This is a genomic window from Streptomyces sp. SID5464, assembly GCF_009862985.1.
GTDB classification, from domain to species: domain Bacteria; phylum Actinomycetota; class Actinomycetes; order Streptomycetales; family Streptomycetaceae; genus Streptomyces; species Streptomyces chartreusis_D.
Window position 1 is genome coordinate 54,889 of record NZ_WWIQ01000061.1, and the last position, 56,504, is coordinate 111,392.

Annotated in this window: 56 protein-coding genes, 1 pseudogene and 1 riboswitch (1 of these 58 running past the window's edge); of the genes and pseudogenes, 12 read left to right on the forward strand and 45 right to left on the reverse strand. The window is 70.8% G+C overall.

Annotation, left to right across the window (positions count from 1 at the left end; all coding sequences use genetic code 11):
- The 4 genes and pseudogenes from GTY47_RS41360 to GTY47_RS30755 form a co-directional block, all read left to right on the forward strand.
- A pseudogene (locus tag GTY47_RS41360) lies at positions 1-925 on the forward strand (hypothetical protein); the annotation flags it as partial.
- Between the two features lie 113 nt (positions 926-1,038).
- Complete coding sequence (locus GTY47_RS30745; protein ID WP_010044432.1) at positions 1,039-1,446, forward strand: VOC family protein; 408 nt, start codon at positions 1,039-1,041, stop codon at positions 1,444-1,446.
- A gap of 24 nt (positions 1,447-1,470) precedes the next feature.
- Complete coding sequence (locus GTY47_RS30750; RefSeq protein WP_010044433.1) at positions 1,471-2,592, forward strand: LOG family protein; 1,122 nt, start codon at positions 1,471-1,473, stop codon at positions 2,590-2,592.
- A gap of 204 nt (positions 2,593-2,796) precedes the next feature.
- A complete protein-coding gene (locus tag GTY47_RS30755; RefSeq protein ID WP_010044434.1) occupies positions 2,797-3,456 on the forward strand; it encodes an LAETG motif-containing sortase-dependent surface protein in 660 nt (219 codons plus the stop codon).
- 68 nt (positions 3,457-3,524) lie between these two features.
- Here GTY47_RS30755 and GTY47_RS30760 read toward each other — a convergent pair whose 3' ends face one another.
- The 11 genes from GTY47_RS30760 to rpsB all read right to left on the reverse strand — a co-directional run bounded on the left by GTY47_RS30760 (position 3,525) and on the right by rpsB (position 14,830).
- Entirely contained in the window at positions 3,525-4,322 is a 798-nt protein-coding gene (locus GTY47_RS30760; RefSeq protein WP_010044435.1) for a maleylpyruvate isomerase family mycothiol-dependent enzyme, read from the reverse strand.
- Positions 4,323-4,347: 25 nt separating this feature from the next.
- Positions 4,348-5,367 carry an ABC transporter ATP-binding protein gene (locus GTY47_RS30765; RefSeq protein ID WP_010044436.1) on the reverse strand — a complete coding sequence of 340 codons (1,020 nt, stop codon included), beginning with the start codon at positions 5,365-5,367 and terminating at the stop codon, positions 4,348-4,350.
- Complete coding sequence (locus GTY47_RS30770; protein ID WP_086012563.1) at positions 5,367-7,037, reverse strand: iron ABC transporter permease; 1,671 nt, start codon at positions 7,035-7,037, stop codon at positions 5,367-5,369. The genes GTY47_RS30765 and GTY47_RS30770 overlap by 1 nt, the downstream gene beginning before the upstream one ends.
- Entirely contained in the window at positions 7,013-8,050 is a 1,038-nt protein-coding gene (locus GTY47_RS30775; RefSeq protein WP_202458869.1) for a thiamine ABC transporter substrate-binding protein, read from the reverse strand. Before GTY47_RS30775 ends, GTY47_RS30770 begins: the two co-directional genes overlap by 25 nt.
- Positions 8,051-8,174: 124 nt before the next feature.
- Positions 8,175-8,281, reverse strand: a riboswitch (TPP riboswitch).
- A gap of 54 nt (positions 8,282-8,335) precedes the next feature.
- Entirely contained in the window at positions 8,336-9,442 is a 1,107-nt protein-coding gene (gene rlmN / locus GTY47_RS30780) for a 23S rRNA (adenine(2503)-C(2))-methyltransferase RlmN (RefSeq protein ID WP_010044441.1), read from the reverse strand.
- 68 nt (positions 9,443-9,510) lie between these two features.
- Positions 9,511-9,957 (reverse strand): SRPBCC family protein, encoded by a 447-nt coding sequence (locus GTY47_RS30785; protein ID WP_029181498.1) that lies wholly within the window; start codon positions 9,955-9,957, stop codon positions 9,511-9,513.
- Positions 9,958-10,119: 162 nt separating this feature from the next.
- Positions 10,120-11,247 carry a phosphatidate cytidylyltransferase gene (locus GTY47_RS30790; RefSeq protein WP_078602921.1) on the reverse strand — a complete coding sequence of 376 codons (1,128 nt, stop codon included), beginning with the start codon at positions 11,245-11,247 and terminating at the stop codon, positions 10,120-10,122.
- Positions 11,247-11,804: a ribosome recycling factor gene (gene frr, locus GTY47_RS30795; protein ID WP_010044450.1), complete on the reverse strand. Its 558-nt coding sequence runs from the start codon at positions 11,802-11,804 to the stop codon at positions 11,247-11,249. The genes GTY47_RS30790 and frr overlap by 1 nt, the downstream gene beginning before the upstream one ends.
- A gap of 164 nt (positions 11,805-11,968) precedes the next feature.
- On the reverse strand, positions 11,969-12,727 hold the full coding sequence (gene pyrH / locus GTY47_RS30800) for a UMP kinase (protein ID WP_010044452.1): 759 nt from the start codon (positions 12,725-12,727) through the stop codon (positions 11,969-11,971).
- A gap of 184 nt (positions 12,728-12,911) precedes the next feature.
- On the reverse strand, positions 12,912-13,748 hold the full coding sequence (gene tsf / locus GTY47_RS30805; RefSeq protein WP_010044454.1) for a translation elongation factor Ts: 837 nt from the start codon (positions 13,746-13,748) through the stop codon (positions 12,912-12,914).
- A 173-nt stretch (positions 13,749-13,921) separates the two neighbouring features.
- Entirely contained in the window at positions 13,922-14,830 is a 909-nt protein-coding gene (gene rpsB, locus GTY47_RS30810) for a 30S ribosomal protein S2 (protein WP_010044455.1), read from the reverse strand.
- Positions 14,831-15,103: 273 nt separating this feature from the next.
- Between rpsB and GTY47_RS30815 the strand changes: the two genes are divergently transcribed.
- Complete coding sequence (locus GTY47_RS30815) at positions 15,104-15,673, forward strand: M23 family metallopeptidase (RefSeq protein WP_050810299.1); 570 nt, start codon at positions 15,104-15,106, stop codon at positions 15,671-15,673.
- Positions 15,674-15,704: 31 nt separating this feature from the next.
- On the opposite strand, the gene GTY47_RS30820 is transcribed toward GTY47_RS30815, so the two are convergent.
- From GTY47_RS30820 to proS, 18 genes are all read right to left on the reverse strand, one after another.
- Entirely contained in the window at positions 15,705-16,262 is a 558-nt protein-coding gene (locus tag GTY47_RS30820; RefSeq protein ID WP_029181499.1) for a TetR/AcrR family transcriptional regulator, read from the reverse strand.
- 94 nt (positions 16,263-16,356) lie between these two features.
- Positions 16,357-17,199, reverse strand: coding sequence for an RNA polymerase sigma factor WhiG (gene whiG / locus GTY47_RS30825; protein ID WP_010044462.1), 843 nt, complete (start codon positions 17,197-17,199; stop codon positions 16,357-16,359).
- 272 nt (positions 17,200-17,471) lie between these two features.
- Positions 17,472-18,632 (reverse strand): DNA-processing protein DprA, encoded by a 1,161-nt coding sequence (dprA, locus tag GTY47_RS30830; RefSeq protein ID WP_010044464.1) that lies wholly within the window; start codon positions 18,630-18,632, stop codon positions 17,472-17,474.
- A complete protein-coding gene (locus tag GTY47_RS30835) occupies positions 18,629-20,254 on the reverse strand; it encodes a YifB family Mg chelatase-like AAA ATPase (protein ID WP_010044465.1) in 1,626 nt (541 codons plus the stop codon). Before GTY47_RS30835 ends, dprA begins: the two co-directional genes overlap by 4 nt.
- The gene (locus GTY47_RS30840; RefSeq protein WP_040903769.1) at positions 20,254-20,646 is read right to left on the reverse strand and encodes a YraN family protein; all 393 of its coding nucleotides are present in this window, start codon (positions 20,644-20,646) and stop codon (positions 20,254-20,256) included. The genes GTY47_RS30835 and GTY47_RS30840 overlap by 1 nt, the downstream gene beginning before the upstream one ends.
- A 77-nt stretch (positions 20,647-20,723) precedes the next feature.
- Entirely contained in the window at positions 20,724-21,032 is a 309-nt protein-coding gene (locus GTY47_RS30845; RefSeq protein ID WP_003993268.1) for a DUF2469 domain-containing protein, read from the reverse strand.
- 56 nt (positions 21,033-21,088) lie between these two features.
- Positions 21,089-21,613 carry an NUDIX hydrolase gene (locus tag GTY47_RS30850; protein ID WP_010044476.1) on the reverse strand — a complete coding sequence of 175 codons (525 nt, stop codon included), beginning with the start codon at positions 21,611-21,613 and terminating at the stop codon, positions 21,089-21,091.
- Complete coding sequence (gene lepB, locus GTY47_RS30855; protein WP_010044478.1) at positions 21,603-22,382, reverse strand: signal peptidase I; 780 nt, start codon at positions 22,380-22,382, stop codon at positions 21,603-21,605. Before lepB (GTY47_RS30855) ends, GTY47_RS30850 begins: the two co-directional genes overlap by 11 nt.
- A gap of 51 nt (positions 22,383-22,433) precedes the next feature.
- Positions 22,434-23,396: a signal peptidase I gene (lepB, locus tag GTY47_RS30860; protein WP_078602922.1), complete on the reverse strand. Its 963-nt coding sequence runs from the start codon at positions 23,394-23,396 to the stop codon at positions 22,434-22,436.
- Positions 23,284-24,375, reverse strand: a complete 1,092-nt coding sequence (gene lepB, locus GTY47_RS30865) for a signal peptidase I (RefSeq protein ID WP_010044481.1) — start codon at positions 24,373-24,375, stop codon at positions 23,284-23,286. Before lepB (GTY47_RS30865) ends, lepB (GTY47_RS30860) begins: the two co-directional genes overlap by 113 nt.
- Positions 24,368-25,090, reverse strand: coding sequence for a signal peptidase I (lepB, locus tag GTY47_RS30870; RefSeq protein WP_010044483.1), 723 nt, complete (start codon positions 25,088-25,090; stop codon positions 24,368-24,370). Before lepB (GTY47_RS30870) ends, lepB (GTY47_RS30865) begins: the two co-directional genes overlap by 8 nt.
- Positions 25,091-25,135: 45 nt before the next feature.
- Positions 25,136-25,486, reverse strand: a complete 351-nt coding sequence (gene rplS / locus GTY47_RS30875; RefSeq protein WP_010044485.1) for a 50S ribosomal protein L19 — start codon at positions 25,484-25,486, stop codon at positions 25,136-25,138.
- A 135-nt stretch (positions 25,487-25,621) separates the two neighbouring features.
- Positions 25,622-26,455 (reverse strand): tRNA (guanosine(37)-N1)-methyltransferase TrmD, encoded by an 834-nt coding sequence (gene trmD / locus GTY47_RS30880; RefSeq protein WP_010044487.1) that lies wholly within the window; start codon positions 26,453-26,455, stop codon positions 25,622-25,624.
- Positions 26,455-27,015: a ribosome maturation factor RimM gene (gene rimM, locus GTY47_RS30885; protein WP_010044489.1), complete on the reverse strand. Its 561-nt coding sequence runs from the start codon at positions 27,013-27,015 to the stop codon at positions 26,455-26,457. Before rimM ends, trmD begins: the two co-directional genes overlap by 1 nt.
- Before the next feature lie 80 nt (positions 27,016-27,095).
- Positions 27,096-27,335: an RNA-binding protein gene (locus GTY47_RS30890; protein ID WP_003973401.1), complete on the reverse strand. Its 240-nt coding sequence runs from the start codon at positions 27,333-27,335 to the stop codon at positions 27,096-27,098.
- A 2-nt stretch (positions 27,336-27,337) separates the two neighbouring features.
- Positions 27,338-27,757 (reverse strand): 30S ribosomal protein S16, encoded by a 420-nt coding sequence (gene rpsP, locus GTY47_RS30895; RefSeq protein WP_010044494.1) that lies wholly within the window; start codon positions 27,755-27,757, stop codon positions 27,338-27,340.
- A 295-nt stretch (positions 27,758-28,052) separates the two neighbouring features.
- Positions 28,053-28,661: a hypothetical protein gene (locus GTY47_RS30900; protein ID WP_010044496.1), complete on the reverse strand. Its 609-nt coding sequence runs from the start codon at positions 28,659-28,661 to the stop codon at positions 28,053-28,055.
- A gap of 271 nt (positions 28,662-28,932) precedes the next feature.
- A complete protein-coding gene (gene proS / locus GTY47_RS30905; protein ID WP_010044499.1) occupies positions 28,933-30,348 on the reverse strand; it encodes a proline--tRNA ligase in 1,416 nt (471 codons plus the stop codon).
- Between the two features lie 199 nt (positions 30,349-30,547).
- On the opposite strand from proS, the gene GTY47_RS30910 reads away from it, so the two are divergent.
- Positions 30,548-31,402, forward strand: a complete 855-nt coding sequence (locus GTY47_RS30910; protein ID WP_050810300.1) for a methyltransferase domain-containing protein — start codon at positions 30,548-30,550, stop codon at positions 31,400-31,402.
- A gap of 157 nt (positions 31,403-31,559) precedes the next feature.
- Positions 31,560-32,162 (forward strand): hypothetical protein, encoded by a 603-nt coding sequence (locus tag GTY47_RS30915; RefSeq protein WP_010044503.1) that lies wholly within the window; start codon positions 31,560-31,562, stop codon positions 32,160-32,162.
- 86 nt (positions 32,163-32,248) lie between these two features.
- Here the strand turns inward: GTY47_RS30915 and ffh are convergent, their stop codons facing one another.
- The 5 genes from ffh to GTY47_RS30940 form a co-directional block, all read right to left on the reverse strand.
- Complete coding sequence (gene ffh, locus GTY47_RS30920; protein ID WP_010044506.1) at positions 32,249-33,799, reverse strand: signal recognition particle protein; 1,551 nt, start codon at positions 33,797-33,799, stop codon at positions 32,249-32,251.
- Between the two features lie 83 nt (positions 33,800-33,882).
- The gene (locus GTY47_RS30925; RefSeq protein WP_010044508.1) at positions 33,883-36,330 is read right to left on the reverse strand and encodes a [protein-PII] uridylyltransferase; all 2,448 of its coding nucleotides are present in this window, start codon (positions 36,328-36,330) and stop codon (positions 33,883-33,885) included.
- Between the two features lie 28 nt (positions 36,331-36,358).
- A complete protein-coding gene (locus GTY47_RS30930; protein ID WP_003993253.1) occupies positions 36,359-36,697 on the reverse strand; it encodes a P-II family nitrogen regulator in 339 nt (112 codons plus the stop codon).
- A complete protein-coding gene (locus tag GTY47_RS30935; RefSeq protein ID WP_029181502.1) occupies positions 36,694-38,037 on the reverse strand; it encodes an ammonium transporter in 1,344 nt (447 codons plus the stop codon). Before GTY47_RS30935 ends, GTY47_RS30930 begins: the two co-directional genes overlap by 4 nt.
- A gap of 339 nt (positions 38,038-38,376) precedes the next feature.
- Entirely contained in the window at positions 38,377-39,876 is a 1,500-nt protein-coding gene (locus GTY47_RS30940) for a hypothetical protein (RefSeq protein WP_010044512.1), read from the reverse strand.
- A 445-nt stretch (positions 39,877-40,321) separates the two neighbouring features.
- On the opposite strand from GTY47_RS30940, the gene GTY47_RS30945 reads away from it, so the two are divergent.
- On the forward strand, positions 40,322-40,987 hold the full coding sequence (locus GTY47_RS30945; protein ID WP_010044514.1) for a bifunctional DNA primase/polymerase: 666 nt from the start codon (positions 40,322-40,324) through the stop codon (positions 40,985-40,987).
- A gap of 113 nt (positions 40,988-41,100) precedes the next feature.
- Here GTY47_RS30945 and ftsY read toward each other — a convergent pair whose 3' ends face one another.
- Complete coding sequence (gene ftsY / locus GTY47_RS30950; protein WP_010044516.1) at positions 41,101-42,300, reverse strand: signal recognition particle-docking protein FtsY; 1,200 nt, start codon at positions 42,298-42,300, stop codon at positions 41,101-41,103.
- Positions 42,301-42,450: 150 nt separating this feature from the next.
- Between ftsY and GTY47_RS30955 the strand changes: the two genes are divergently transcribed.
- Entirely contained in the window at positions 42,451-43,422 is a 972-nt protein-coding gene (locus tag GTY47_RS30955) for an LLM class flavin-dependent oxidoreductase (protein ID WP_010044519.1), read from the forward strand.
- 248 nt (positions 43,423-43,670) lie between these two features.
- Positions 43,671-43,850, forward strand: coding sequence for a hypothetical protein (locus GTY47_RS41365; protein ID WP_010044521.1), 180 nt, complete (start codon positions 43,671-43,673; stop codon positions 43,848-43,850).
- A gap of 111 nt (positions 43,851-43,961) precedes the next feature.
- Here the strand turns inward: GTY47_RS41365 and GTY47_RS30965 are convergent, their stop codons facing one another.
- The 4 genes from GTY47_RS30965 to GTY47_RS30980 form a co-directional block, all read right to left on the reverse strand.
- Complete coding sequence (locus GTY47_RS30965) at positions 43,962-45,380, reverse strand: sugar porter family MFS transporter (protein WP_010044523.1); 1,419 nt, start codon at positions 45,378-45,380, stop codon at positions 43,962-43,964.
- Between the two features lie 222 nt (positions 45,381-45,602).
- The gene (gene smc / locus GTY47_RS30970; protein ID WP_010044524.1) at positions 45,603-49,208 is read right to left on the reverse strand and encodes a chromosome segregation protein SMC; all 3,606 of its coding nucleotides are present in this window, start codon (positions 49,206-49,208) and stop codon (positions 45,603-45,605) included.
- A gap of 215 nt (positions 49,209-49,423) precedes the next feature.
- Positions 49,424-49,627 carry a hypothetical protein gene (locus tag GTY47_RS30975; RefSeq protein WP_003993245.1) on the reverse strand — a complete coding sequence of 68 codons (204 nt, stop codon included), beginning with the start codon at positions 49,625-49,627 and terminating at the stop codon, positions 49,424-49,426.
- 379 nt (positions 49,628-50,006) lie between these two features.
- Positions 50,007-50,288: an acylphosphatase gene (locus tag GTY47_RS30980; RefSeq protein ID WP_010044525.1), complete on the reverse strand. Its 282-nt coding sequence runs from the start codon at positions 50,286-50,288 to the stop codon at positions 50,007-50,009.
- Positions 50,289-50,449: 161 nt separating this feature from the next.
- Between GTY47_RS30980 and GTY47_RS30985 the strand changes: the two genes are divergently transcribed.
- Positions 50,450-51,595 (forward strand): CAP domain-containing protein, encoded by a 1,146-nt coding sequence (locus GTY47_RS30985; protein WP_010044527.1) that lies wholly within the window; start codon positions 50,450-50,452, stop codon positions 51,593-51,595.
- Positions 51,596-51,678: 83 nt separating this feature from the next.
- Entirely contained in the window at positions 51,679-52,077 is a 399-nt protein-coding gene (locus tag GTY47_RS30990; protein WP_010044529.1) for a helix-turn-helix domain-containing protein, read from the forward strand.
- Here GTY47_RS30990 and mutM read toward each other — a convergent pair.
- The 6 genes from mutM to coaD form a co-directional block, all read right to left on the reverse strand.
- The gene (gene mutM / locus GTY47_RS30995; protein WP_010044531.1) at positions 52,067-52,918 is read right to left on the reverse strand and encodes a bifunctional DNA-formamidopyrimidine glycosylase/DNA-(apurinic or apyrimidinic site) lyase; all 852 of its coding nucleotides are present in this window, start codon (positions 52,916-52,918) and stop codon (positions 52,067-52,069) included. The two genes, GTY47_RS30990 and mutM, sit on opposite strands and share 11 nt — an antisense overlap.
- Positions 52,919-53,028: 110 nt before the next feature.
- Positions 53,029-53,880 carry a ribonuclease III gene (gene rnc, locus GTY47_RS31000; RefSeq protein WP_078602923.1) on the reverse strand — a complete coding sequence of 284 codons (852 nt, stop codon included), beginning with the start codon at positions 53,878-53,880 and terminating at the stop codon, positions 53,029-53,031.
- A gap of 7 nt (positions 53,881-53,887) precedes the next feature.
- Positions 53,888-54,061 (reverse strand): 50S ribosomal protein L32, encoded by a 174-nt coding sequence (gene rpmF, locus GTY47_RS31005; RefSeq protein WP_003951102.1) that lies wholly within the window; start codon positions 54,059-54,061, stop codon positions 53,888-53,890.
- Positions 54,062-54,063: 2 nt separating this feature from the next.
- Positions 54,064-54,708: a YceD family protein gene (locus tag GTY47_RS31010; protein ID WP_010044540.1), complete on the reverse strand. Its 645-nt coding sequence runs from the start codon at positions 54,706-54,708 to the stop codon at positions 54,064-54,066.
- 129 nt (positions 54,709-54,837) lie between these two features.
- Entirely contained in the window at positions 54,838-55,956 is a 1,119-nt protein-coding gene (locus GTY47_RS31015) for a hypothetical protein (protein WP_010044542.1), read from the reverse strand.
- A gap of 121 nt (positions 55,957-56,077) precedes the next feature.
- On the reverse strand, positions 56,078-56,504 hold the 3' portion of the coding sequence (gene coaD, locus GTY47_RS31020; protein WP_010044544.1) for a pantetheine-phosphate adenylyltransferase. It continues 53 nt past the right edge of the window; only the last 427 of its 480 coding nucleotides appear in the window; its start codon lies off the right edge, out of view; the stop codon is at positions 56,078-56,080.

Genomic DNA, 56,504 nt, shown 5'->3' on the forward strand with positions numbered 1-56,504 from the left:
GCACGGCGGGCCGCCTCCGGCGCGGACGGGCGAGTCCGTCCCGGCGGCGGCCACGGGCCCGACCGCCCGGGGCGCCGGGAGCACGGTGGAGGACCCGGCCCAGCCGTCCGTGTCCCAGCCGGCGGCAGACGGCACCGTGAGCGCCGTGATCCCGGCCGGCAGCGCCGCGCACGGGGCCGGGAACGCCGCGCACGCGGCTGGGGGCGCCGTCCGTCAGTCGGCCCGGCACGCCGCGGCACCCGACGGTGCCGGCGATCCCGCCGCTTCCGACGCGGCCCTGCCGGAAACCGCCCTGCCGAGCCCCGCCCTGCTCCACACCGCCCCGACCGCCGCCCCCTCCGGTCTCCCCTGGGGCATCACCGTCCTGACGGCGGGTCTCGCCGTGGAGACGTACACGAGCCGTACCGCCCCCACGCCTCCCGACCTCACCTTCTCCGGCGCCTCCCCCGGCGTCCTGGCGGGCTGGGCGCTGGCCGCCGTCGGCCTGGCCCTGGCCGGTCCGGGCCTGACCCATCTGTGCGGGCGGCTGCTCCAGTCGGCCCGCCCCGGCGCCCTCCGGCTCCTGGCCGGCCGGATCCTCATGACGGAGGCCACCCGGATCGGCCGCCCCCTGGGCGTGGTCTGCGCCGTGCTCGCGGCGGCGTACGCCATGGCCCTGCTGCACGCCCCGGACGGACTGTCGCTCGGCCCGCTGACCACGCTCGGCGTGCTGCTGGTGACCGGCTGCACCGTGGCGACGCTCCTCATGGCCGCCGTCGAGGCCCGGCAGGCCCGCGCCGACACCACCGCCGCGCTGCTGCGCCTCGGCGCCCCCGGGAGGATGCTGCGCGGCGCCGCCGCCCTCCGCGCGGGCGCGCTGTTCGCCCTGTTCGGCCCGCTCACCCTGACCGTCGCCGAACTGGCGGCGCTGCCCCTGGCCCGCTGACCGACTCGGCTGAACAACTCGTACGAAAAAAAATCTCCGTCCGGCGATGAGTTCCGTGCCGGCCCCCGGTCTATCCCCGCGTAACGACACGGACCCGATGGGAGAGACCCCGCATGTACCAGCAGATGGTCTTCGTGAACCTGTGCGTCAGCGACCTCGGCGCCTCGAAGAAGTTCTTCACGGAACTCGGCTACCAGATCAACGAGCAGTTCAGCGACGACACCACCGCCTCGGTCGTGATCAGCGAGACCATCGTGGTGATGGTGCACACCAAGGAGAAGTACGCCCAGTTCACCAAGAAGGAGATCGCGGACCCGAAGAAGACCAGCGAGGTGCTGATCGCGCTGAGCTCCGAGAGCCGCGAGAAGGTCGACGAGCTGGTCGAGAAGGCGGTCGCGGCGGGCGGTTCCGTCTCCGGCGAGACGCAGGACCACGGGTTCATGTACGGCCGCGCCTTCGACGACCCGGACGGCCACACCTTCGAGGTCGTGTGGATGGACCCGGCGGCCGTCGAGGGCTGAGCGGCGCTGTGCCAGCATGGGCGCGTGCAGACGATGCCCGCCCATGCGGCCCACCATGACGACCGTGAGATCGAGACGCTGGAGGAGTTCGACGCCACCGTCTCGGCGCGCGGCACGCTCGCCGGTCACCGCGTCCAGGCCGTCGACCTGACGGACCGTACGCGCGAACTGCTCAGCACGGACACGGCGGGCGCCGTCTTCCTCGGCTGCGCGATGCGCGAGGAGGCCGCCGCGAAGGTCCGCACGGACGGCGCCCTGGTCTTCCCGCCGGTCCCGGACCTGCCCTTCGACCCGTACCGGGGCCATGTGTACGCACCGGACGAGCTCTTCGCGTCGCTGCCGGACGGCTACGAGGCCACGCCCGACGCCCAGGCCTACGCCTGGTTCCAGCGCACGAAGGCGGACCGGGACATCTACGCCTCCATGCTGCGCGCGATCCACGACGACTCCGTCTCGGACGCGCTCGACGAACTCCTGTCCGGCGCCCGGGTCGTGGGCGTGATGGGCGGGCACGCGATGGCCCGTGGCACGGAGGAGTACGCGGGGGCGGCTCGGCTCGGCCGGGAGCTGGCCCGTGCCGGTCTCACGGTCGCCACGGGTGGCGGCCCGGGCGCGATGGAGGCCGCCAACCTGGGCGCCTACGCCGCCCCGTTCGGCGACGAGATGCTCACCGAGTCGCTCGAACTGCTCGCCAAGGCACCGCACTTCACGCCGTCGATCACGCAGTGGGCGACGGCCGCCTTCGAGATACGCACCCGCTGGCCGCAGGGCGGGCGTTCCGTGGGCATCCCGACCTGGTTCTACGGCCACGAGCCGCCCAACGCCTTCGCGTCGCACATCGCCAAGTACTTCGCCAACGCCACCCGTGAGGACGGCCTGCTGGCCCGGTCGAACGCGGGCGTGGTGTTCCTGCCGGGCGCCGCAGGCACCGTACAGGAGATCTTCGACAACGCGACGCCCAACTACTACGAGTCGCGCGGCGAGCCGACGCCGATGGTGCTCGTGAACCGCGCGCACTGGACGGAGCGGCTGCCGACGTGGTCACTGCTCCAGTCGCTGGCCAGGGGCCGTTCGATGGAGGCGCGGATCGCGCTCGTGGAGCGGATCGAGGAGGCGCCGGAGGCGTTGAAACGTCTCGGCGGTTAATAAGCTGGCAAAGCAAGTGCTTGCAACCTGCATATGCGTTGACACTACTTATGCGGCGCTTATAGACCTGGGAGCCTCCCGGTAGTGCTGATGCTCAGTCAACACTGCCTCCACCCCCCGCATTTGCGCATCCTGTAAAGGACAAACGTGGCAGTTCTGTCCGTATCACGCCGTACGGCTTCGCGCCGTACCGTCGCACGTTCCGTGCGGATCCTCGGTGTCGTCTCCGCCTCGGCCGCGCTCGCGCTCGGTGCCGCCGGCAACGCGCTCGCCTGCAACATCAACGAGTTCTCGGCCGAGGCGAAGTGCGATGGCGACAAGGGCGTCATCACCGTCACCGACGTGGACCCCGCCGGTGTCCCGGCGACCGTCACCGTGTACCTGGAGAACAAGGGGGCCGACGTGAAGAAGGTCGGCGAGCAGGTGGTCAAGGGCTCGCGCGAGGGCACCACCATCACCTTCGCCGAGAACTGGAAGCCGAACGCGGAGTACCGCATCCACGTCCAGGCCGCTCCGTACGTCGACGAGGACATCGACCCGAACCTCGTCACCCCGGCCACGGCCTGCAAGAAGGACGAGGAGAAGCCGCCGGCGACTCCCCCGGCCACGCCGACCCCGTCGGCCTCCCCCTCGAAGCCGGCCGAGGAGACGGACACCCCGGCTCCTTCGCCGTCGGAGAGCGAGAGCAGCACGCCGGCGGGCAACGCGCCCGCGCCCGCGGCCGGTGACTCCAACCTCGCCGAGACCGGCGCCAACTCCAACACCGGCATCATCGCCGGTGTCGCGGCGGCCCTGGTCGTCGTCGGTGGCGGCGCGGTGTTCTTCGGCATGCGCCGTCGTGGGGCGAAGAGCAGCGACAGCTGACGCCCGCACATCAGCGCCCGTTGGTGGCCCGTCCCTCTCGCGGGGGCGGGCCATCGCCTGTTCCGGCGCTAGCCGAACGTCGCCCGCTCCAGCCAGAACTCCAGCAGGTCCCGCTCCCCCAGCACCTCCAGCTCCGGGGAGTCCAGCGGCAGCCGGCGGTAGAACGCGAGCAGGACGGAGGTGAGCGGTCCGCGCAGGGCGACCGTGGCCTTCTCGTGGCCCCGGCGCCAGGTGACACCCTCCTCGGTGAGTTCGATGAGCCACTCGGCGTTCAGGCCGGGGCCGGTGTCGGTGGCGTGCAGATGGATGCTGCGGCCCGGGCCGCGCAGTTCCCCCACCGTGTCGTGGGGTGCCGTCCGCTGCACGTACTCCACGATCTGGAGCCACTCGTCGATCGCGTCGGCGGCCACCTCGGGCGCGACCTCGAAGGGCAGGCCGGCGGCGAGCGTGGCGTCCGCACGGTGCACGGTGATCTCGTGCGTCGCCCGGCGGGCCCAGAACCCGGAGTCGAGGATCCCCGCCCAGCCCCACACCTTCGTGTCCGGCCCGGCCTCCCGCAGCGCTGTGACGACCTGCTCGCCGCTCTCCGCCAGCCAGGCGTCCAGTACGGCGGCGTCGCCCCGGGTGCCGGGTCCGGCGAGGCCCGGCACCCGTTCCTCGGGCACCTCCTCCTCGGCCCGGGTCCGCACGATGAACTCCACCCAGCGCAGGGCACCGCCCAGGTGCCGGACCAGGTCCTCCAGCGACCAGTCCGGGCAGGTCGGCACCGGGCCGGACAGATCGGCGCCGGACGTCACCACGGACCTCAACAGAGCGACCTGGTGGGCGACTTCGTCGCAGTAACGGTCGTGCGTGAGTAGCGTCATGCCCCGCACCTTAGGCGGCAGCCGATCAGCCGAGCACCACGATTTCGGCCGCGTCGAACTCCACCCCGACCTCGTCCCCGGTCTCCGGCGCCGCCCGCAGCGCGCACGCCGCCTCCAGGCGCGGTGCGCCATCAGGCTGGAGGTGGACGGAGACATGGGTGCCCTTGAAGGTGCGCGCGGTCACCGTGCAGCGCAGGCCCGTGCCGGCCGGCACCAGGCGCACGCCCGCGGGCCGCACGAGCAGGGTCCGGGTGCCCTGCGGGGCGCCCTCCGGCACCGGCACCTTGCCCCACGGCGTGTCCGCGGCCTCCGCCCCGACCGTCGCCTCGACGACGTTCTCGAAGCCGAGGAAGCGGGCGACGAACGCGTCGGCCGGCCGCTGCCACACCTGGAGCGGCGTACCGGACTGGGCGATCCTGCCGTCCCGCATCACCACGACCCGGTCGGCCAGCGCGAAGGCCTCCCCCTGGTCGTGCGTCACGGCGAGCACGGTGGTGCCCAACCGGCCGAACAGCTCCTTCAGTTCGACGACGAGCCGCTCCCTGAGCGACCGGTCGAGCTGGCCCAGCGGCTCGTCCAGCATCAGCAACCGGGGGCTCGGTGCCAACGCCCGGGCCAGCGCGACCCGTTGCTGCTCCCCGCCGGACAGCGCGGCGACGGCCCGGCGGGACGCGCCCGGCAGCCCGACCAGGTCCAGCAACTCCTGTACACGGTCGGCCTGTTGCCGCTTCGACGCCCCGTGCATACGCAGTCCGAAGGCGACGTTGCCGCCCACGTCCCGCTGCGGGAACAGCTGGTGGTCCTGGAACATCAGCCCGACCCCGCGCCGGTGCGCGGGCACGCCCACCTGGTCGCGCCCGTCGAGCGCCACCCGCCCGGAGTCGAGCGGCTGGAGCCCCGCCACCGCCCGCAGCAGCGTCGACTTGCCGCTGCCGCTGGGCCCGAGCACACACACGATCTCGTGCTCGGCGACCTCAAGGTCGACGGCGTCCAGCACGGCACGCCCGCCGAAACGGACCGTCGCACCTTCCAGAGCCAGCAGCATCAGAACTCCCCGGTCCGGTCCGTGCGAAGCCTCTCCAGCACCAGCAGGGCCACGGCGCACACCACCATCAGAATCGTCGAAAGGGCCATCGCCTGGCCGTAGTTCAGCTCCCCGGGCCGCCCCAGCAGCCGCGCCACGGCCACCGGCAGCGTCGGGTTGTCGGGCCGCGCGATGAACACCGTCGCCCCGAACTCCCCGAGCGACACGGCGAAGGCGAACCCGGCCGCGATCAGCAGCGCCCGCCGCACCATCGGCAGATCCACCTCACGCCACACCCGCCAGGGCGAGGCCCCCAGCACCGAGGCCGCCTCCCGCAACCGCACGTCCACCGCCCGCAGTACGGGCAGCATCGTCCGCACGACGAACGGCACACCGACCAGCGCCTGCGCGAGCGGCACCAGGATCCACGAGGACCTCAGATCGAGCGGCGGCGCGTCGAGGGCGATCAGGAACCCGAACCCGACGGTCACCGCGGACACCCCGAGCGGCAGCATCAGCAGGGCGTCGAAGCCGCGCACGAACCGCCCGGCGTCCCGGCGGGTGAGCGCGACGGCGGCAAGACCGCCGATCACCACGGCGATGAGCGTGGCGGCTACGGCGTACGACAGCGAGTTGCCGATGGCCTCGATCGGCGGGACGAGGAACACTCCCCCGTCCTCGCGGGTCAGCGCCCGGTAGTAGCCGAAGCCGGGGGCGTCCAGGGATCGCTGCACCAGCACGGCGAGCGGCAGCAGGAGCAGCACGGATACGGTGACGAGCACCCCGCCCAGCAGCGCCCACTGCCCCGTGCCACGCGGCCGGCGCGCGGTCACGGACGGGTCCACCAGCCGCAGCGCGGTCTCCCGCCGCCGTACGGTCCAGGCGTGCAGGGCGAGGATCGCGCCCACGGCGACGAACTGGATCAGCGTCAGCACGGCGGCCGTGGACAGGTCGAAGATCTCCGACGTCTGCCGGTAGATCTCCACCTCCAGGGTCGAGAAGGTGGGCCCGCCGAGGATCTGGACGACACCGAAGGAGGTGAAGGTGAACAGGAAGACCATGAGCGCGGCGGCGGCCACGGCGGGCGCGAGCGCCGGCAGCGTGACCTGCCGCCAGGCCCTCAGCGGCGACGCCCCGAGCATCCGCGCGGCCTCCTCCTGCCGCGGGTCGAGCTGCGCCCAGAGCCCGCCGACGGTCCGGACGACGACCGCGTAGTTGAAGAAGACGTGCGCGAGCAGGATCGCCCACACGGTGGTGTCCAGCCGCACGCCCCACAGCTCGTCGAGCAGTCCGCCGCGCCCGACCAGCGCCAGGAACGCCGTACCGACGACGACCGTCGGCAGCACGAACGGCACGGTCACCACGGCCCGCAGGACCTGCTTGCCGCGGAAGTCGAAGCGCGCGAAGACATACGCGCCGGGCAGCGCGACCAGCAGGGTGAGTGCCGTCGAGACGATCGCCTGCCAGGTGGTGAACCACAGCACGTGCCGGACGTCGGACTGCGCCAGCACCTCGCCGATCCGCCCGAACCGCCAGACCCCGTCGACCTTCAGGCCGCGCGCGACGATCGCGGCGACGGGGTAGGCGAAGAAGACGGCGAAGAACGCGACGGGCACGGCGATGAGCCCGAGCCGCGCCGCGCTCCCGCGCCGGTCCCTGCGGACGGTTACCTCAGTACGAGTGAGGTCCACGACTTGACCCACTGGTCACGGTTGTCGGCGATCTTCGCCGGGTCCATGGTCTCCGGGTCCTTGGCCTGCGGCCCGTACTTCACGAACTCCGGGGGGACCTGGGCGCCCTCGCGCACCGGGTACACGTACATGTTGAGCGGCATGTCCTCCTGGAACCGCTCGCTGATCAGGAAGTCGAGGAACGCCTTGCCGCCCTTGCTGTTCTTGGCGTTGCTCAGCAGCCCGGCGTACTCGACCTGCCGGAAGCAGGTGCCCTGCGCGACCCCGGTCGGTGCGGTGCTGGGCTTCGGGTCGGCGTAGACGACCTCGACGGGCGGCGAGGAGGCGTACGACACGACGAGCGGCCGGTCCCCCTTGGCCTTCTTGCCGCCGGCCGAGCCGGAGAACTCCTCGTTGTAGGCCTGTTCCCAGCCGTCGACGACCTTCGCGCCGTTGGCCTTGAGCTTCTTCCAGTACCCCTCCCAGCCGGCGTCGCCGTACTTCGCGGCGGTGCCCAGCAGGAAGCCCAGGCCGGGCGAGGAGGTCGACGCGTTCTCGGTGACCAGGAGGTTCTTGTACTGGGGCTTGACCAGGTCGTCGAAGCTGCGCGGCGGGTCGAGCTTGTGGTCGGCGAAGTACTTCTTGTCGTAGTTGACGCAGATGTCACCCGTGTCGATCGGAGTGACCCGGTGCTTGCCCTGGTCCGCCCGGTACTCCGGCGCGATCCGGTCCGAGCCCTTCGGCTCGTACGGCTGGAACAGGCCGTTGTCGAGGGCGCGGGACAGCAGCGTGTTGTCGACGCCGAAGAAGACGTCGCCCTGCGGGTTGTCCTTGGTCAGGATGGCCTTGTTCACGGCCTGCCCGGCGTCGCCGTCCTTGAGGACCCTGACCTTGTAGCCGGACTGCTTCTCGAAGGCCGCGATGACGTCCTTCGAGGCGGCCCACGAGTCGTGGCTGACGAGGGTCACGGTCTTGGAGTCGCCTGACCCCTGGCCGCCGTCGGACGACCCGCACGCGGCGAGTGTGCCGGCCATGCCGAGACCGACGACCACCGCCGTCAGCCGCTTTGTGGTGATGCTCACTGGATTCCTCCTGGAGGACCAGGAGAAGACGCGGCCCTGCCCGGGATCTCTGGGAATCCCGGGCAGGGCGCAACAGCTCGAGTGGAGACCGATCTCCCTACCCAGAATGACCTGGGCCAGGTTCGGAGGGTCTGCGGCCGTGTGCCGCACTCTCAGCGCTGTGGCGCTCCCCTGTCGGAATATGAAGGTGTCGGATATGCAGGTGCGGAGTATGCGGGTGTGCTTACGCCGGTCAGACTACCGTTCGGTGGCCGCGAGCTGACCACACGCCCCGTCGATCTCCTGACCACGGGTGTCCCGGATCGTCACCGGCACACCATGGGCCGCGATCGCCTCCACGAACGCCTTCTCGTCCTCGGGCCGCGAGGCGGTCCACTTGGAGCCGGGCGTCGGGTTGAGCGGGATCAGGTTCACGTGCACGGGCCTGCCCTTGAGCATGCGACCGAGCCGGTCACCGCGCCAGGCCTGATCGTTGATGTCCCGGATCAGCGCGTACTCGATGGACAGTCGGCGCCCGGACTTCGCCGCGTACTCGAACCCGGAGTCGAGGACCTCGCGCACCTTCCACCGCGTGTTCACGGGGACGAGGGTGTCGCGCAGCTCGTCGTCGGGGGCGTGCAGCGAGATCGCGAGGCGGCACTTGAGGCCCTCGTCCGCGAACCGGTGGATGGCCGGGACGAGACCGACCGTCGAGACCGTGATCCCGCGCTGCGAGAGCCCCAGCCCGTCGGGCTCGGGGTCGGTCAGCCGCCGGATGGCGCCGAGGACCCGGTTGTAGTTGGCGAGCGGCTCACCCATGCCCATGAACACGATGTTGCTGAGCCGCGCCGGGCCGCCCGGCACCTCGCCGTCCCTGAGCGCCCGCATACCGTCCACGATCTGGTGCACGATCTCGGCGGTGGACAGGTTCCGGTCGAGCCCCGCCTGCCCGGTCGCACAGAACGGGCAGTTCATCCCGCACCCGGCCTGCGAGCTGATGCACATCGTCACCCGGTCCGGGTAGCGCATCAGCACGGACTCGACGAGCGTCCCGTCGAACAGCCGCCACAGCGTCTTGCGCGTGGTGCCCTGGTCGGTCGACAGATGCCGCACGACGGACATCAGATCGGGAAGCAGCGCCTCCTGGAGCCGACCGCGGGAGCCGGCCGGAATGTCCGTCCACTGCTCCGGATCGTGCGCGTACCGCGCGAAGTAGTGCTGCGAGAGCTGCTTGGCACGAAACGGCTTCTCCCCGACAGCGGCAACGGCCTCCTTGCGCTCGGCAGGAGTGAGGTCGGCGAGATGCCGCGGCGGCTTCTTGGCTCCGCGCGGGGCGACGAAAGTGAGTTCTCCGGGCTTAGGCATGGCTCAACCAGTGTCGCAGATCGATTTGGGTGACCTGCGACCGCTGCCCTTCGCCTGCCCTCAGCCGACTACCCCGCGTGCTCCAGCCGGTCCTTGAGGAGCTGCTCGTTGCGGGGCAGTTCCTTGCGGACCTGGGGGCGTACGACGAGCGGGACGAGGACCTTGCCGACGCCGTGGCCCTCGAAGTCGATCTCGATCGTCACGTGGGAGCGCTGCCCCTCGTCGAACGGCTCGACCTCGCCGTGCACCCGTGCCCGGACAGGGCCGTCGACACCTCGCATACCCCAGCTGTGCGGCGGGTCGTACTCCGTGACCTCCATGGTCATCGGCATGATCCGGCGGCCGACGTGCCGGGTGACCCGCATCCGGGAGCCGACGCCGAACGGCCCCTCGTCAAGTCGTTCCGCGGACACGGCGCTCAGCTGCCACTCCGGCAGCCGCGGGGCGTCCATGAGGTAGTCGTACACATCTTCGGGACGCCGGTCGACATCGATGCTCTGTCGAATACTGGACATGTTGCTCCCCTTTGCGACGTACACCTGAATCGTCCCACTTGGTGACGTCGCAGGCACCCCGCACAACGACAGCGAGCCCCCGCCGACATCGGACGGGAGCTCGCCGTAAAGGCTGCGGAAGCCGCAACAGAAGCCGCAAGGGCCGTGAAAGCCGTAATCGCCTCAGCCCGACCCCACGAAGAGCACGAGCAACAGCCACACCACCGGAGCCGTCGGCAGCAGCGAGTCCAGCCGGTCCATGATGCCGCCGTGCCCGGGCAGCAGCGTGCCCATGTCCTTGATGCCGAGGTCCCGCTTGATCATGGACTCGCCGAGGTCCCCCAGCGTGGCGCTGACCGCGACCGCGAGGCCGAGCACCAGGCCCTGCCACCAGGCACCGTCGTCGATGAGGAACTGCATGCACAGCGCGCCCACGACCATCGCGAAGGAGACCGCGCCGAGCAGACCCTCGCGGGTCTTGCCGGGGCTGATGCGCGGGGCGAGCTTGTGCCGGCCGAAGCGCCAGCCGACCGCGTAGGCACCGGTGTCGCTGACGACCGTGAGCAGCAGGAACGTGAGCACCCGCTGCGGCCCGTCGTCCGCCGTCAGCATCATCGCGACGAACGTCGCCAGGAACGGCACGTAGAACGCCGCGAAGACGCCCGCTGTGACGTCCCGGAGGTAGTTCTCGGGCGGTTCCGTCATGCGCCACACGAGCACGGCCAGTGCCGTGAGCGCCATGGCGACCCAGGCGCCCTCGGCGCCCCGGACGTACCCGGCGACGACCATCGCGGCACCGCCGAGCGCGAGCGGCACGAGGGGGGCCCGGATGCCCTTGCGTTCGTCCAGCCGCTTGGTCAGCTCCCACAGGCCCACCACGACGGCGACCGCGATCACGCCGACGAACACGGCCTTGACGACGAACAGCGACGCGACGATCACCACGCCGAGCCCGACCCCGACCCCTATCGCGGCACTCAGGTCGCGACCCGCGCTCTTCTTCTGCGGCTCGGGTGCCGGCTCTACGGCGTCGGGCATGGGCTCCGGCTTCGTCTCGTTTCGGACCGGGGAGCCGCTCAGCCGAGCAGCCCCCCGGTCGTCATCCTGGTTTCCGCCGTATTCGGCTCCGTCGGGCACGATGGGCATGGGGCGAGTCTGAGGCGCTTCATGCGCATCGTAAGCGGGACCCGCCGGAGCGGCTCCCTGGACGTGCCCATGGCCAGGGCTGTGGGCGTGCCCATGGCCATGCCCTTGGTCGGTGGGCCCCCAGTACCCGGCCTGTGGCGGCGCCCCCCAGGAAGAGTCGTTCATCAGACCTCGAGCAGCTCCGCTTCCTTGTGCTTCAGGAGCTCGTCCACCTGCGCGACGTACTTCGCGGTGGTGTCGTCGAGCTCCTTCTCCGCACGGCGGCCCTCGTCCTCGCCGACCTCGCCGTCCTTGATCAGCTTGTCGATGGCGTCCTTGGCCTTGCGGCGCACGGAGCGGATGGAGACCTTGGCGTCCTCACCCTTGCTCTTGGCGACCTTGATGTACTCGCGGCGGCGCTCCTCGGTCAGCTCGGGGAACACCACCCGGATGATGTTGCCGTCGTTGCTCGGGTTGACGCCCAGGTCGGAGTCACGGATGGCCTGCTCGATGTTGCGCAGCGCGCTCTTGTCGAACGGGGTCACCACGGCCATGCGCGGCTCGGGCACCGAGAACGAGGCCAGCTGGTTGATCGGGGTCGGCGCACCGTAGTACTCGGCCACGATCTTGTTGAACATCGCCGGGTGCGCACGGCCGGTGCGGATCGCGGCGAAGTCCTCCTTGGCGACCACGACGGCCTTCTCCATCTTCTCCTCGGCCTCGAGGAGGGTCTCTTCGATCACCACTTGCTCCTGCGTGTCTTGAGTAGGCCCGGCTGCGGTTCCATGTGGGGCGGCGGCCGGCTGCGTCGCGTCTTCTTCCTGCACGGTTCCCGACCGGCGGAACATTGTCCATCCCCCGGCCCGGCTCCGTCCCGTCCGTCCCCCGGACGGGGTTGTTCTCGGTCTCAGTCCCGGCTGCCGGGGTCCCCCACCAGCGTGCCGATCTTCTCACCCTTGACGGCACGCCCGATGTTGCCCTCCGCCAGCAGCTCGAAGACCACGATAGGGAGCTTGTTGTCGCGGCACAGCGTCACGGCCGTGGCGTCGGCGACCTTCAGGTCGCGCGTGATGACCTCGCCGTAGCCGAGGTGGTCGAACTTCACCGCGTCCGGGTTGGTCTTCGGGTCGGAGTCGTAGACCCCGTCCACGCCGTTCTTGCCCATCAGCAGCGCCTCGGCGTCGATCTCCAGGGCGCGCTGGGCGGCGGTGGTGTCGGTGGAGAAGTACGGCATGCCCATACCGGCGCCGAAGATGACCACGCGGCCCTTCTCCAGGTGCCGCACGGCGCGCAGCGGGATGTAGGGCTCGGCGACCTGGCCCATGGTGATGGCGGTCTGCACCCGGCAGTCCACCCCCACCTTCTCCAGGAAGTCCTGGAGGGCCAGGCAGTTCATGACGGTGCCGAGCATGCCCATGTAGTCGGAGCGGGCCCGGTCCATGCCGCGCTGCTGGAGCTCGGCACCGCGGAAGAAGTTGCCGCCGCCGATGACGACCGCGATCTGCGCACCGTCGCGCACGACGGCCGCGATCTCGCGGGCGATCTTGTGCACCACGTCGGGGTCGACGCCCAGGCCCCCACCGCCGGAGAAGGCCTCTCCGGACAGCTTCAGCAGAAACCGGCCGCGCACTTTGCCATCGTCGCTCTTCTGGGCCTTCGTGGTCATGGGGGATCCCGCCTCTTTCACGTGTTGCACATACGAAGAAGGCCATTGCCGGTGGGGCGTGGTTCGCATCCCATACGGCAATGGCCTCCTCGTCAGATCTGCTGTCGTCCGCCACCCCTGTGACGGCGTACCCGGACGACTGCTGCCGACCCTATCGGGCTCGGGCGTCGATCGCGGTACTGACTCAGATGCCGACCTTGATGCGCGAGAAGCGCTTCAGGGTGACACCGGCCTCGTCCAGGACCTTCTGGACGGACTTCTTGTTGTCGAGCGCGTAGGGCTGGCCGAGCAGCGTGGCGTCCTTGAAGAAGCCGTTGAGGCGGCCCTCGACGATCTTCGGCAGGGCGGCCTCGGGCTTGCCCTCGGCGCGGGTGGTCTCCTCGGCGACGCGGCGCTCGGACTCGACGACCTCGGCCGGGACGTCCTCCTTGGAGAGGTACTTCGGCGCGAAGGCGGCGATGTGCTGGGCGACGCCCTTGGCGATCTCCGCGTTCGGCTTGTCCAGCTCGACGAGGACACCGATCTGCGGGGGCAGGTCGGGCATCGTGCGGTGCATGTACGCCGTCACGTAGCCGTCGGCGAACTGGGCGAAGCGGTCCAGGACGATCTTCTCGCCCAGGTTGGCGTTGGCCTCGTCCACGAACGCCTGGACGGTCTTGCCGGCCTCGATCTCGGAGGCGAGCAGGGCCTCGAGGTCGGCCGGGGAGGTCTTGGCGACGTGCTCGGCGATGGCCGTGGCCACGGCCTGGAACTTCTCGCCCTTGGCGACGAAGTCCGTCTCGCACTTCAGCTCGACGAGGACACCGGAGGAGTTGTCGTCGGCGATGATCGAGACGACGGCACCGTTCTCGGCGGAACGGCCCTCGCGCTTGGCGACGCCCTTCTGGCCCTTGATGCGGAGCGCCTCGACGGCCTTCTCGACGTTGCCCTCGGCCTCGTCCAGCGCCTTCTTGCAGTCCATCATGCCGGCGCCCGTGAGCTCACGGAGCTTCTTGACGTCGGCGGCGGTGTAGTTCGCCATGAGTCTGTGAATCTCTCTCGAAGTCTGGAAGATCGAAGATCTGCGGTGCGCTCCCATGGAGGCAGGAAGCGCTGTCCTGCCGCTGACCTACGGGTGAACGGCGGGAGCGGACTTCACCGCGCCGAAGCGCTGGTGATGCTGTGGCGCTCCCGCCGTCAACTCGGACTGACGGGTCAGGCCTGCTCGGCCTCGGCGGCCTTCTCGCCCTCGGCCGGCTTCTCGGCCTCGGCGGCGGGGGCGGCCTCGGCGGCCGGAGCAGCCTCGGCGGCCGGAGCGGCCTCAGCGGCGGGGGCAGCCTCGTCGGCCTTCTTCTCGCCCTCGAGCAGGTCGCGCTCCCACTCGGCCAGCGGCTCGCCCGCGGCCTTCTCGCCCTTGCCCTCGGTGGCGACACCGCTGCGGGCGATGAGGCCCTCGGCGACGGCGTCGGCGATGACGCGGGTGAGCAGGGTGACGGAGCGGATCGCGTCGTCGTTGCCCGGGATCTTGTAGTCGACCTCGTCGGGGTCGCAGTTGGTGTCGAGGATCGCGACGACCGGGATGTTCAGCTTCCGGGCCTCACCAACGGCGATGTGCTCCTTCTTGGTGTCCACGATCCAGACGGCGCTGGGCACCTTCTGCATCTCGCGGATACCGCCGAGGGTCTTCTCCAGCTTGGCCTTCTCGCGCGAGAGCACGAGAAGCTCCTTCTTGGTCAGACCGGACGCGGCGACGTCCTCGAAGTCGATCTGCTCGAGCTCCTTGAGGCGCTGCAGACGCTTGTAGACGGTCGAGAAGTTGGTGAGCATGCCGCCCAGCCAGCGCTGGTTGACGTAGGGCATGCCGACGCGGGTGGCCTGCTCGGCGATGGCCTCCTGCGCCTGCTTCTTCGTGCCGACGAACATGACCGTGCCGCCGTGGGCGACGGTCTCCTTGACGAACTCGTAGGCGCGGTCGATGTACGACAGCGACTGGAGCAGGTCGATGATGTAGATGCCGTTGCGCTCCGTGAAGATGAAGCGCTTCATCTTCGGGTTCCAACGACGGGTCTGGTGACCGAAGTGGACGCCGCTCTCCAGCAGCTCCCGCATCGTGACGACGGCCATGGCCGTATCTCCTTGTGCTTCTCGGTTGTGCCGCGGCTGCCGGATGGCTTCCGCGCCTGACGCCCACTGCGCGCCGTGCCACGAGGGACCGAGGGGCGCTGATACGGCCCGTTGCCGGGGTGCGTATCGGGGCGTGCGAAGTCGACCCGGTGACCCGGATCGCCACCAGAAGTGTACGGGACCCGCGGCGCCCCGGGTGACGCCGTTGTCCACAACCCGACTGCGGTCCACAGCCGCGGCCTGTGACGAGCGGCGGTCCGGGACGCTTTCCGCATGCGAGCGAAGCGATGTGTGCGTGTGTGTACGCGGCTGATCCTGCTGCTGGTCGTGACGGTGACGGCCCTGCTGGCCCCGCCGCCGCCCCTGTTCGCGGCCGGTTCACCGGTCGCGGACGTCACCGTGCCGGCAGTGGGACGCACATGGCCCGTCGGATTGCGCCCCCGGGTCGTGCGCGGTTGGGAGCCCCCGGCGAGCGTGTACGGCCCGGGCCACCGGGGCGTCGACCTGACGGCAGCCCCGGGGACGCCGGTACGGGCGGTGGCGGCGGGCCGGGTGTCCTTCGCGGGCCGGGTGGCCGGAAAGGGAGTGGTCTCGGTGGAACTCACCGGGACGGGCGACCCACCGCTGCGCACGACGTACGAACCGGTGACGGCGACGGTTGAGGAGGGCGACGAGGTCGGACCGGGCGAGGTGATCGGCACGGTGGACGCGACGGGCTCGCACTGCACCGCTGCGTGCGTGCACTGGGGCCTGCGCCGCGGCGAGACCTACCTGAACCCGCTGGCGCTTCTCCCGCCCTGGCTCCTGCACAGGGGCCCGTCGAGGCTGTTGCCGGTCCATTGACCAGCTGCGGGCAGTCGTGCCCGGACGAGGCTCAGCCCCGCACACCCCGCAGGGCCATGTTCACCGCGGCATCCGCGACAACGTCCGGCTCCTCCGCAGCCCCCAGCTCGATCCGCCGAACCGCCGCGTCCACGACCCCCTGCACCAGCATCGCCGCCAGCCGAGGCTGCTCGTGCCCCATCTCGCCCAGCGCCTCGACGATCATCGCGACCAGCCCACCATGCGCCGCCCGGATCTTCTCCCGGGCCCCGGCGTCCAGCTCACTCGCCGAGATCGCCACCACGGCCCGATGCCGCCGGTCCCCCACCAGTTCCAGCTGCTGCCGCACATACGCCTCGACCTTGGCCTCGGCCGTCCCCGCCCGCTCCATCGCCGCCGACACGTCCGCGGCCCAGACGGGAAAGTCGACCTCGCACAGCTCCTCGACCACGGCCGCCCGTGACCGGAAGTACTCGTAGACGGACGACCGCGCGAGCCCCGTCCGCTCGGCGAGGGCCGGGAAGGTCAGCGCCTCCGTACCGCCCTCGGACAACAAGGAACGAGCCGCGTCCAGCAGGGCGGCTCGCTGCATCGACCGGTGCTCGGCCACGGAGGCCGCTCGAATCCTTGGCACGTCAACCACTCTACGGACGCGCCGGGCCCGGCGGGAGTGGCTCCCGCCGACCCGTCGCCATCCGGCCAGGTCAGCGGCCGAAGCTCGCCAGTTTCGCTCTCAGCTGGAGCACCGACTTGGTGTGGATCTGGCTGACCCGGCTCTCGGTCACGCCCAGCACGTTCCCGATCTCGGCCAGCGTGAGCCCCTCGTAGTAGTACAGCGTGACCACGGTCTTCTCCCGCTCGGGCAGCGTGTTGATCGCCCGGGCGAGGAACCTGCGCAGTTCCCGGTCCTCGGCGACCTCCACGGGGTTGTCGGCGGCGGTGTCCTCCAGCGTGTCCATGACGCTCAGGCCGTCGCCGCCCTCCGCTCCGCCGTGCAGCAGCTCCTCCAGGGCCACCACGTTGGCCAGCGACAACTGGCTGAAGACCGCGTGGAGTTCCTCCACCGCGATGCCCATCTCGGAGGCCACCTCGCCCTCCGTCGGCGTCCGCCGCAGCCGCGCCTCCAGCGTGGCGTACGCGCGCTCCACGTTGCGCGCCTTCTGCCGCACCGACCGGGGGATCCAGTCCAGCGCCCGCAGCTCGTCGATCATCGCGCCCCGGATCCGGGTGATCGCGTACGTCTCGAACTTGATCTCGCGGTCGATGTCGAACTTCTCGATCGCGTCGATCAGCCCGAACACCCCGGACGAGACGAAGTCCGCCTGCTCGACGTTGGACGGCAGGCCCACGCTGACCCGGCCGGCGACGTACTTCACGAGCGGCGAGTAGTGCAGGATCAACTGCTCCCGCAGCCGCTCGTCCCCCGTCGCCTTGTAGGACCGCCACAGCTCGTCGAGCGTCGAGGGAGCGGGCGGCCGCACGCTGCCACCGTCACGGGCGGCTGGGGGGATCGCCGCCCGGTCGGACCCGGAGGTGTGCTGGGGCATTCGTCGCCTTGTGCCGTTCTGCTGCGGAGTGGTGCTGCTGGGGTGGGCTGTCTGTCTGATGTCGAGTTGCCTGTCCGTGTAGGCATCCTCGTGAGCGTAGCGTGACTGTGGTGTCGCGGTGCGCGAAGGGCGGAGGCCGAGAAGGGCGCAGATACGTTCCGCAGGGCGTCCCACCGGGTCGGCCGGCTCGCTCGCCATGATCACCGGAGGACCCCAACTGGGGGAATTTCCAAGGGATGTCGAGGTTCCCCCGGACGGCCGAACAAGCGCGGTCAGCACGGCCCGGGACCGTCGCGGACCGACATCATCGCCTGGCGTGTCAACTTCCAGCCGTCGCCGTGTCGTTCGACGTAACCGAGTGCCCGGAGTTCGTACAGTCTGGCGATCGCGTCGTCCTGTGCGGTCTGTGCGTGGCGCGCGATCTCGTCCGGCCGGGCCGCCCGGCCGCCCGGCAGCGCGGCGAGCACCTGCCGGGTGGCCGGTGCCAGCAGGTCCCGGGGCAGGACGGGGCCGCGCCGGTCGGGGGCCAGCTGTCCGATGTCGCCCACCAGCTCGACGACGTCCGCGGCGTCGGTGACCAGGGCCGCCTCGCCGCGCAGCAGCTCGTGCACCCCGGCGGACAGCCCGCTGGTGGCCGGGCCCGGTACGCCCATCGTGTACCGGCCGAGGCGCTGTGCCGCCCGTGCCGTGACCAGGGAGCCGCTGCGGTGGGCGGCCTCGACGACCACGGTGCCGCGGGTGAGTGCCGCGATCACCCGGTTGCGCAGGATGAACCGGCTGGGGGTCGGGTGATCGCCGGGCGGCAATTCGCCGATGACCAGTCCCTGCTCGGCGATTCTGCTGATCAGCTGGGTGTGTCCGCGCGGGTAGGGGCGGTCGACGCCGCAGGCGAGGACGGCGACGGTGGCACCGCCCGCGCCGAGAGCGCCGCGGTGGGCGGCGCCGTCGACTCCGTAGGCTCCGCCGGACACCACGACCCAGCCCTGCTCGGCGAGGCCGGCGGCGAGGGTGGCCGCCATGTGCGCCCCGTACTCGGTGCAGGCCCGGGCGCCGACGACGGCCACCGACCTCAGCGCCCACATCCGCAGACTGGCCCGCCCCCGCACCCACAGCCCCAGCGGCCGGGCGTCCCCGAGGTCATCGAGCTGCCCCGGCCACTCCGCGTCCCCCGGGCCGACGAACCGCACCCCGGCCTCCCGGGCGACGGCGAGGTCCGCACGGGGCCGGGCCACCTCGGCCCTGGCCAGCAGGCCCTTCCACCGCTTCCCGCTCGTCCCGGCCAGGGGCCGCCCGCCCTCCGCCAGCCGCCGGGCCACCTCCCGCGCCCCGAACTCCCGCACCCACCGCCCACCGATCTCGTCACCGGGTTCGATGACACGGGTGAGGAAGACCCGGGCGAGCAGCTCCTCGTCCGGTTCGTCGGTGACGCTCACGTCAGCGCTCCGATGGCCATGGGGACGCCCCTCGGGACACCGGTGCGCAACTGGAGCGCGAGGGCGACGTCCGTCGCGTCGGGCCGGTCGTGGCCGACGAGATCGGCGACGGTCCAGGCCACGCGCAGGACGCGGTCGAGTCCGCGCGCGGTCAGCACGCCCCGCTCCAGGTTGCGCTCGGCCTCGTCCATCGCCCCGGACGCGGCGTACCAGCGGCTGCGCAGCTCGCGACCGGGGACCTCGCTGTTCGTGCGCCACGGAGTGCCGGCGAGGCGCTGCACGGCCCGCTCCCGGGCCGCCCTTACCCGGTCGGCGACCGTCGCGGTGGACTCGCCCCGCGCGCCGGAGGCGGTCAGCTCGGTGCGGGTCACGCGGTCGACCTCCACGCGCAGGTCGACCCGGTCGAGCAGCGGGCCGGAGAGCCTGGCCTGGTAGCGGCGGACCGCCGAGGGCGGGCACTCGCACAGGTCGTCCCGCTGCGAGAACCGGCCGCACGGGCAGGGGTTGGCCGCGAGCACCATCAGGAACTTCGCCGGGAAGCGCACCACCCCCGCACTGCGCGCGATGACGACGTGGCCCGCCTCCAGCGGCTGGCGCAGGGCGTCCAGGGCCTGGCTGTTGAACTCGGGGGTCTCGTCCAGGAACAGGACGCCCCGGTGGGACAACGACACCGCGCCGGGCCGCGCGATGCCCGGGCCGCCGCCGACGAGGGCCTGCATGGTGGCGGAGTGGTGCGGGGCGCAGTAGGGGGCGACGTCGATCAGCGGCTTGCCCGGTGGCAGCAGGCCCGCCACCGAGTGGACCGCGGTGACCTCCAGTGACTCCTGCCGGCCGAGCCGGGGCAGGATGGCGGGCAGCCGCTCCGCGAGCATCGTCTTGCCGGCGCCGGGAGGCCCTTCGAGGAACAGGTGGTGTCCACCCGCGGCGGCCACCTCCACCGCTGTGCGCGCCGAGACCTGCCCGACGACGTCCGCCAGGTCGTGGCCGGGCTCGTGCTGGGCCGCGCCGACGCTGTGCATGCCCGTGGCGGCGCCCGTGCCCGGCATGCGCAGGCCGGCGAGGAGCGGATCCGGGCGGCCCTGCTCGTCCGGATCCTCGTCCGGCACCGGCTCGTCGGCCAGGACGGCGATCAGCTGGCGCAGGCTCCGGACGCCCAGGACGGACACCCCGGGCACGAGGGACGCCTCGGCGGCGGCACACTCGGGCACCACCACCTGCTCATATCCCGCATCCGCCGCCGCCAGTACCGCCGGCAGTACTCCGCGCACCGGCCGCACCCGCCCGTCCAGCCCCAGTTCCCCGATCATCACGATGTCGGCGAGGACACGGGGGTCGATGCGCTCCGCCGCGCCGAGGACCGCTGCCGCGACGGCCAGGTCGAAGCCACTGCCGGACTTGGGGACGGAGGCCGGGCTCAGGCCGACCGTGAGTTTCTTCTGGGGCCAGGCCCCGCCCGAGTTGACGACCGCGGCACGCACCCGGTCCCGGCTCTCCGTCAGGCTCTTGTCGGGCAGTCCCACCAGCGTGAACGCCGCGACACCCGGCTCCAGGTCGGCCTGGACCTCGACGACCACGCCCTCGACGCCCACCAGTGCCACCGAACACGTACGGGCGAACCCCATCAGGCCACCCCCCGCACGTGCTCGACCACGGCCGCGCCGCGAACCGGCAGCAGCACTCCGACCACGTCGATGCGGACCCCGCCGGGCGGTGCGCCCCCGTGTGTCTGGATCCACCGCTCGGCGAGGTCCCGCAGCCGCTCCGCCTTCTGTGGGGTCACGGCGGCCATCGGATGCTCGAAGGGACCCTCTCTGCGGGTCTTCACCTCGCAGACGACCAGGACGTCCCCGTCCCTGGCCACGATGTCGATCTCACCGGCCCGGCCCGAGCGCCAGTTGCGCTCCAGGACCGTCAGTCCGGTCTCCGCCAGCCGCCGGGCCGCCAGAGTCTCTCCGTACCTGCCCATCGCACTGCGTGCGTTCATGTCGGCACCACCTCCGGCGCCAACGATCACGCACCCGTCTCCACCAAGTGGATCTTGGTGGACGGCTCAGCGACTGTGGACAACTCCATCACCCTCGTGGGTGAGCGTCACCCGCTCGGCAGTTCGAGATCGCTCTTGTTCAGCTCCTCGATGTTCACATCCTTGAACGTGAGGACCCGGACCTGCTTCACGAACCGCGCCGGCCGGTACATGTCCCACACCCAGGCGTCCGCCATGGACACCTCGAAGAAAACCTCACCCTGGACCGAGTGCACCTGCATCTCGTAGTCGTTGGTCAGGTAGAAGCGCCGCTCGGTCTCGATCACGTATTTGAACAGACCGACGACATCGCGGTACTCCCGGTAGAGCTTCAGCTCCATCTCGGTCTCGTACTTCTCGAGGTCCTCGGCGCTCATGGCATGTTCCCCTTCAGCCGTGCGATCCCACCATTGTGCGCCAGTCCCGTGCGCCCCTAGACGATTTCCGGGTCAAGGATCACGGGCCTGGCCGGGGGACCTTCGTCGAGCAGCGTGCGCAGCAGCCCGGCGAGTCTGGTCGGATACACCGTCTCATGTGCCCGGCAAAGTTCCGGACACGTCCACCAGCGCGCTCCGGCGACACTGCGCCGCTCCAACTCGGTCAGCCCCAAGGCCTCGATGGCCGTACGGTCCGTCCGAGCCAGGAAGTACCACTCGTCCTGGTCCCAGCGGCGGCCCGCGAACGGGAAGGAGCACATCCGCCGCCACAGCACCGGGCCGAGTTCGACCTCGGTGATGCCCGTCTCCTCCGCGAGTTCCCGCAGGGCGGCCTCTTCACGGGTCTCCTCGCCCTCCACACCGCCGCCGGGGGTGAACCACCAGTCGTCGGCCGGATCGTCCGGCTCGTGCCCGTGCAGCAGCAGGATGCGGTCCTGCGGGTCGAGCAGCACGACCCGGGCCACCTTGCGCAGCCCGCCCTCGTAGGTGTCCTGGCCCGCCCCCGCGGCCTCAGCGGACACCTGCGGGCTCCGCGCTCGCCCGCCGGGCCCGGGACGCGCCCGTGCGCTTGGCGACGGGACCGTAGGCGCCGCCGCCCAGGACGAGCACGGCGCCGGCGATCACCAGGGCGGTGATCGTCCGCAGCGGTCCGGGCGAGGACAGGCTGCCGAGCGCCTCGAAGCCGGTGGGGCGCTCCAGCATGCCCTTCATCGGCCAGACGACGGAGTCGACGCGGGCGTCCACGGCGGAGCGCGCCACCGTGCCGCTGGCGGCGTCGGTCAGGTGGGCGGTGGAGTCCACGGAGTTGCCACGCTCGTCACCGAGGAGGAAGAGACGGCCCTTGGGGACGGTCACGGTCGGGAAGTTGCTCATCTCCGCCGGTGTGCCCTTGGGCAGGTACGTCTCGTCGATCTCCTTGCCGTTGACCTTCAGCTTGCCGTCCTGGCAGCAGGAGACCGTGTCGCCGCCGACGGCGACCACGCGCTTGACCATCGGGGCGTTGGCCCAGGTGGCGTCCTTGAAGACGACGACGTCACCGCGGCGCACCTCGCCACCGTCGACGCGCTGCGCCAGGATCCGGTCGCCCGCGTCGATCGTCGGCGTCATCGAACTGGTGGGCACCGTGTACGGCCGGTAGACCACCGCTCCCCAGGCGAAACCCCCGAGGAACAGCACAAGGCCCAGTGCGACGGCCAGCCCGGACAACCGCTGTCCGGTCCGGCTGCCCACCGGGCCCGAGCCTGTGCCACCGCTGCGCGGGGCCGTGTGCGTCATGCTCTCGCCACCCATGGGTCCGCACCCTACCCGGGGGTACCGACCGGGGTCAGCCCACCGTCGGGATCACTGCTTCCTGCGGCGCCACAGCACCACCGGCACCACACCCAGCAGCGCCAGTCCCTGCGGCGCCACCGCCGGACCGGCAGCGGCCGGCTGGGCGCCCAGGCCCGCCTGGTCGAAGGTGTCCGGCACGGGCAGGGTGTCCCAGCGGTTGATCGGCCAGGCGATGACGATGGCCCGGCCGACGACGTCCTTCACCGGGACCATGCCGTGGTGCTCGTCCGACTGGTTGTAGCGGGAGTCCCGGGAGTTCTGCCGGTGGTCACCCATGACCCAGATGTAGCCCTTGGGAACCTTTACCTTGAATTGACCGCCCTGGTCGTCGACGCTGCACGGCGTGTTGCCCGCGTAGACGTAGGACCGCTCGTCCAGCGCCTTGCCGTTGACCGTCAGCGGGCCCGTGCCCTTGCACTCGACCGTGTCGCCGCCGACGCCGACGACCCGCTTGATGAGGTCCTTCTCCTCCGCGGACGGCATGAGGCCGATCCAGCTGAGGAACGTCTGCAGGGCGTTCGGATCCGCGGTCGGCTCGCCCGCCAGCCAGTTGTCCGGGTCGTGGAAGACCACGACCTCGCCGCGCTCGGGCTCGGAGCCAAACCAGGGGGTCAGCTTGTCGACCAGGACGCGGTCGCCCTGCTGGAGGGTGTTCTGCATCGAGTCGGACGGGATGGAGAACGCCTGCACCAGGAAGGTCTTGATCAGCAACGCGAGCACCAGCGCGATGCCGATCAGGATGGGCAGCTCCTTCCAGAAGGAGCGTTGCTTCTTCGGCGTCCGGGCCGTGCCTCCCGGCCCTTCGCCCTCGGCTGTGCTGTGCTCGCCTGTCACCCTGTCGTCCTCGGCTGCCCCGGAGTCATTCCCGGAGGTCACGGCGCTGTTCGCGGCCGGGACGGCGGATTGCGCGGGGCGTCCGCGGTGCTCCTCGCCGTCGTGTCCGGACCGTGCGCCAACCGCCACATCCCCCACGCCAACTCCTCACTCTGTGCCGCCGCCTGCCCCATACACGACGCAGGCCCACCACTCCCATAACGAGCGGGAGTTCCGCAGGGGTCGGGAGCTGGATCGTTCCGTTCGAATCGTCGGAGGCAACCCTATGCGACAGTTCGGCGGCAGCGGTCGACCCGGTGGCCGAGTCGGACACGGAGGCGTACGTGTTCGGTTCCTCCAGGGTGCTCCAGTGCCCGAAGGGCCAGGCGATGACCATGGCGCGGCCGACGACCTCCTCCTCGGAGACCGTGCCGCCGTAGTCGGTGTCCTGGTGGGCGCGGGAGTCCGCGGAGTTGTTCCGGTGGTCGCCCATCACCCACAGCCGGCCCGGGGGGACCGTGATGTCGAACGGCGTGTCGGACGGGGCGTTGCCGGGGTAGAGGTAGTCCTCGTTCAGCGGGATGCCGTTGACGGTCACCCGCCCTTGGGTGTCGCAGCACTTGACGCGGTCTCCGCCGACGCCGACGACCCGCTTGATGAGGTCCTTCTCGTTGTCGGACGGCAGCAGGCCGATGAAGGTGAGCCCTTCCTTGACCTGCTTGATGACGACCGGGTCGTCCTTCTGCGGCGTGGTCTGCTCGTCCCGGAGCCAGCCGCCGGGGTCCTTGAAGACGACGACGTCCCCGCGCTGCGGCTTGGAGCCGAACCACGGGGTGAGCTTGTCGACCAGGACGCGGTCGCCGATCTGGATCGTCTGCTCCATGGAGCCGGACGGGATGACGAAGGCCTGGACGAGGAACGTCTTCAGCACGAGCGCTATGAGGACGGCGACGCCCACGAGGAGCGGTATCTCCTTGACGGCACCGCGCCTGCGGCGCCGCTTGACCTTCTTCTGGAGCTTGCGCCGCTCGGCGCGCGTACGGCCGCCGGACGGGCTGGCGGCGCGCCGGGCACCGGTGGGCAGCAGGTTGTCCGCGGGGCTGGCGGGGGCGCCGCGCGGTTTGCCGCGGTTACCCATGGGCGCCCGCCCCTCCGGCGGCAGCGGGCACGTGCGCGTAGGCGTCGGGGCGGTGCAGCCGGGTGGCGTGGCCGAAGGGCCAGACGATCCAGTCGGCGCGGCCGATCACCTCGTCGACCGGGACCATGCCGCCGCCCGGCGATCCGAGGTGGTCACGGGAGTCGCTGGAGTCGCCGCGGTGGTCTCCGAGGACGAACAGGGTGCCGGCGGGCACGACGACGTCGAAAGGCACGGTGGAGGGGCTGTCGCCGGGATAGAGGAAGCCCGACTCGTCGACCGGCCGGCCGTTCACCTGGATCCTCCCCTCCTTGTCGCAGCAGACAACGTGGTCTCCCCCCACGCCGACAACGCGTTTGATGTAGTCCGCGTGCCCGAAGTACCCGGTCCCGTCGAACACGACGATGTCTCCCCGCTGCGGCTCGGCACCGAAACGGTATGCCAACTTATTTACGAGAACCCGGTCCCCGATCCTCAATCCCTGTTCCATGGATCCGCTGGGGATCTGGAACGGCCGCAGCACGAATGTGCTGAGCACCAGCAGGAAGAGCAGGCAGGCCAGCAGCGTCAGAGTGATCCGGCCGCCCGGGACCCACTCGGTGACACGCGACAACGCGAAACGCGACCGTTCCTCCGGCCCTCCGGGTTCCGAGGTGTCCTCGGAGTCGGAAGGGCGGGAGGAGCGGTCGCGCTCCGTCGGCTGAGCTTCGGTGTCCATCGGAGCCAGATGCTATCCGGCCCCGGTGTGAACTCCTCAGAGCGCTCAGTTCTCGCGCTTCTCCTTGATCTTCGCGGCCTTGCCGCGCAGCTCGCGCAGGTAGTACAGCTTGGCGCGGCGGACGTCACCCTTGGTGACGAGCTCGATCTTCTCCACGATCGGGGTGTGCACCGGGAAGGTGCGCTCGACGCCGACGGAGAAGGAGACCTTGCGGACCGTGAAGGTCTCGCGCACGCCGGCACCCTGTCGGCGGATCACCACACCCTTGAACTGCTGCACACGGGAGCGGTTGCCCTCGATGACGCGGACGTGCACGTTGACCGTGTCGCCCGGGCGGAAGGCGGGGACGTCGCTGCGCAGCGACGCGGAGTCGACAGTGTCGAGCAGGTGAGACATTTCGTCTGCTTTCTTCGCTGATGCCACAGGTCATCAACGGAAACTAGGTGTTTCGGATCTGGGCTGTGCTCGTCGGGACGGGCGTCGTCTCCCCCTGTGGCAGGGGCGCACGCCGGACGGACGCACAACAGCTGGCTATTCTTCCACGCCGTCGGTCCTGCGCCAAAATCGGCCGTACGGCTCCCCCGCGGGGTCCGGTTCCCAGCCCAGGATGGACAGCATCTCGCGGTCCTTCTTGTCGAAGGCCTTGGGGTCGCACCGCTCGATGAGGTCGGGCCGGTGGGCCGTCGTGCGTTTCAGGGCCTCGTCCCGCCGCCAGCGGGCGATCTTGCCGTGGTGGCCGCTGAGCAGCACGTCGGGGATGTCCCGGCCCCGCCACTCGGGCGGCTTGGTGTAGACGGGGCCCTCCAGCAGGCTCGCCATGGCGCCGGGCGCGAAGGAGTCGTCCCGGTGGGACTCGGCATTGCCCAGGACGCCGGGCAGCAGCCGCGCCACGGCCTCCGTGACGACCAGGACGGCCGCCTCGCCGCCGGCCAGGACGTAGTCGCCGATGGACACCTCGTACACCGGCATCCGCGTCGCGTACTCGTCGACGACGCGCCGGTCGATGCCCTCGTACCGGGCCGGCGTGAAGATCAGCCAGGGGCGCTCGGAGAGGTGGACGGCGAGCTCCTGGGTGAAGGGGCGACCGCTGGGCGTGGGCACGATGAGGGCGGGCTCGTGGGAGCCGGCCTCGTAGCCGTCGGCCAGGACGGAGTCCAGCGCCTCTCCCCAGGGCTCGGTCTTCATGACCATGCCGGGGCCGCCGCCGTAGGGGGTGTCGTCGACGGTGTTGTGACGGTCGTGGGTCCAGGACCGCAGGTCGTGCACGTGCACGTTCAGCTGTCCCCGCGCGCGTGCCTTGCCGACGAGGGAGACGTTCAGCGGTTCCAGGTACTCGGGGAAGATCGTGACGACGTCGAGGCGCATTACGACTCTTCCCCGCTGGGCGTGTCTTCCCGGCTGGAGGCGATCTCCGCGCGGTCGTCGATCAGGCCCGGCGGCGGGGTGATGACGGCCTTCTGCTCCGCCAGGTCGATCTCGCTGACGATCTCCTCGACGAAGGGGATCATCACCTCGCTGCCGTCGGGGCGCTCCACGATGAAGAGGTCCTGCGTGGGCAGGTGCGAGATCTCCGTGATCCGGCCGACCTCCGTGCCGTCCGCGGTGACCACGTCGAGGTCGATGAGCTGGTGGTCGTAGTACTCGTCCTCGCCCTCGGGCAGTTCCTCCGGGTCGATCTCGGCGATCAGGAGGGTGTTGCGCAGGGCCTCGGCGCCGGTGCGGTCGCCGACGCCCTCGAAGCGCAGCAGGAGACGGCCGCTGTGGACGCGGCCCGTCTCGATGGTGAGCGGTCCCGCGGCGGCGGGATCGGTGGCGAGTACGGTGCCGGGGGCGAGCCTGAGCTCAGGCTCGTCGGTCCGCACCTCGACGGTGACCTCGCCCTTGATGCCATGGGCACGGCCGATCCGTGCGACTACCAGCTGCACGTGTCCATTCTCCTGTCATACGACTGCGGGCCGGGGACGGCCCAGTGGCCCTCCCCGGCCCGAGCCGGTTGCGATAAGCGTCAGCGGACGTGGTCCACGTCGACGAGGTCGACGCGGACACCGCGACCGCCGATGGCGCCCACGACGGTGCGCAGGGCGCGTGCGGTGCGGCCGTTGCGGCCGATCACCTTGCCCAGGTCGTCCGGGTGGACCCGGACCTCGAGCACGCGACCGCGGCGCAGGTTGCGCGAGGCGACCTGCACATCGTCAGGGTTGTCGACGATGCCCTTCACGAGGTGCTCGAGAGCCTCCTCGAGCATGCTCAGGCCTCGGTCGAAGCGGACTCAGCGGCGGCCTCGTCCTTCTTCTCAGCCTTCTTCTTCTGGGTGATCGCCTCACCCTTGCCCTCGTCGTCACCGCCGATGGCCTCGAACGACGGGCGCGCGGCCTTCTCGGGCTGCGTCAGCAGCGGAGCCGGGGCGGGCTCGCCCTTGAACTTCTGCCAGTCGCCGGTCTTCTTGAGGATGGCCATCACGGGCTCGGTCGGCTGGGCGCCGACACCGAGCCAGTACGCCACACGCTCGGCGTCGACCTCGATCACCGACGGGTTGTACGTCGGGTGGTACTTGCCGATCTCCTCGATCGCACGACCGTCACGACGGGTACGGGAGTCGGCGACGACGATGCGGTAGTGAGGCGAACGGATCTTGCCCAGACGCTTCAGCTTGATCTTGACTGCCACGGGAGTGGGTTCTCCTGGATTTGACGTGGTTGGGCACGGCGAGATGGCCGCGTGGGGTTGCGGTACCCGAGTGCCCGATGGACGCGTCAGCCGGAGGAGAGAGGGGTCCTGTGCGGCTGTCGAGTACAGCTAGCCATTGTGCCACACCCCGCCGGGCTGCTTTGACGGCGGGGTTCGCCGCTGCGCGGGCAGGCTGAAGGGGCACCCGGCGTGGAGGTGAAGTACGTCGGGTGCCCTGCCCGGCGGTGGTGCGTACTGTCCCGACCGGCAGCCACGAGATGCCGGTGATGGACGGTCAGCCGGCCACCGCTCCCGCTCCCACCACGTCCGGGATCCGGAACGGCTTGCCGCAGCCGCCGCAGACGATAGGCGCCTGGGCGAGGACCGACGGCACGACGCGTACGTTACGGCCGCAGTCGCAGACCGCCTTGACGCGGACGCCGCCGCCGGAGGAGCCGTGCCGGGCGGCCGGGCCCCGGAAGGTGCGGGAGGTGTCGGAGGAGGTCGCGGCCGTGTGGGCCTTCAGGGCGCGCTGGAGGCGCTCCATCGTCGGGCGGTAGCGGCGCTTCGCCTCGGGGGTGAGCGTGACCAGGGAGAAGCCGCTGCTGGGGTGCGGTTCCTCGGGGTGGTCCAGGCCCAGTTCCTCGGCGATCGCGAGGAATCTGCGGTTGTGGTAGCGGCCGGCACGGGAGGTGTCGCGGACGCCGCGGGCGGCGGCGATGCCATGGACTGCCTCATGGAGCAGTCGCTCGAAGGAGAGCTCGTGACCGCACGCGGACGACGACTCCCCGATCAGGGACTCTGGCGCGGCAAGGTCGGGCAGCTCGGGGTGGTACCGCTGAATGTCGGCCCACGCCTGTGCCAGCTCTGCGGCGAGAACAGGTGGTGTCTGTGTCGTGCTCACGTAATGACAACGAGCCGGGGTGCCCCAGTGTTCCGATTCCGGGGCATCCCAAATAATTTGCACGTACCCGTCAGTTGCCTCTGATGCGTCCCGACGAGGGCGGGTGCGCTGATCTGTGGAGAAGTCTCACAGCTCACCACAAGGTGGTGCGTAGCTCCGCGTACCCCGGCGCGTAGACGCTGTCCGCGCGCCGGGGATGCGAGGGTCCCGCGGTTACGCCAGAGGCGTTTCGGTCGCCTTGCGCCTCACCCGGTGAGCGCGTGCGCCTCACTCAGTAAGCGCGTGCGACGACCGCGACGTTACCGGGTGCGTCGTCGGCGTCCGGCACCGACCCGTCCTCGGCAACCAGACACCGTACGGTCACCGCGTGATCGGCCAGCTTCGCTTCGCCCTCCTCGCCGAGCACCGCCCACGGGATGCGCGCCCAGCCGCCGGCGCCCGTGACCTCGACGGCCTCGTCGATCGTCGAGACCTCGGTGGTACGGGACTCCCGGCGCTCCCGGGACTGCGTCAGCAGCAGGGCCTGGTCTTCTTCGAGGACCTCCGGCAGCAGCGACACCAGGGCGTCCAGGGAGACCGGCTCCTTGCCGCCCGGGATGCGGCGGGCCAGCATCGCGGTGCCGTTCTCCAGGTCGCGGGGGCCGATCTCGATCCGGACCGGCACGCCCTTGAGCTCCCAGTCGACGGCGCGGCGGCCGAAGGGGGTGTCGGTGCGGTCGTCCACGTGGACACGGACCCCGGCCGCCTTCAGCCGGTCGCCGAGCTCGTGGACCTTGGCCAGAACCGCCTCGTCGCCCTTGATCGCGAGCACCACGGCCTGGATCTGTGCCAGCCGCGGCGGGACGCGCATGCCGTTGTCGTCGCCGTGCATCATCACCAGGGCGCCGATCATGCGGGTGGTGGAACCCCAGGAGGTCTGCCAGACCAGCTCCTGCTTGCCGTCCTTGGACAGGTACTGCGTGTTGAAGGCCTTGGCGAAGTTCTGGCCCAGTTCGTGGCTGGTGGCCATCTGGAGGGCCTTGCCGTCGCCCATCATGCCTTCGAGCGTGAGGGTGTTGATGGCGCCGGCGAACCGCTCCTTGACGGTCTTGCGGCCGGGGACGACGTCCATGGCCAGGACGTTCACCATGAAGTCCGCGTAGACCCTCCGGTGAATGTGCGCGGCGAAATCGCGCGCCTCCTCGTACGTGGCGTGCGCGGTGTGGCCCTCCTGCCAGAGGAACTCGGTGGTGCGCAGGAACAGGCGGGGCCGCAGCTCCCAGCGCACGACATTCGCCCACTGGTTGATGAGCAGCGGTAGGTCGCGGTAGCTCTGGACCCACTTCGAGAAGTAGTCGTTGATGATCATCTCGGAGGTGGGCCGGACCACGGCGGGCTCTTCGAGTTCCTTGCCGCCGCCGTGCGTGACCACGGCCAGCTCGGGCGCGAAGCCCTCGACGTGGTCCGCCTCCCTGGTCAGGTACGACTGCGGGATCAGCAGGGGGAAGTACGCGTTCTGGGTGCCCGTCTCCTTGATGCGGGCGTCCATCTCGCCCTGCATCCGCTCCCACAGCCCGTACCCGTACGGTCGGATGACCATGGTGCCGCGCACCGGACCGTTGTCGGCGAGCTCCGCCTTGGTGATCAAGTCCTGGTACCAGCGCGGGAAATCGTCCGCCTGGGGGGTGAGAACGGGTGCCTTGGTCATGGCGAGATGGTACGGGCCCGCGTTGCCGGAATGTGAAATCTCGCCATAGGCACATGACAACTCATATGCCGGGCCGCATTCCACTGGACGACAGGTCGAGCGGGGAGTTTCCTGGCATACGGGGGTAGTGCGAGCGCACTGTCACGGGGGCCATGGAATCGGGCAAGAGGCAACTCTCGGCGGATTGGGGCGCTTACTTATGACACCTACGCTCGTGCGGCAGCACCTGCCTCACGCGGGGTCCGCACCCCGCGTGGACCTGCGTGCACGCGCGCGTGACTGGTCCGAGATCCAGGAGCGGATGCTCGTACCGCTCTATGAGGCCGTCTACGAGCGACTGGACGTGGGTCCCGCGACGCGGCTGCTCGGCCTCGGCTGCGGTTCCGGACTCGCCCTGCTGATGGCCGCCGCCCGGGGAGCGGCGGTCACCGGTGTCGACGCTTCCCCCGAAAGAATGGCCCTCGCACGGGAGCGACTACTGCCCGAGGCCGGGGCCACGCACGCGCGTGCGGGCAACCGGCTGGTCGAAGGCTCGCCCCGGGACACCGCGGAGCCGGGCGCTCCCGCGTACACCCTGGTGACCGCCTTCGAGCCGATCGGGTGCCTGGCGGGCGACTCGGAGGGGCTGGGCGGACTGCTCGCGGAGGCGACGCCGCTGGCGGGGCGTGGAGCCGCCGTGGTGCTGGCCGGCTGGGGTCCGCCGGAGCGGTGCGCCACGACGTCCGTGCTGCGGGTCGCCACCAAGCTGGCGGAGCCGCTGCGCAGCACGGGCAGCTGGCGCCTCGCCCTCCGCGACGACCTGGAGGACGTCGCCCACCGGGCCGGTCTCAGGCCGGACGGGTCCGGGCGGGTGGCGTGCCCCTTCGGGTACGCCGATGTGGACAGCGCGGTGCGCGGGCTGAAGTCGACGGGGCTGTTCGACGCGGCGATCACGGCGACGGACCAGGTGCAGGTGGACAAGGAGCTGACCGAGGCTCTGCATCCGCACCAGCGGCCGGACGGGACGGTGTGGATGCCGAACGTGTTCCGGTATCTGATCGCCCGGACCCCATGACGAAATCGCCCGGACTCCGGGACGAACAGATCTCCGGTGCAGGTGTGAATGGTGTGAAGAAAGCACCATGGGCTGCTTTTGGTTCCACCAAGTGGATCATGAACGCTTAATGTGTTCGCCGCTCGGGGGAACTGCACATCTGCATACAGGAGCTGTTTTGCCGCACCACAAGACCGCGCTGCGTCTCGCCGCGCCCGTCGCCGTCCTCGCTCTGGCGCTCACCGCCTGCGGTGGCGGCGGCGACAAGGCCGATGCGAAGAGCCCGGACACCGAGAAGGCCAAGGTCTTTCCTTCGCCGGAGCCGGCTTCCGGCGGCGAGCTGGGGACCGGCGAGAGCGCCACGGGCAAGGTCGCGGAGGACCCGGGCGAGGTCACCTACGAGGTCGTGGCGCAGAAGGTCGACATGGGCACCGAGGCGGAGGCAGCCAAGGCCGTCTCGGAGCCGGACAAGGTCAAGGGCAAGGTGCTGGCCGTCGCGCACGTGAAGTACACGCACAAGAGCGGCCCCGCCCTCACCGACGGCTCCGATGTGCACGACGGCACCACGGTCTACGCCGACGGGCAGCGCGGCAGCGTTCTCATCGGCGCGTCCGAGGACGCGACGGGCTGCGAGGACCCGTACGACGTCGAGAGCTGGAAGCAGGGCGAGAGCCACGTCTTCTGCGAGACGTACGTGGTCCCGGCGAACGCCAAGAGCGTCGAGGTCCACTGGTCCGAGGAGGACGGCGAGCCGTACATCTGGAAGTTCCCGAACGGCTGACCGGCCGACAACCCGCTGAGGGCGCCCCCCTCTCTCGAAGGGGGGCGCCCTCAGCGCCGTACGGGACGGCCGTGGCGAACGGGCCGTCAGCCCATGAACTTCTTGAACTCGTCGGGGAGTTCGAAGTCCTTGCCGCCCTGCTGCGGCAGCCCGAAGGCGCCTCCGCTCTCGGCGGCGGCCGCGCGCCGGGCGGCGGCCTCCTGCTCCTGCTGCTTGCGCTTCATCGGGTTGCCGGAGCGCTGCTTGCCCTTGGCCTGCTTCTGCTTCTTCTTCGTCCGGCCGGGACCACCGCCCATGCCCGGCATCCCGGGCATCCCCGGCATGCCGCCGCCCTGGGCCATGCGGGACATCATCTTGCGGGCCTCGAAGAACCGCTCGACCAGGTTCTTCACCGCGCTGACCTCGACGCCGGAGCCCTTGGCGATACGGGCGCGGCGCGAGCCGTTGATGATCGTCGGCTCCTGACGCTCGGCCGGGGTCATCGACTTGATGATGGCGGCCGTGCGGTCGACGTCCCGCTCGTCGAGGTTGTTGATCTGGTCCTTCATCTGGCCCATGCCCGGGAGCATGCCGAGCAGCTTGGAGATGGAGCCCATCTTCCTGACCTGCTCCATCTGGGCCAGGAAGTCGTCGAGGGTGAAGTCCTGGCCCTTCTTGGAGGCCAGCTTCTCGGCCATCTTCTGGGCTTCGGCCTGGTCGAAGGTCTTCTCCGCCTGCTCGATCAGGGTGAGCAGGTCACCCATGTCGAGGATGCGGGAGGCCATCCGGTCCGGGTGGAAGGCGTCGAAGTCGTCGAGCTTCTCGCCGTTCGACGCGAACATGATCGGCTTGCCGGTGATCTGCCGGATCGACAGGGCCGCACCACCGCGGGCGTCGCCGTCGAGCTTGGAGAGCACCACGCCGTCGAACCCGACGCCGTCGCGGAAGGCCTCGGCGGTGTTGACGGCGTCCTGACCGATCATCGCGTCGACGACGAACAGGATCTCGTCGGGGCTGACCGCGTCCCGGATGTCCGCGGCCTGCTGCATCATCTCCTGGTCGATGCCCAGGCGGCCGGCGGTGTCCACGATCACGATGTCGTGGACCTTGGACTTGGCGAAGTCGATCGAGTCCTTGGCGACCTTGACCGGGTCGCCCACGCCGTTGCCCGGCTCCGGGGCGTAGACCGCGACACCGGCGCGCTCGGCGACGACGCTGAGCTGGTTCACGGCGTTCGGGCGCTGGAGGTCACAGGCCACCAGCAGCGGTGAGTGGCCCTGCTCCTTCAGCCAGCGGCCGAGCTTGCCGGCGAGGGTGGTCTTACCGGCACCCTGGAGACCCGCCAGCATGATCACGGTGGGCGGCTGCTTGGCGAAGCGCAGACGCCGGGTCTCGCCGCCGAGGATCGTGACCAGTTCCTCGTTGACGATCTTGAGTACCTGCTGGGCCGGGTTCAGCGCCCTGCTGACCTCGGCGCCGAGCGCGCGCTCCTTGACGTTCTTGATGAACGTACGGACGACCGGCAGCGCCACATCCGCCTCGAGGAGCGCGATCCGGATCTCGCGCGCCGTGGCGTCGATGTCCGCCTCGGAGAGCCGTCCCTTGCCGCGCAGGTTCTTGAAGGTCGCTGAGAGGCGATCGGAAAGAGTATCGAACACGGCGCTCGCGGTCCTCGGGGTCGGAGACAGACTGGGGAATCGCCCTCCAGGGTATCCCGGCGTGACAAGTCGCCGGGTCGCCCTCACCCACGCAGTGTCTCCTCCAGTTTCCGCGCCACCGACTCGGCCTCGTCGCCGGGCAGCGGCGCGCCCTCCGGACCGGTCACGTAGAAGGCGTCGACGGCGTTGGCACCGAGTGTCGAGACGTGCGCGCTGCGCACCAGTACGCTCGCGTCCTCCAGGGCGCGGCCGATGCGGAACAGCAGGCCCGGGGCGTCCTGGGAGCGGACCTCGATGACGGTGGCGAGCCGGGAGGCGGCCGGGTGGACCGACACCCGGGGCGGCGGGGCCACCACGCCCCGGCGGCGGGGATAGGCCGCGTCCCGTTCGGCGAGGCGGCCGGCGATGTCCAGGGAGCCGTCCAGTGCCCGCACCAGATCGGCGCGGAGGCGGGCGGCCTGCGGCAGGGAGCCGTACTCGGCGGCGACCCGCCAGTCCAGCAGCAGGACGGAGCCGTCGACGCCGTCCGGCAGGGTCAGGGACCGCAGCTCCGCCGTCCGCACGGTCAGCCGGTGCATGGCGAGCACACCGGCCACCGCGGGCAGCACACCCGGCTGGTCGGGTACGGCGATGAGCAGCTCCACGCCGAGCGGCTCGGGGTCGCCGGAGGGTTCCTGTCCGGCGGGCGGCTCGGTCTGTGCCCGCAGGGAGAGGACCGGGCTGCCCGTCGCGACCGCCTCGATGGCGAGCCGCTCCTGCTCGGCGGTCGGCGCGGCGTCCTCGGGGTCGTCCGGGGCGTCACCGGCGAGCACCGCCGAGACCCGCTCCACCAGGTCGGCGACGAGCGACCCGCGCCAGGACGACCAGGCGGCCGGGCCGGTGGCCAGGGCGTCGGCCTCGGTGAGCGCGTGCAGCAGTTCAAGGGTGCCCTGGGTGCCCACGGCCTCGGCGACCGAGCGCACGGTGGCCGGGTCCTCCAGGTCACGCCGGGTGGCCGTCTCGACGAGCAGCAGGTGGTGCCGGACGAGGGTGGCGACGACCGCCACGTCGTGGCGGTCGAAGCCGATGCGGGCGGCCACGTCCTTGGCGATGATCTCGCCGGCCACCGAGTGGTCGCCGGGCCAGCCCTTGCCGATGTCGTGCAGCAGCGCGGCGACCAGCAGCAGGTCGGGGCGGCTGACCCGGCGGGTGAACTCGGAGGCGCGCACGGCGGTCTCGATGAGGTGCCGGTCGACGGTCCACAGGTGCACGGCATTGCGCTGCGGGCGGCAGCGCACCCGCTCCCAGTCGGGCAGCAGCCGGGTGATCAGCCCCTCGGCCTCCAGCGCCTCCCAGACCTCGATGGTCGGGCGGCCGGAGCCGAGCAGGGTGACGAGCTGTTCGCGGGCCTCGGCGGGCCAGGGCGTGGGCACCGGGCGCACGGTGGCCGCCATGCGGCGTACGGCGTGCAGGGAGAGCGGGAGTCCTGCCTGCGCGGCGGCGGCCGCGGCGCGCAGCGGCAGCACGGGGTCGCGCTCGGGGCGTGCGGCGCGGGCGAGCACCACCTCGCCGTCCTGCTCCACCACGCCTTCGGCCAGCGGAGAACGCTCGGCGGTCGGCTTCCCGCCGCCCAGCATGGCGCGCAGCCGGGGCCGCACGGCGCGCGACCGCAGTACGCGCCCCACCTCGCGCCAGGTGACATCACTGGCGTACGAGATGAGCCGCGCCGCCTCGTACACCTGCCGCAGCAGCGTGTCCGCGTCGAGCAGGCCGACCTCGGCGGCCACCTGGTCCTGCTCCTGGAGCGCGAGCCGGTCGGTCGCCCGCCCGGTTGCCAGGTGCAGGGCGTCCCGTACGTCGAGGAGCCGGCGCCGGGCGTCGGCGAGGCCCTCGCGCGGGGCGTCGGCGAGCCAGGAGGCGGCGACGGCGCGCAGGGCGGTGGCGTCGCGCAGCCCGCCGCGGGCCTCCTTGAGGTCGGGTTCGAGGAGGTACTGCAGCTCGCCCTGGCGCTCGGCGCGTTCGGCGCACAGTTCCTGGAGTTCGGGGAGGCGCTTGGGCGCCTGGTTGCGCCAGTCGGCCAGCACGGCCGTACGCAGCCCGGCCGTGAGGCCGAGGTCACCGGCGATGTGCCGGGCGTCCAGCAGGCCGAGCTGGACCTTGAGGTCCTCCCCCGCGGTCTTGCGGGCCTCGGCGGGCGTGCGGACGGAGTGGTCGAGGGCCAGGCCCAGGTCCCACACCGGGTACCAGAGCCGGTCGGCGAGGGCGCCGATCGCCTTGGTGTCGCTGCCGTCGTGCAGCAGGAGCAGGTCGAGGTCGCTGCGCGGGGAGAGCTCGCCGCGTCCGTAGCCGCCGACGGCGACCAGGGAGGCCCCGCGCAGCCCTTCCGCGCCGGCGGCGAACAGGCCGGTGAGCCAGTCGTCCGTCAGTTCGGCCAGGGCCGCACGGCGCGGCGGCCCGGACCGCGCCTCCTCGGTGAGGAGACGCAGCCGGGCCGCCGCGTAGCCGCTGGGTCCCGAATCCTCTGCTTCCTTCTGCACATCCGTACCCGTCACCCAGCGACTCCTGTTCTGTTTGCCTGCCTCAGAGCGCGTCGGGGCCGCGCTCGCCGGTCCGGACCCGTACGGCCGTGTCGACCGGGATGGACCAGACCTTGCCGTCACCGATCTTGCCGGTGCGGGCCGCCTTGACCACGACATCGATCAGCTGCTCGGCGTCGTCGTCCTCGACCAGGACCTCGATGCGGATCTTGGGGACCAGGTCGACGGTGTACTCGGCACCGCGGTAGACCTCGGTGTGGCCCCGCTGACGACCGTAGCCGCTGGCCTCGGTGACCGTCAGGCCGTGTACGCCGAAGGCCTGGAGGGCCTCCTTGATCTCGTCGAGCCGGTGCGGCTTCACGACGGCGGTGATGAGCTTCATGCGTCCACCTTCTTGCTCTCGGCGCCGCCCACGGCGGCCGCGACGGCGGCGGTCTTGGCGGCACCGCCACCGGCGCCGCTGAAGTCGTATGCGGTCTCGGCGTGCTCGGCCTGGTCGATGCCGGCGATCTCCTCGTCCTCGGAGACCCGCATACCCATGGTCTTGTCGAGGATGAAGGCGAGGATCGCGGAGACGATCAGCGAGTAGGCGAGCACCGCGAAGACACCGGCGCACTGCTTCCAGAACTGGGTCAGACCGCCGCCGTAGAAGAGGCCCTCGACCTCGGACTGGCCCTTGCCGCTGGCGAAGAAGCCGATCAGCAGGGAGCCGACGACACCGCCGACCAGGTGGACGCCGACGACGTCGAGGGAGTCGTCGTAGCCGAACTTGTACTTCAGGCCGACGGCCATGGCGCACAGCACACCGGCGATGGCGCCGACGGCGATCGCGCCGACCGGGGAGACCGCACCACCGGACGGGGTGATGGCGACCAGACCGGCGACGGCACCGGAGGCGGCGCCCAGCGTGGTGAACGCGCCGTGGCGGATCTTCTCGTAGGCGAGCCAGGCCAGCATGGCGGCAGCGGTGGCGACCTGCGTGTTGACGAACATCAGCGCGCCGACGCCGTCGTCGTTGCCGAGCCAGGAGCCGGCGTTGAAGCCGAACCAGCCGAACCACAGGAGCCCTGCGCCGAGCATGACCAGCGGCAGGCTGTGCGGGCGCATCGGGTCCCGCTTGAAGCCGACGCGCTTGCCGATGACGAGGATCACGCCCAGCGCGGCAGCACCTGCGTTGATGTGGACCGCCGTACCACCGGCGAAGTCGATCACGCCCATGTCGAAGGCCCAGCCGCCCTCGCCCCAGACCCAGTGGGCGACCGGGAAGTAGACGACGATGGCCCACAGCGTGATGAACAGCGCCCACGCCGAGAACTTCACACGGTCCGCGAGGGCACCGCTGATCAGGGCGGGCGTGATGATCGCGAACATCAGCTGGAAGACCATGAAGACGAGGAGCGGGATGTTGTACGTGCCCCACAGCTCGCCCTTGTCGACACCGCTGAGGCCGATCCAGTCCGAGTTCCAGCCGATGAGGTGGCCGGAGTCGGTGCCGAACGCCATGGAGAAGCCGAACAGCACCCACAGGATGGTGACGATCCCGAGGCTGATGAAGCTCATCATCAGCATGTTCAGGGTGCTCTTGACGCGGACCATGCCTCCGTAGAAGAAGGCCAGACCCGGGGTCATGAGCATCACCAGGGCGGAACAGATGAGCATGAACCCTGTGTTGGCGGCAGACAGCTTGGGTGCTTCTGCGGCAAGGGTGATGGCTGGTGCCATCGGCGTCTCCTCGTCGTTGGTACGGCCCCGTGCGGGCGAAGCCTCGAGCGGAATGAGGGGGCGGGCCGGTTATGCGCCACGAGATTGGCGCAGCGCGGTTTCGGTGGAAGCCCCTCGTTGTTTCGCCGCCGTGACGAAGGTGCTCTGTGTGTTACGCCTCGATGAACTGCCGGATTGTGGGCGCGCCGATCGTTATCGTGACGCAATCTTCCGCGAGGAAGCAGGTCCGGCCGCGGTCGGCCTTCCGATGACCTGGCATGGGGGAGCCGAGTCGGACAGTTCGGGAGGGCCGGCCGCGGCCGGGGTTCAGGGGTGCGGGCAGGTTCAGAGGATGGCGGCTCAGACCGCCTCGGCCGTCTCGGGCAGCTCCGCGGCCAGCCGCTCGGTGAGGTCGACGACCTCGCCGAGGTCACCGAAGTCGCGTGCGGCCGTGTCGACCGTCTTTCGGATACGAGTGTTGACCCGCTCGGAGCGGACCTTCTTGGCGACCTGCATGGCCTGGGAGGCGTAGACCGTGCACTGCTCGGGCTCACGCTGCAGGAGGTTCACCGTGGCCATGCCGATCAGGTTCAGCGCGTACGACCGCTGGTGCTCGCCGTCCTCGGCGAAGAGCTCCACGGCCCGCCTCATCAGGGGCTCGGCCAGCGAGGCGTAGGCCGGGCTGCGGCCGGCGACATAGGCCAGGTCGCGGTACGAGTGCGAGTTCTCGCCGTACAGCTCGGCCTCGGAGAAGAAGCGGATCCAGTCGGGGTCGGGCTCGTCCCACTCGTCGGCCTCGGCGAAGGTGTCCTCGGCCATCCGGACCGCCCGCTTGCACTTGCCGGGCTGGCCCATGTTGGCGTAGGCACGGGCCTCCATCGCATACAGCATCGACTGGGTGCGCGGGCTCGCGCAGTCCCGGCTGCCGTACTGCGCGAGGTGGATCAGTTCCAGCGCGTCGTCGGGCCGGCCGAGGTGGATCATCTGGCGGCTCATGCTGGACAGCACGTACGAGCCGAGGGGCCGGTCACCGGCCTCCTTCGCGGCGTGCAGCGCGAGGACGAAGTACTTCTGGGCGGTCGGCTGGAGTCCGATGTCGTACGACATCCAGCCGGCCAGCTCGGCCAGCTCGGCGGCGACCTTGAACAGGCGCCGGGTGGTGGCCTCGGGCTGGGGCTCCTGGAGGAGGTCCGTCACCTCGTGCAGCTGGCCGACGACCGCTTTGCGGCGCAGGCCGCCGCCGCACTGGGCGTCCCACTGGCGGAACATCACGGTCGTGGACTCCAGGAGGTCCAGCTCCGGCTTGGAGAGCCGGCCGCGGGCCCGCCCGGAGGCGCCGCCCGCGGGCTCGGGCTCGGACCGCGGGGCCGGGGGCGAGGGCACGAGCCAGCGCTGCATGGGCTCGATGAGGGCCGGGCCCGCAGACAGGACCAGCGAGCTCCCGAGGAAGCCGCGCCGCGCCAGCATCAGGTCGCTGCGCGAGAACTCGCTGAGCAGGGCCACCGTCTGCGGGCCCGTCCAGGGCAGGTCGACGCCGGTCGCGGAGGGTGACTGGCGCGCGGTGCGCAGCCCCAGGTCCTCGACGGAGACGACGACGCCGAAGCGCTCCGAGAACAGCTCGGACAGGATCCGGGGGATCGGCTCGCGGGGGTTCTCGCCGTCGAGCCAGCGGCGGACGCGCGAGGTGTCCGTGGAGATGTGGTTGGCGCCCAACTGCCGTGCCCGGCGGTTGACCTGGCGGGCGAGCTCGCCCTTGGACCAGCCGCTGCGCACGAACCAGGAGGTGAGCAGCTCGTTCGGGCGCTTGTCAGCGTGCGTCGCGCTTTCAGCGTTCGTCCCGCTTCCGCCGTTGCCGCTCACTGGAACGCCCCCATCCCTGAGACCACTTGCCGCCTGGTGCGCCAAGCCCTATCAGCATGCCGGTTCGTACGGCCGCCCGCCCGGTCCTTGTCACCCTTCGAACGGAATACCGACTTGCCTCCGGCATACCCACGAGTGCATGTGCCCCCAGGACTCGTGCACACAAAGTAATCCTACGATCACCCGTCCAGCCACGGCCCACACGGAAACGCCACCATTCGCCACCCCTTCGAATGAACTCACGTACGCGTCACCGCGATTCACTTGACACAGGACAACCAGGAGCGGGTGCAGCGATGCACTCAGGGGCGCGTGTCGTCAGGCACACCACCCTGGACACTTCCGGGCGCGGAATGAACCGATCGCCGCCGGGAAGCCGGGAACTGAGAGTCACGCTTCGCGTCCGCAGCGTAACCACCGGTGCGTCGGACCCGTTGGAGGGGGCATGGGCTTCACGATCGGCATCAGCCGGGGCATGCGCGACATCCGGTCCGGCTCCCGCCGCCGCGGCCGTACGTCGGACGGCACGGCCGTGGCCGAGTACACCGGCCTGTGGGGATGGGACGTGGTGCCGGGCGCCCGGGCCGCGGCGGGCGCCTGCTCCTGCGGCCGCCGCGACTGCCCGGCGCCGGGCGCGCATCCGCTGGACTTCGCGCCGGTGATCCCCGCCGGGGCGACGCTGGACGACGTGACCGAGACCTGGGGCGAGTTCCCCGGCGCCTCGGTGATGCTGCCGGTCGGCCGGGCGTTCGACGTCATCGAGGTGGCCGAGCCCGCCGGCTGCCGCGCGCTCGCCCGGCTGGAGCGCATGGGCCTGCCCGTCGGCCCCGTCGCGGCCACCCCGGACGGCCGCGCCCACTTCTTCGTCGCCCCCGGCGCCGCCGCCGACCTGCCCGGCCTGCTCTACCGCATGGGCTGGGACGACCCGGCCGCCCTCGACCTGCGCGGCCTCGGCCCCGGCACACACATCACGGCACCGCCCTCCGACCGCGGCGGCCTCGGCCCGGTGCGCTGGCTGCGCTCCCCCGCCCTGGACTCGGCGTCCAGGCCACCGGAGGCCCGCCTGGTGCTGGGCACCCTGGCGTACGTGGCGCACCGCTCACGGGCCTAGCCGCAGCGGTACGGACGTACACAGCGAAGCGCCCGCCCCGACGATGCATCGGAGCGGGCGCTTCGCTGTCGCATACGAAATGTCGGATGTGGCTGCCGGGCAGTTGCCGCAGCTCACTCTCCGATAAGAGCGTCAACGAACGCCTCCGGCTCGAACGGCGCCAGGTCGTCCGCACCCTCGCCGAGCCCGACCAGCTTGACCGGAACGCCCAGCTCGCGCTGGACCGCGACCACGATGCCGCCCTTGGCCGTGCCGTCCAGCTTGGTGAGGACGATGCCGGTGATGTCGACGACCTCGGCGAAGACCCGGGCCTGGACCAGACCGTTCTGGCCGGTGGTGGCGTCGAGCACGAGCAGCACCTCGTCCACCGGGGCCTGCTTCTCCACGACCCGCTTGACCTTGCCGAGCTCGTCCATGAGGCCGGTCTTGGTGTGCAGGCGGCCGGCGGTGTCGATGAGCACGACGTTCGCGCCCATCTCCTTGCCCTCCTTGACCGCGTCGAAGGCGACGGAGGCCGGGTCGCCGCCCTCCGGTCCGCGCACCGTGTGGGCGCCGACGCGCTCACCCCAGGTCTGGAGCTGGTCGGCGGCTGCGGCCCGGAAGGTGTCGGCGGCGCCGAGCACGACGCTCTGGCCGTCGGCGACCAGGACGCGGGCGAGCTTGCCGGTGGTGGTGGTCTTGCCGGTGCCGTTGACTCCGACGACCATCACGATGCCGGGCTTGCGGTCCTCCGGCTCGGTCTTGACCGCGCGGTCCATGTCCGGGCCGACCAGCGTGACCAGTTCCTCGCGCAGCAGGGTGCGCAGTTCCTCGGGGGTGCGGGTGCCGAGCACCTTCACACGCTCGCGCAGGCGCTCGACCAGTTCCTGGGTGGGCTGCACACCGACGTCGGCGGTGAGCAGGAGGTCCTCGATCTCCTCCCAGGTGTCCTCGTCGAGGTGCTCGCGCGACAGCAGGGTCAGCAAGCCCTTGCCGAGAGCGTTCTGCGAGCGGGAGAGCCGGGCCCGCAGCCGGACCAGGCGGCCCGCGGTGGGCTCCGGGATCTCGATCTCGGGAGCCTCGGCGGGCGGCTCCTCGACGACGACCGGAGCCGAGCCGTCCGGGAGATCCACCTCCTCTATCGTGCGCCGCGGTTCCTCCCGCGGCGTCTCGGCCTCGTCGCCGACGTGCGGCTCGGCCGGTGGGGCGGTGATGTCGGGCGCTGCGGGCGGGGGCGGGGGCAGCTGCTTCTTGCGCCGGCTGCCGACGACGAGCCCGCCGAGCGCGCCGAGCACGACCACGGCGATGACTACAGCAAGGATGACGATGTCCATAACGCGTCCAGTATCAGCCATGGGACCCCGGGGCACGCGGCTTGTGCCGCCCTCCCGGGACAACGGCCGCCGGATCTCCACGCCCCTGGATCTCTGACGGCCCGTCAGCTAACGTCCTCCGGACACCCGCCCGGTGAAGGGAGACGTCCCATGCCCGTCTCGGTCGTACGCTTCAACCTCGTCGCTCCCGGGGCCGCCCCCGCCGAGCTCGGCGCCCGTTACCGGGCGGCCCTGGAGATGGCGTCGTACGCCGACGACCGGGGCGTGACCACCGTGCAGACGGAGGAGCACCACGGGGCCGGCAACAACTGGCTGCCGTCGCCGTTCGCCTTCGCGGGGGCCGTCTTCGGCGCGACCCGGCGTGTCGCGGTCACGGTCTCGGCGGTCATCGGCCCGCTGCACGACCCCCTGCGGCTCGCCGAGGAGATGGCCGTGCTGGACCTGCTGAGCGGCGGCCGGCTGGTGACGGTCGCCGGGATCGGGTACCGGCCCGAGGAGTACGACCTGTTCGGCGTGGACTTCGCCCGGCGCGGGCGGCTCCAGGACGAGCTGCTGGAGACGCTGCTGAAGGCGTGGACGGGCGAGCCCTTCCCGTACCGGGGCCGCACGGTGCGCATCACCCCGCGTCCGTACACCGAACCGCACCCCCTGCTCCTGGTCGGCGGCTCCTCCAAGGCCGCCGCCCGCCGGGCCGCCCGGCTCGGCCTGCCCTTCTTCCCCAGCGCGCACCTGCCGGAGCTGGAGGCGTACTACAAGGAGCGGCTCGCCGAGTACGGCACCGAGGGCTGGGTGATGATGCCGGCCGCCGAGACACCGCTGCTGCACGTGGCCGAGGACCCGGACCGGGCCTGGGCTCGGTACGGGGAGCACTTCCTGCACGAGGCGCGGACCTACGCCTCCTGGCAGTCGGGCGGTGTGCGGTCCGCGGTGAAGTCGGCCGCGACGACGGTGGAGGAGCTGCGTGCCGAGGGCGTGTACCGGATCCTCACGCCGGACGCGTGCGTGGCGCTGGGCCTGGACTCCTACGTGCTGCATCCACTCTCGGGCGGGATGCCGGTGGACGAGGGGTGGCGGAGTCTGCACCTGTTCTGCGAGCAGGTGCTGCCGCGGCTGGCGGGCTGACGCGCCCGATATCCGCTGGGACGCCGCCCGCAGTCGGTGATGCATTGCACGCATGACCTTGGCGGTGGATGTGTTCGCGCGCGACGCGAACGGCGAGTGGCGGGTCCTGGACGTCCCGCAAGGGTGCGACGACTCGGCCGGCTTCGAGGCGTGGCGCCGGACGGTGTGGGTTCGGCGGCGGTGCGCTCGATGGGCGCCCGTCATCTTCCGGTCCTGGCGAGGACGACCTGTTCGTCGAGGCCGACGAGGTGCCCGGGTTCCTGCGGGAGGTGGCACTGCTGCGGGCGAACCTCGATCTGATCACCGCCACCACCGAGCGGCCCCGCGGGCTCGCGGAGCGCCGGGACCAGCTCGACTCACGGCTGCGGAACATCGAGGCGACCGCACGTCGTGCCCTGGTGAGCGGTGCCGGCGTCCTGATCTGGTGAACGACGGACCGCCGCCCCGGCTCGGGCAGTGGCCGAACCGGGGCGGCGGCGGGTTACGGGGAGAGGGGCAGCGGGGACTTTGGCCCTCCTCCCCGAGTGTGCGGGACGGGCTCAGCCCATCTCCTCCAGGGCCTTGCCCTTCGTCTCCTTGACGAACTTCAGGACGAAGGGGATGGAGAGCGCGGCGAACGCCGTGTAGATCACGTAGGTCGCGGACAGGTTCCAGTCGGCCAGCGACGGGAAGCTCGCGGTGATGGCCCAGTTGGCGATCCACTGCGCGGCCGCGGCCACACCGAGGGCGGCGGCACGGATCTTGTTGGGGAACATCTCGCCGAGGAAGACCCAGACGACCACACCCCAGGACAGGGCGAAGAAGAGGACGAAGATGTGCGCGGCGATCAGGGCGATCCAGCCCTGTGTGGCGGGCAGCTTGCCGTCGACCAGGTGGTACGAGAACGCCCAGGCCTCCAGCGCCAGGCCGACGACCATGCCGACCGAGCCGATGATCGCGAGCGGCCGCCGGCCGATGCGGTCGACGAAGATCATCGCGATGACGGTGCCGACGATGTTGATGATCGACGTGGTGAAGGAGTAGAAGAACGAGTCCGTCGGGTCGACACCGACCGACTGCCACAGCGTCGAGGAGTAGTAGAACGCGACGTTGATGCCGACGAACTGCTGGAAGACGGAGAGGCCGATGCCGATCCAGACGATCGGCTTGAAGAAGAAGCCGCCGCCGAGCAGGTCCTTGAAGCTCGACCTGTGCTCGCTCTTCATGGCGCCCTCGATCTCGGCGACACGGGCGTCCAGGTCGACGCCCTTGCCCTCGACCTCGGTGAGGATCTCCCGGGCGCGCTCGTGCTTGCCGACGGAGATGAGGAAGCGCGGGGACTCGGGGATGGCGAAGGAGAGCAGCCCGTAGAGGACGGCCGGGACGACCATGACGCCCAGCATGACCTGCCAGGCCTCCAGGCCCATCAGCTTGCCGCGCTGGTCGCCGTCGGCGGCGTTCAGCACACCCCAGTTGACCAGCTGCGACACGGCGATGCCGATCACGATCGCGGCCTGCTGGAAGGAGCCGAGCCGGCCGCGGTAGGCGGGCGGGGCGACCTCGGCGATGTAGGCCGGGCCGATCACGGAGGCCATGCCGATGGCGAAGCCGCCGACGACGCGCCAGAAGGCGAGGTCCCACAGCGCGAAGGGCAGCGCGGAGCCCACGGCGCTGACGGTGAAGAGGACCGCGGCGATCTGCATGCACCGGATGCGCCCGATGCGGTCGGCTATGCGGCCGGCGGTCGCGGCGCCGATGGCGCAGCCGATGAGGGCGATGGCGATGACCTGGGCGAGGGCCGCGGAGCCGACGTCGTAGCGGTCCCGGATGGCCTCGACGGCACCGTTGATCACGGAACTGTCGTAGCCGAAGAGGAAACCGCCCATCGCGGCCGCCGCCGCGATGAACACGACATGCCCGAGATGCTCGGGATGAGCCGCCCTGGCTCCTGACTTGGGTGCCTGCGCTGTGCTGGTCACGTGTACTCCTCGGGCCACCGGCAACGCTGCCGGAGGGAATCAGCCTTCGAGGTGCCACCTGAAGGTACCTGAAGGTAAAAGGAACGTTGCCGAGACTATGCCTTCAAGTTTCGAAGTCAATAGGTCAGTAGCTGTGAATATGAAGCAGGAGTGTGTCAGTGATGTGTTCAAGTATTGAAGTCATGGAGCGTCGCAGGTGAGACCTGTGTAGAGCACACCCATCTAGCGGAGGCGCTGGCTGATGACCTTCGACACACCGTCGCCCTGCATGGAGACGCCGTAGAGCGCGTCGGCGACCTCCATCGTGCGCTTCTGGTGGGTGATCACGATCAGCTGGGAGGCTTCCTGGAGCTCCTGCATGATCCGGATGAGCCGCTGGAGGTTGGTGTCGTCGAGGGCGGCCTCGACCTCGTCCATGACGTAGAACGGGCTGGGCCGTGCCTTGAAGATCGACACGAGCAGCGCCACGGCGGTCAGCGACCGCTCCCCGCCGGAGAGCAGCGACAGCCGCTTCACCTTCTTGCCCGGCGGACGGGCCTCGACGTCCACGCCCGTGGTGAGCATGTTGTCGGGGTCGGTCAGGATCAGCCGCCCCTCGCCACCGGGGAACAGCCGGCTGAAGACGCCCTCGAACTCCCGGGCCGTGTCCCGGTAGGCCTCGGTGAAGACCTGCTCGACACGCTCGTCGACCTCCTTCACCACCTGGAGGAGATCCGCCCGCGTCTTCTTGAGGTCCTCCAGCTGCTCGCTGAGGAACTGGTGGCGTTCCTCCAGCGCCGCGAACTCCTCCAGGGCGAGCGGGTTCACCTTGCCGAGCTGCTGGTAGGCGCGCTCGGCCGACTTCAGGCGCTTCTCCTGCTCCGCCCGGACGAAGGGCCGGGGGCGGTTGCGCGGGTGCTCCGGGTCCTCCGGCAGCTCCTCGCCCTCGGCGGGGGGCGAGGGCGGCACGAGCTGGTGCGGTCCGTACTCCGCCACGAGCCCGGCCGGTTCCACACCCAGCTCCTCCAGCGCCTTGGTCTCCAGCTGCTCGATCCGCAGCCGCTTCTCGGCGCCGAGTACCTCGCCGCGGTGGACCGAATCCGTCAACTTGTCGAGTTCGGCCTTGAGATCGCGTCCCTCGGTGCGGGCGCGGGCGAGTTCCTGTTCGCGGCGGGCCTTGGCGGCCTCGGCGGCGGTGCGCTCCTCGTCGGCGCGGGCGAGGGAGACCTCGACGTGCGCGAGCAGCTGCCGGGCCCCCGAGCCGACGGCCTCGGCGACGGCCGCCTCGTGCCGCAGCCGGGCCCGCCGCTGCTCGGCCCGCGCGCGTGCCTCGCGCTCCGCGCGGGCGGCCCGGTCCAGGGAGTCGGCCCGTCCGGCCAGGCCCTTGACCCGCTCCTCGTGCGTACGGACCTGGAGGCGGGCCTCCATTTCGGTCTGGCGCGCGTTGGCCCCGTCGGCGGCGAGCCGGTCCCGTACGGAGGTGTCGGGCTCCTCCTCGACCGGCATCTCCTCGGCGACGGCGAGCCGCTCGGCGAGCTCCTCCACCTCTTGCAGCGCCTTGTCCAGGGCCTCCTGGGCACGGGCCGCGGCGGCGGTGGAGCGCTCGGCCTCCCCCGCCGCGCCTCGTGCCTGCCCGGCGAGCCGGCCGAGCTGCTGGGCTACGGCCGACTTCTCCCGGTCGGCGGCCCGGCGCCGCTCCCCCAGCTCCTCGACCAGCGCGGCGCATGCCTTGCGCCGTTCGACGGCCGCGTGTTGCGCCTCGGTCAGCTCCTCGCAGCGGACGGCGAGCTCTTCCAGCTCGGCGGCGGCCTCGTCCACGGAAGCCTGTACTTCGAGGAGGCTCGGAGCGCCTGCGGAGCCGCCGTGGGCGAAGTGGGCGCCGAGGAGGTCGCCTTCGGCCGTTACTGCGGTGAGGTCGGGGTGGGCGTAGACGAGGTCCTCGGCGTCTTCGAGGGTGCCGACTACGACGATGCCGTGCAGCAGCCGGCGGACGGCCGGGATGAGGTCGGCGGGGCCGCGGACCAGGTCGGCGGCGTAGGTGTGGCGGGCGTCTGCAGGGCCGTCGTGGCTGGTCGCCCCCATGCGGGGGCAGCCGCACGTCTGCTGCGGCCCCGCGCCCCTGAGGACGTCATCCCCTGCCAGGAGCAGAGTGGCCCTGCCTCCGTCCTGTTTGCGGAGGAGTCGGATCGCGTCGGCCGCAGAGGCCGGGGACGTGACCGCGATGGCGTCCGCCGCGGCACCGAACGCGGCGGCCAGTGCGACCTCGTGGCCCGGGGTCACCGTCAGGAGCTCCGCCGCCGGGCCGAGCAGGCCGGAGAGGCGGTCCTTGGCCGCGAGCAGTATGCCGGTGCCGTCCTTGCGCCGCAGCCCGAGCGCCAACGCTTCGTGGCGGGCCTGGGTGGCGGCCCGCCTGCGTTCCGCCGCCGTGCTCGCCTCGCGGGCCGCGGTGAGGGCGGCCTCGGCTTCGGTGAGCTGCTGCTTCGCCGCCTCGTGCTGTTCGGCGAGTTCCACGTCGCCGGCGTCGAGGCCGTCGACCTCGGCCTTGAGGGCCTCGTACTCCTCCTGGGCCGCGACGGCACGTTCCTGCGCTTCGTCGCGTGCGGTGGCCAGGCGTTCGATCTCGGCCTGGGCGGAGGCGGCGCGGGAGCGGGCCGCGTTGACCTGTCCGCTGAGCCGGGCCAGGCCCTCGCGCCGGTCGGCGATGGCGCGGGCGGCGTCCTTCAGGCGCCGTTCCTCCTGGGTCAGGGCGCGCTCCAGCTCGGCGCGGTGGGCGACCGTGTCCTCCAGGGCGCGCTCGGCCGCCTCCAGGGCCGCTTCCAGCTCGGCCTCCTGCTCGCGGATGCGGGCGGCCTCGCGCTCCATGTCCTCCGGGTCGCGGCCGCGCCGTTCCTCGGGAGGCGCGGAGGTGGCACTCTTCACGCGGGCGTCGGCGAGCGAGATCGTGCCGCGCACCCGCTCGGCGAGCTGGGAGAGCTCGTACCAGGTCTGCTGGGCGCGCTGGAGGCGCGGCGTGAGCTGCCGTACCTCGTCCTCCAGGAGCGCCTCGCGCTGGAGCGCCTTGCGCAGCTCCCGCTCGGCGGCCTCCTTGCGCTCCTTCAGCGCGGCCTCGTCGGCGACCTCGGCGTCGAGGGCCTCCCGGAGCCGTACGAGGTCGTCGGCCAGCAGGCGCAGCCGGGCGTCGCGCAGGTCGGCCTGGATGACGGCGGCCCGGCGGGCGACCGCGGCCTGGCGGCCGAGGGGCTTGAGCTGCCGTCTGAGTTCGTCGGTGAGGTCCTGCACGCGCGCGAGGTTGGCCTGCATCGCGTCCAGCTTGCGCAGCGCCTTCTCCTTGCGCTTGCGGTGCTTGAGGACGCCGGCGGCCTCCTCGATGAAGGCGCGGCGGCCCATGGGGTCGGCGTGCAGCACGGAGTCGAGCTGGCCCTGCCCGACGATGACGTGCATCTCGCGGCCGATGCCTGAGTCGGAGAGGAGCTCCTGGATGTCGAGGAGGCGGCAGGTGTCGCCGTTGATCTGGTACTCGCTGCCGCCGTTGCGGAACATGATCCGCGTGATGGTGACCTCGGCGTACTCGATGGGCAGGGCCCCGTCGGAGTTGTCGATGGTCAGGGACACCTCGGCCCGGCCCAGCGGCGGACGGCCGGTGGTGCCGGCGAAGATGACGTCCTCCATCTTGCCGCCGCGCAGCGACTTGGCACCCTGCTCGCCCATGACCCAGCTGAGCGCGTCGACGACGTTGGACTTGCCCGAGCCGTTCGGTCCGACGACGCACGTGATCCCCGGCTCGAACCGGAGTGTGGTCGCCGATGCGAACGACTTGAACCCGCGGAGGGTCAGGGCCTTGAGGTGCACGCCGCTGGACTCTACCGCCCGGGTTCGTCTCACTCCATGAACCCACGGTTTCGCCGCTGAACGCGCAGGGCACACCAGACGTTAAAGACGGTGAAAGGATGCGCGGGGGGAAAGAAAGAAGGGACGCCGACAGGGCGTCCCTTGCACTTCTGACAACTCAGCGGTTGTGACGGGCGGCCCAACCACTGCGGTGCTGTTGTGGAGCGGTGCAGTGATCAGGTGAGCGCAGGCTCCGCCTGGTGTGCGTCAACGCTCTCCATGATCCTGTCGTGAGAAGCGGCAGCCGTCAGCGCTTCGTTCTCCGCCTGGATCCTTACGAGCTCGGATTCCAGGTCCTGGACGCGCTGCTGGAGCCGTCGCATCTCGGCGAGGAGTCGAGGGTCGGAGCCGCCGACGTAACCGAGAAGCGCCTTTGCCATGATGGATGGTCCTCCACAATGAGTGACCGACCGATGCGGTGTGGGTCGTGAGGGATTCCGCACCCGCAGTCTTGGCAGGGCCTGGAGTTGTGCTGCCGTTCAGCCATGCCAAACAGCTAAGGTGCGCGGGGCTTTCAGCGTCTCACCAAAAAGTTTGACGGTCAACACGATCACGCCCCGTATTGGCGGCGACCCGGGCGCGCACGGCCTGGAGCGGCGGTGCTACGGCTTCTGCGGGGCCCTCGGGGCGTGGCGATCATCCTTGCGTGTGCGGCCTGCCAAGGCAAGTGATTCTCGGCAATCACCAGCGACTTTCCCTTCGAGGAGGCCGTCGGCGGCCGGGCCGCGGGCGGCCCCGGGGCCGCCCGGCGGTACGGGATCAGCGGATGGCGAAGCCCTCGTAGCCCCCGCGAGGTGTGTCCCAGATCTCGGTGACACCGTCCACGCGGCCGGGCGTGTCGTCACTCTGGAGCCACTCCAGCAGGCCTTCGCAGCCCTCTCGCGCGCCCTCCGCGACCACTTGGACGCGTCCATCGCCCAAATTGAGAGCAAAACCACTCAGGCCGCCGATCTCCAGGGCCTTGGCCCGCGTGAACCAGCGGAAACCCACACCTTGGACACGTCCACGCACCCAGGCGACCAGTCGCACATCCTCACTCATGACTGCAACCTAACCGCCAGATCTCGCTCCGGGCACTTCCTCCACTTGCGCCATGCGGTACCGTCCCCACCCAACGAATCTCATATGAAACTCACACGATCGAGTGAGTTTGGTGTTGATCTCGAGGACGAGTCGACCGCCAGGACGAGGAAGGCCAGGACATGGGACGCCACCGACGCTCCGCCGCCGGCCGCGCCGCCACGGGCCGCGCCACGGCGATCACGCAGGCCGACGGCTCCGTGGCAGGCCACGACCCGCTGCACTCCCCCATGGGAGACGGCCCGGCGATGGGCATCGCGCCCTACCTGAACCCCGACGCGTACGCCGGCACCTACGCGAAGAGCGAGGCCTACCTGTTCGCCACGGGCGCCTCCGAGCCGGGTGACGGCTACGACGCCCGCAACGCCGACGCGGCCGTCTTCGCCGGCGACGGCTTCGCGCCCGACGGCGGCGCCCGGCGCTCCGGCTCGCACCGCCGGCGGAAGAAGACCGCGCGGCCGATGCGCACCGGGCTGCTCGGCGTTTCCGCGGCGGTCGCCCTCGGCACGGTCGCGGTCGCCACGGGCGCGGTGCCCGGCCTTGAGAACTTCCAGCTCGGTGGTGGCGGCGGCGCCGACAAGGTGCAGGCCGGGGACACGCCGACGAACAGCCCGATCGAGCAGGGCGGCACCACCGGCAGCGCCGACGGCCGGGACAGCGTGCCCCCGAGCCGGGACGCCGAGCGCTCCCTCTCGCCGTCGCCGTCCGCCTCGAAGTCGTCGGCCGCGCCGACGAAGGCACCGGAGAAGAAGAAGCCGGAGAAGCCCCAGAAGGAGACTCCGGAGCAGAAGAAGCCGACGACCACCCCCAGCGAGAAGCCGGACAACACCCCTTCCCGTACGGCCACCAAGGCGCCCGAGAAGCCCAGCGCGTCCGCCGCCCTCTCCGAGGAGTCCGCCGCCGCGGCCCAGGTGCTCAGGCTCGTGAACGAGGAGCGGGCCAAGGTGGGGTGCAGCGCGGTCGCCGCGAACAGCGCGCTGACCGAGCTGGCGCAGAACTACAGCGAGGACATGGCCGCCCGGGGCTTCTTCGACCACACCGACCCGAACGGCAGGACGCCGTGGGACCGGGCCGGGAAGGCCGGGATATCCAACCTCGGCGGGGAGAACATAGCCCGCGGCCAGGCCGACGCGGCGGCCGTGATGGATGCCTGGATGAACAGCCCCGGGCACCGCGCCAACATCCTGAACTGCGACTTCAAGACGCTGGGCGTCGGTGTCGAGTTCGGGTCGGGCGGCCCGTGGTGGACCCAGGACTTCGGATACTGAGACCTGCCGAGACCCGGCCGGGACGGCTAACCAACGGTTAGCGCGACCTGATGGTTAGCGCTGTGCTGGCGTAGGCTGGGCATATGACCACCACCCAGGAGCTCACGGCGGGGCTGGACGACCTCCCGTACAACGTGTTCGCCAGGGCCTGCCCCTCGCGCGGCACGCTGGAGCACGTCACGGGCCGCTGGGGCGCACTGACGCTGGGCGCCCTGTACGAGGGTTCCCTCCGCTTCAACGAGCTGCGTCGCCGCGTCGACGGCGTCAGCGAGAAGATGCTCTCCCAGACGCTGCACGCGCTGGAGCGCGACGGCCTGGTGCACCGCGAGGCCCAGCCGACCAACCCGCCCCGCGTGGACTACGAGCTGACGCCGCTGGGCCGCGGCGTCGCCGAGCGGCTGCACGCCCTGATCCACTTCGTGGAGGGCAGCATGGACGAGGTCCTGGCCGCGCGCGAACGGTACGACTCCGCTAGGGCGTGAGCCGCGGCGGCCGCTGGCACTTGGGGCAGTAGTAGCTCGACCGGTTCATCCAGGGCCGTCGGCGTATCGGGGTGCCGCAGCGCCGGCAGGGCAGTCCCTCGCGGCCGTACGCGTCGAGGGACCGGTCGAAGTAGCCCGACTCGCCGTTGACGTTGACGTACAGGCTGTCGAAGCTGGTGCCGCCCACCGCGAGGGCCGCGTTCATCACGTCCCGCACATGGCCCAGGAGCAGCAGGGTCCGCGGGCGGGTGAAGGTCGCGATCGGGCGCTCGTAGTGGATGCGGGCGCGCCACAGGGCCTCGTCCGCGTAGATGTTGCCCACGCCGCTGATCAGCGACTGGTCGAGCAGGGCCCGCTTGATCGTGGACCGCTTGCGGCGCAGTGCCTGGTGGAAGGCCTCGTCGTCGAAGAGCGGGTCGCGGGCGATGTGCGCGATGACGTCGGGCAGGCCGTCCGGGGTGTTGTCGTGCAGCGACAGGCCGCCGAAGGTGCGCTGGTCGACGAAGCGGAGTTCGGTGTCCGGGCTGTCGTTGAAGCGGACGCGGATGCGCAGGTGCTTCTCGTCCGGCGCCGTCTGCGGCTGGACCAGCAGCTGGCCGCTCATGCCCAGGTGCGCCAGGATCGACTGGTCGGTGTCCTCCAGGGGCAGCCACAGGTACTTGCCCCGGCGGCTCGGGGTGCCGATGCGGTGGCCCTTCAGACGGTGCGCGAAGTCGTCGGCGCCCGCGAGGTGGCGGCGCACCGCGCGCGGGTGCAGTACCTCGGCCTCGGCGACGGTCCGGTGGGCGACCCACCGCTCCAGACCGCGCCGGACGACCTCGACCTCGGGCAACTCGGGCATGGGGTCCCCCGTCACAAACCTGTGGATGACCCGAGCGCCCGCCCCCGGGCAGGGGCGGGCGCTCGGGTGCGCTGTGCTGTGCCGGCCGCCGGGTGGGGGCGGCCGGCTCGTCAGCCGTCGACGCTGCTGCCGTCGACGACCGTCTGGGCGGCCTGAGCCGCCGCCGTCTGCGTCGCCTCGGCGTCCTTCGCCGCCTTGGCGCGCTCGTCCGCGGCGGCCCGGATGGACCGCCACGCGGACTCGGCGGCCTGCTGCTCCGCCTCCTTCTTGCTGCGGCCGGTGCCGGTGCCGTACGAGACGCCTCCGACGCGGGCGGCAGCAGTGAAGGTCTTCTCGTGGTCGGGGCCGGTCTCCGTGACCAGGTACTCGGGCACCCCGAGCCCCTCGGTCGCGGTGAGCTCCTGGAGGCTGGTCTTCCAGTCCAGGCCGGCTCCGAGGTTCGAGGACTTCTCGATCAGGGGGTCGAACAGGCGGTGCACCAGCTCCGCCGCCGAGTCCAGGCCCTGGTCGAGATAGACCGCGCCGATCACCGCTTCCAGGGTGTCGGCGAGGATGGACGCCTTGTCCCGGCCGCCCGTGCCCTCTTCACCCCGGCCGAGCCGGATGAAGGAGCCCAGGTCGAGCCCGCGGCCCACCTCGGCGAGCGCACGCGAGTTCACCACCGCGGCCCGCAGTTTGGCCAGCTGGCCTTCAGGCAGGTCGGGGTGGGTGCGGTACAGCGTGTCCGTGACGACCAGGCCGAGCACGGAGTCCCCGAGGAACTCCAGACGCTCGTTGGTCGGCAGACCGCCGTTCTCGTATGCGTACGACCGGTGGGTCAGTGCGCGCACCAGAAGGGCGGACTCGAGCTTGTAGCCGAGCCGCCCTTCCAGAAGCGTGTGGGACGAGGCCTGGTTGTCCGCCGGAGCACTCCCGCTCACACGGGAGGACTTGTTCTTAGGCGTGGACACAGTGCCTCTCACCAGCCGCTCAGACCTCGAGGACCTGGCGCTTGTTGTAAGTGCCGCACGAGGGGCACGCGATGTGCTGCTGCTTGGGCTCGTGGCAGCGCTCGCACGCAACCAGGGTGGGGACCGCAGCCTTCCACTGCGACCGGCGGTGGCGCGTGTTGCTGCGCGACATCTTCCGCTTCGGAACAGCCACGGCTACTTCTCCTGCTTCTCGTCGACGCCCGGTTCGGCGCCGCTCATCTCGTCCTTCTCGCCGTCCTTCATGGTGTCGGCGAGTCCCTGCAATGCCGCCCAACGGATGTCGACGGCGTCGTGGTGGTGGTCCGGGTCGTCCGCCAGCCGTGCGCCGCACTCGGCACACAGACCAGGGCAGTCTTCCTGGCACACCGGCTGCATCGGCAGTGCGAGCACCACCGCATCACGCAGCACGGGCTCGAGGTCGAACAGGCCGTCCTCGAGGAAGAGCCTGTCCTCGTCGTCCTCGGCGTCGTCGCCCGGTTCCGCGGTCACGCGGCCCCGGTCGTCGGCGTCAGGGTACGAGAACATCTCCTGGAACTCCGCTTCGACGTCGAGCTGAAGCGGCTCCAGACACCTTACGCACTCCCCCTCGGCAGCGGCACGGGCGGTGCCTGTGACGAGCACCCCTTCCATGACCGACTCCAGGCGGAGTTCGAGCTCCACCGGGGCGCCTTCCGGCACTCCGATGACTCCCTTGATACCGAAGTCCCTGGGAGCGTCGACCGTGCGGGTCAGGCGCTGTAGCGCACCGGGCCGCCGGCCCAGCTCGTGCGTGTCGAACACGAGGGGGTTGCGGTGGTCGAGGCGGGCGTTCAGGGCCATTCCTGCTTTCGGTCTGCCGAGCTGAGGGGGACGCCGCCCTTCGGTGTTCCCGGGCAGCGTTGATCGCGGACGTACGCGCGACCGAAGAGCCAGGATACTGGACCTTTGCCCGTCGGCCCAATCCGGTGCTCAGCCGTTGCCGCGGCCCTGCTCGTAGGCCCGGAGCTGCTCGGCGCTGATCATGCCGGTGTCGAAGAGGCTGGTCTCGTCCAGGGCGTATCCCTGGTGGCCTTGATGGCTCTGCTGCTCGTGTTGCCCGGGATGGGCCTGGTGCCCCTGCTGGGCCTGGTTCGGGTCGTACGCGGCCTGCTGGGGGTCGTAGCCCTGGTAGGCGTAGGGATCGGCCTGCTGGTAGCCGTACGGGTCCTGCTGGGCCGCGTACGCCTGCTGCGGGTAGCCGCCGTAGGGGTCGGGCTGCTGCTGGAGGGGGGCACCTCCCGCCGGAGCGTAGCCGGAGGTGGCAGAGTAGGCCGGCTGCGGCCGGCCGTAGTCCTGCTGCTGGGCGGGCTGCTCGGCCGGGGGCTTCTCCTCGGCGATGGCGGCCAGCCCGGCGAGGTAGTCGGCGTCACTGGAGTGCTGGACGGTGCCGGTGTCGCCGGCGAGGGCCCCGAGGTCGTCGGTGGCGATCCGGCCGTGCAGCTTCTGCCGGCCGCGGCCGACGGCGTCCAGGGTCTTGGCGAGGACCGCCTCGAAGGCGCCGAGCTTGGCGTCGACGTACTCGTCGGCGGTACGGCGCTGGGTCTCCGGGTCGTGGCTGCGCTCGGGTGCGTCCTCGTCCTCGTAGCCCTGCTCGTCGGTGCCGGGGCCGGTGCCGAGGAGCTTCTCGCGGCCGCGGCCGACGGAACCGAGGGTCTTGGTGAGGACGACCTCGAAGTTGGCGAGCTTGGAGTCGACGTAGTCCTCGGCCTCGGCGCGGATCTCCTCGGCCTCCTGGCGGGCCTCGGCGAGGATCCGGTCGGCCTCGGCCTGGGAGCGGCGGGCGACCTCGGTGTCGGAGATCAGGGAGCCGCGCTCGGCGTGCGCGCTCTGGATGATCCGCTCGGCCTCCTGGCGGGCCTGTTCGACCATCTGCTCGCGGTCGCCGATCAGCTCCTGGGCCTGGGCGAGGGAGCCGGGCAGCGCCGCGCGCACCTCTTCCAGCATGGAGAGCAGTTCGGCGCGGTTGACCACGCACGACGCCGACATGGGCATGGACCGGGCGCCGGAGACCGCGGCGACGATCTCGTCGAGCTTCTTCTGCACGTCCACCGTGTGCTCGCCACTCTCTACAGATGCGTTGGAGACGGACGGGACGACTGTACGGCCAGGGGGATGGCGGGGAACACCGGGTGACGGTCTGTCAGGCTCCGGTGGGACGCCCGGGGCGGGTTCAGTCCTTCCTCAGGCGCTCGGTGAGGGCCTGGAGGACCTCCGCCGGAACCAGGTGGGAGACGTCGCCGCCCCAGGTCGCGACCTCCTTGACCAGGGAGGACGACAGGAAGCTGTAGGTGGGGTTGGTGGGGATGAAGAGGGTCTCCACGCCCGAGAGGCCGTTGTTCATCTGGGCCATCTGCAGCTCGTAGTCGAAGTCGCTGACCGCGCGCAGGCCCTTGACGATGGCGGGGATGTCGCGCTGCTTGCAGAAGTCCACGAGCAGGCCGTGGAAGGCCTCGACGCGGACGTTGCCGTACTCGGCGGTGACCCGGCGGATCAGGTCGATCCGCTCGTCGATCTCGAACAGGCCCTTCTTCGACTGGTTGATCATCACCGCGACGTAGACCTCGTCGTACAGCCTGGAGGCGCGGGAGATGATGTCG

Coding starts and splice junctions, on each gene's coding strand:
- GTY47_RS30745 (WP_010044432.1), top strand. CDS start 1,039: ATGTACCAGCAGATGGTCTTCGTGAACCTGTGCGTCAGCGACCTCGGC.
- GTY47_RS30760 (WP_010044435.1), bottom strand. CDS start 4,322: ATGACGCTACTCACGCACGACCGTTACTGCGACGAAGTCGCCCACCAG.
- GTY47_RS30765 (WP_010044436.1), bottom strand. CDS start 5,367: ATGCTGCTGGCTCTGGAAGGTGCGACGGTCCGTTTCGGCGGGCGTGCC.
- GTY47_RS30775 (WP_202458869.1), bottom strand. CDS start 8,050: ATGGCCGGCACACTCGCCGCGTGCGGGTCGTCCGACGGCGGCCAGGGG.
- rlmN (WP_010044441.1), bottom strand. CDS start 9,442: ATGCCTAAGCCCGGAGAACTCACTTTCGTCGCCCCGCGCGGAGCCAAG.
- GTY47_RS30785 (WP_029181498.1), bottom strand. CDS start 9,957: ATGTCCAGTATTCGACAGAGCATCGATGTCGACCGGCGTCCCGAAGAT.
- GTY47_RS30790 (WP_078602921.1), bottom strand. CDS start 11,247: ATGAACGACTCTTCCTGGGGGGCGCCGCCACAGGCCGGGTACTGGGGG.
- pyrH (WP_010044452.1), bottom strand. CDS start 12,727: ATGACCACGAAGGCCCAGAAGAGCGACGATGGCAAAGTGCGCGGCCGG.
- tsf (WP_010044454.1), bottom strand. CDS start 13,748: ATGGCGAACTACACCGCCGCCGACGTCAAGAAGCTCCGTGAGCTCACG.
- rpsB (WP_010044455.1), bottom strand. CDS start 14,830: ATGGCCGTCGTCACGATGCGGGAGCTGCTGGAGAGCGGCGTCCACTTC.
- GTY47_RS30815 (WP_050810299.1), top strand. CDS start 15,104: ATGCGAGCGAAGCGATGTGTGCGTGTGTGTACGCGGCTGATCCTGCTG.
- whiG (WP_010044462.1), bottom strand. CDS start 17,199: ATGCCCCAGCACACCTCCGGGTCCGACCGGGCGGCGATCCCCCCAGCC.
- GTY47_RS30835 (WP_010044465.1), bottom strand. CDS start 20,254: ATGGGGTTCGCCCGTACGTGTTCGGTGGCACTGGTGGGCGTCGAGGGC.
- GTY47_RS30845 (WP_003993268.1), bottom strand. CDS start 21,032: ATGAGCGCCGAGGACCTCGAGAAGTACGAGACCGAGATGGAGCTGAAG.
- lepB (WP_010044478.1), bottom strand. CDS start 22,382: ATGGGTGGCGAGAGCATGACGCACACGGCCCCGCGCAGCGGTGGCACA.
- lepB (WP_010044481.1), bottom strand. CDS start 24,375: ATGGGTAACCGCGGCAAACCGCGCGGCGCCCCCGCCAGCCCCGCGGAC.
- lepB (WP_010044483.1), bottom strand. CDS start 25,090: ATGGACACCGAAGCTCAGCCGACGGAGCGCGACCGCTCCTCCCGCCCT.
- rplS (WP_010044485.1), bottom strand. CDS start 25,486: ATGTCTCACCTGCTCGACACTGTCGACTCCGCGTCGCTGCGCAGCGAC.
- trmD (WP_010044487.1), bottom strand. CDS start 26,455: ATGCGCCTCGACGTCGTCACGATCTTCCCCGAGTACCTGGAACCGCTG.
- GTY47_RS30890 (WP_003973401.1), bottom strand. CDS start 27,335: ATGCTCGAGGAGGCTCTCGAGCACCTCGTGAAGGGCATCGTCGACAAC.
- proS (WP_010044499.1), bottom strand. CDS start 30,348: ATGACCAAGGCACCCGTTCTCACCCCCCAGGCGGACGATTTCCCGCGC.
- GTY47_RS30910 (WP_050810300.1), top strand. CDS start 30,548: ATGACACCTACGCTCGTGCGGCAGCACCTGCCTCACGCGGGGTCCGCA.
- GTY47_RS30930 (WP_003993253.1), bottom strand. CDS start 36,697: ATGAAGCTCATCACCGCCGTCGTGAAGCCGCACCGGCTCGACGAGATC.
- GTY47_RS30935 (WP_029181502.1), bottom strand. CDS start 38,037: ATGGCACCAGCCATCACCCTTGCCGCAGAAGCACCCAAGCTGTCTGCC.
- GTY47_RS30945 (WP_010044514.1), top strand. CDS start 40,322: ATGGGCTTCACGATCGGCATCAGCCGGGGCATGCGCGACATCCGGTCC.
- ftsY (WP_010044516.1), bottom strand. CDS start 42,300: ATGGACATCGTCATCCTTGCTGTAGTCATCGCCGTGGTCGTGCTCGGC.
- GTY47_RS30955 (WP_010044519.1), top strand. CDS start 42,451: ATGCCCGTCTCGGTCGTACGCTTCAACCTCGTCGCTCCCGGGGCCGCC.
- GTY47_RS30975 (WP_003993245.1), bottom strand. CDS start 49,627: ATGGCAAAGGCGCTTCTCGGTTACGTCGGCGGCTCCGACCCTCGACTC.
- GTY47_RS30980 (WP_010044525.1), bottom strand. CDS start 50,288: ATGAGTGAGGATGTGCGACTGGTCGCCTGGGTGCGTGGACGTGTCCAA.
- GTY47_RS30985 (WP_010044527.1), top strand. CDS start 50,450: ATGGGACGCCACCGACGCTCCGCCGCCGGCCGCGCCGCCACGGGCCGC.
- GTY47_RS30990 (WP_010044529.1), top strand. CDS start 51,679: ATGACCACCACCCAGGAGCTCACGGCGGGGCTGGACGACCTCCCGTAC.
- mutM (WP_010044531.1), bottom strand. CDS start 52,918: ATGCCCGAGTTGCCCGAGGTCGAGGTCGTCCGGCGCGGTCTGGAGCGG.
- GTY47_RS31010 (WP_010044540.1), bottom strand. CDS start 54,708: ATGGCCCTGAACGCCCGCCTCGACCACCGCAACCCCCTCGTGTTCGAC.